Source organism: Pseudomonas sp. UME65 (assembly GCF_014170225.1).
Taxonomy (GTDB): domain Bacteria; phylum Pseudomonadota; class Gammaproteobacteria; order Pseudomonadales; family Pseudomonadaceae; genus Aquipseudomonas; species Aquipseudomonas protegens.
On sequence record NZ_LZZQ01000005.1, the window covers coordinates 345,646 to 401,120 of the forward strand.

Genomic DNA, 55,475 nt, shown 5'->3' on the forward strand with positions numbered 1-55,475 from the left:
GCCATGATGTAGTTACGCTCGCCGCCGTGGATGATGGCGCTGGTCTGGAACAGGATGCACACCGAGGAGAACAGCACGAAGCCGGCGCTGATCGCCAGTTGCAGGCCGCTGATCTGGAAGAACAGGCTGGCCAGCACGGCGCCCATCAGGACGAAGAAACCGGCGGTGATGAAGCCGCCGAGGAAGCTCATGTCCTTGCGGGTGATCAGCACATAGGCCGACAGACCGCCGAATACCAGTGCCGTCATGGCAAAGGCCGAGCTGACCACTTCGGCGCCGCCCTGCATGCCCAGGTAGCGGTTGAGAATCGGGCCGAGCAGAAAGCCCATGAAACCGGTCAAGGCGAAAGCCGACACCAGGCCCCAGGCCGAGTCACGGAGTTTGTTGGTGAGGAAGAACAGACCGTAGAAGCCGATCAGCACCACGAAGATGTTCGGATAACCGACACGCATCTGCTGTGCCACATAGGCCATCACCCCACTGAACGCGAGGGTCAGGGCCAGCAGGCCGTAAGTGTTGCGCAGGACGCGGCTAACCTCTAGCTGCTCGGCCTGCACGCCGTTGTTAACTGCGTAATCCTGTTCGCGCATGGCGACACTCCTGTTGGGGGAAACATTTAGTGGCATGGATGATAACAGAGGCTCTGTAACTCGCGACGCAGAGAGTTTGACAGTGTGTTTCATTCGGGTATTATGGCGCCCGCAATGCGATCTGGAGGTGTGGCCGAGTGGTTTAAGGCAGCGGTCTTGAAAACCGCCGACTGTAACAGGTCCTAGAGTTCGAATCTCTACGCCTCCGCCAAATCTCAACGAGAAAGCCCTGATTATTCAGGGCTTTTTTGTGTCTGGGGGATTTTCCAGGCGGCGCTTCTTGAGCATCGTTACAAAACTATTTAGTAATCGTTGCAAAACTCTCCCTTCCCCGGCGTCCTGCCAAACAAAAAACACCCCCAATTGCTACTCAACGCGACACCACCACGATTGCGCATATAGAGCTCCGTCGACCTCCTCAATGCCATTGATGTTCATCCCGAGCTGAGCCATGCCGTTGATCCTGGCATTAAGCAGTGGCGGAAATGGTTGCATCAACGATGGTACCTTGACGCAGCGACAGGCCTTTTTCCTGCAACGCGAGGATCGCAGGTGTGAGCGGATGCTTCTCCAGCAAGTGCCGGAAGTTCATGATCGTGGTGTCTTCGGGGATCGGCGCGCTGAGCGTCAGGCGTGCGAACTGGCGCATGGGCGGCTCGGATCAGGTAGTCAGGCGTATTTCAGCACATCTGCGGACTTGTTCGGAGAATCCATAAAGCCGGGGACGACCGCGAGCCCCTGACTACTGGGCCTCGCGATCGCAAATCAACTAGCCAATAATGATATTCGGTCCATCACCAATATCAGAGGTCGGATTTGTGGGTTTATAAGTGAGCGAGACAATGCTCAGGGTATTTTGGAGCGTCTGCGTGCCGTTCCCGTTCGTCACTGTGGTGTGGCAATTGATTTGAGAGCAAGTAAGAGGGTTGGGATCACACTTCTTGTCTTCACCGACCTCAACCCGACCACACCTGAAAGTCATGGTCCGGTACGGCGTGAAAGTTTGTGGGTCCCACCACTGCACGTTCAGGATCTCGTCTTTCGTGCCACCACCATTCCTCACATTATTGAGTGTGATGGTGAACTCCGCCGACTCGACGGGAAAGCCCGTGTTGTTCATCAAATATGGAGCGCAGTCGTAGCTCACGTCTTTGCTCTGATTGACTTTCACTGTAACGGGCATTGACATGTGGATCTTGATTTTATCCTTGTCGTAGAGGGTGACATCTTTGCGAGCAGGTGATGCCTCTAGTTGCGAGCCTGTTTTTTTGGCTGATTCAGACATTCTAATTTCCTTATTTTCTTATTTCCTTATTTACTGAGACTCTTGATAAGAGCCTCTCCCTGTTACTCGAATCCAATCTTTGGATACGCCCTGTCGATTAAAGCTTGGTAAAACCCCCATGTCAAAATTTGCAAATAGTATTCTAAACAAGAGTTTTCAAACTTCTATCCGCTATAAATAATTGCTCCCCCCCTATCGCCAACAGCAATAAAAACCAATTCAAATAGCACTCGCCTTTTTGCTAGACACATGAACCAGAAACAGAAATCAACAAAGCCCCCCCCTTTAGGTCGGCAGATACCTGAAGGTATTCGTGGAAAGCTACGCTGAGAGCAACCGAGGACACAGCCATGTGTGGAAGACTCTCTCAGTACCGCGGCATCCATGACTTCGTCGCAGCCCTGAGCATGCCCGGGGCCCTGATCAATAACGTCGGTGATCAGCCCCTGGGGCGATACAACGCGGCGCCGACGATGCAGCTAGCCCTCTTCCACGTCGCCGAAGACAAACTACACGCCGACGCCGTGCGCTGGGGTTGGAGGCCACATTGGGCCACCGACCGCGCCGCGCCGATCAATGCCAGGGCCGAGAACGTGGCCCACGGCCCGTTCTTCCGGCAAATCTGGCCACACCGCGCTATCTGCCCGATCGACAACTGGTTTGAATGGGTGGACGAAGGCGGACCTAAGAAACAGCCCTACTTGATCAAGCACCGCAACGGCTCCCCCATCCTCTGCGCCTCAATCGGACAGTTGCCTGGCCAGGACCGAAGCGAGCACGAAGGCTTTGTGATCATCACAGCGGATAGCGAAGGGGGAATGGTCGACATCCACGACCGCCGGCCTGTGGTCCTTGCACCAGACCTGGCCCGGGAATGGCTCGATCCGGCAACGCCGAAGGAACGCGCCGAACAGATGGCGTTGCACCAAGGCGAATCGGCCAACTCCTTCAAGTGGTTCAGGGTATGCACCGCGGTCGGAAACGTGCGGAATCATGGGCCGGAACTGATCGAGCCATTGGTGACGCCGCCATAAGCCTGTTCACACTTCAGCTCATTTGAACAGCCTGAAAATCACCAAGCCTAGAAAAATTTAGAACGCCTTGCGTTCATTCGCTGATGGTCTTAACTGTTCGATGCAGCAAACGTACTAAATCAAAAAACTTGCGACATGCATGTATTTCCTTCAGCACCAACAAAAGTTAGCCCCCGCGACTCAATCCAACTATTGAAGTCAGCAGTAGCAAGCCTGCAAGTTCTTTGAATAGGGAGCCAACTCATGGAACAATCAATCCAAAAAAGGAATATAAATATGAGCATATCTATCACGAACGCAGGAAGCAGAGAGATCCAAGTTGCAGTCAGTACTTGGAGCACAGATAGCGACATCAGTGATGCCTATTACTCTCTGGCACCCGACAAGGGTGACAAATGGAAACGTAACGACCCAAGAGGTTACTTAATGACTGTAAAAGGCCAATCCCAACAAGGCGTATATTACATTGCCTTTGACAGCGAAATTTTCATAGAAGACAGCCTTGTAAAGGATCGCGGAAAAACTATCACCAAGCTCGCGCTGGAAGCTCAATAACATCGAAGAATCTTTAAACTGACAAACACACCACTAATGACCAACATTGCACATGATGTTGGTCATTTCAGTGCGGGGTACGCTGAGCATGTACGGGAGAAATTCAGTGCCCTTTCCTCTAAGCCAAGATAGTTATTTCCACACCCCATCATAAGCCTGTTCACACGTCACTCCCCTGCTCCGGCTCTGATCAGCAGTTGCTGCCAGGTCTCCCGCTCGCTGGTCAGCGCGCTTGAGCAGGTCGGCAAGCACCAGGGCTGTGCGGGTTGCTGCCGCGCTTGCGGCGGCAGTGCAGGAATTGCTGCTGGGCGTACGCTTGAGGCGCTCGGTGAGATCGTCGACGGTCCGCTGCAGGCTCCCAGCAGCAGCGCGAGCGGTAACAGCGTCAGCGATTGCACTATCGATTTTCCGTTGTCCATCCTGCACCGCCTTGTTGATTGAATTCTGCCGATCCTGTTCTTTGTCGCGCTCTGCGCGCTCATAGATAGCCCAAGCCTGCTTATCGCCGGCGTCACGCGCATTCCAACGCGCCTGCCACTCTGCGCTCTCGTTCGACCGTCCGTGCTGATAGATCCCCCAGTAAGAGGCAAGCACCAGCACCAGCAGGCCGCCACGTAACAGCCAGGCGCTCACGCCAGCACCTTCACGGCCAGATCACGCAGGGCCACCCGTTCGGCATGGCCAGTCAGCCCGCCGTTGATTGTCCTGGTGATCTTCGCGAACTGCCCAGAGTCGGCCAGTTCGTTGAGCCCATTCGACTGCCAGAACCAGCCGGCGACCAGAGCTGCAGCCTCTGGTTGCTCTACCAGTTCAGGGTGATTCACTAAGTCCAGGCCCAAGGCAGCGGCGGCGGCTCGGTAGTTGTTCGCTCCGGTCAACTGGATCAGGCCGCGGCCCCGGTACTTCCAGCCATCACCTGGCAGCGTGTTACCCATACGGCCGGCGTAGACGATGTTCGCGATCTGCTCAGGCTTGCGGGCCACCTGGGCAGCCAGGGCTGCGTCGAAACGGTTCGGCCAGACTGCCCGCAGCCGATCAGCGCTGTAGTTCCGATTCTCGACCATGCGCGTCAACTGCCCCGACTCATGCCCTACCTGGGCAATGAACGCGGCCATCCGCACAGGCGAGTTGATCTTGAAGCGCGCCATCGCCGCATTCAGTGCAGGCAAAAAAAAGCCCGCGACTTGGCGGGCTTGAGGGAGGATCTGCAGCAACTGCTGCTCGGTGATCGGCATTTAATTTTCTCCAGGCAATAAAAAACCCGCTCAGGGCGGGCGCATTCGAACGCTTCAGTTACAGCTGTGGATTGAACGGGTACTGCTGTAACCCGCCTCCGGCGTTCTGCCGACCCAGCCCCCCCCTACAGTTCGTCGGCGCAAATCGCGCCGTGCTCAAGTTTCGAATACTGTATATATATACAGAAGCCAACTCGCGTCAGCACCGCACACACTGGAGGCACCGCAACAGCCGATTGTCTGCTTCCCCTCACGCCCCTGGAGCGAGGCAGGAACTCCATACGTATCAAGCGAGACACCACGGCTTTTCAAGAAAAGTGGCGATATGGCGGCGGTCATATGCCTCGGGCCATTTCGGCCCGCACTCAAGCACGCACTTCACTTAAGGATGAGCAGCATGAACGATGATTTGAAGCAGTCAGGCTCTACTACAACCTCTCAGACCACCACCTCGCTGGAGCAGGTGAAAACCGGAAGGGTCTTGGATTTCACCTGGGCACCTAACGCCAACACCACGACCACCACGGTATCAGCGGACTTTGTCGACTACCGAGTCGATACAGCCCAAGGCAGCCCTACCGGGGACAGCCACTCCATAGCACGCTTTACCTATGTCCAGGGCAAAGGCGGCGGCCAGATCAGCCAGCTGTTTCTCGAGGAGATGCGTGCCGGTGTACGAGCCAACACCCAGATCGGGCTGATGGTGGGACGCAAATGGGTCATGGACCCCAACGGCGAAGTCTCGGGCAGCATCGGCACCTATGTGGTCGAACAATTCGATGACATGCGCGCCAGTGTCAATTATGTCGGCTCCTTCGCCCGGGTCTTCGCCGACCCCAGGATGGTCAGCTACCACGCTGGGGGCCATGTGCACCCCAATGTCTCGATCACCGGCAGCAGGCCCCTGACCATGGCGGATTCAGGCAAGTCGATCCTGGTCATTAGCGACACCGACGTCACGCTCACGATAGGTGACGATGTGACTGAAGGGTTCAAGGCCACTCTAATCCAGGCTGCGGCAGGCAAGATCAACATCGCGGTATCGAGCAGCCACATGATCTACAGCAACGCAGGGGGCCGCACGCGCACGCTCAATCCCCTGGATGAGCTGGAAGTCAGTACTTTCCCATTCGGCCCGGTGTTCCTGGCCTTCCGCGTCAGGCCTACGGCCTGACGATTAATCGGGAGCTCCGATCTCCTCCATGAATCCGTCCAGGAAATCCTTCAGGCGCGCATGCCTGACTGCCGCCAACCGCGCCCCTTCGACCGTCTGAAATCCGGAGGCAAGGGAGAGTAGCTTGGTGTGGAAGTGCTCAATGGTAAAACGCTTGTCTTGATAGGGCCTGCCGATGGCGGTGGGGTTTGTGATGTCGTACAGCGCAGAGCCCATTCGCCCAGCGATGTAGAAACAACGGGCGACTCCGATCATGCCGATGGCGTCCAGGCGGTCGCTGTCCTGAAGGATCCTGGCTTCCAGGGTGAGGGGTTCGACGCCCGCGGAGAAGCTATGAGCCTGGACCGCGTGGGCAACAAGCTCAATACGCGGGGCAGGCCAGCCCATGCGCTGCAGAATAGACGCTGCTTTATTGGCCGAAAGAGTGGATGCCTGCGACCGCAATGGCGAGTTTTTCTCGACGGCCACGCAATCGTGCAAGAGGGTTGCGGCAAGCAACGCCTCCAGGTCCCCACCTTCCTTGTCCTGCAGGCGCCGAACATTCATCCAGACCCGATGAATATGAGAAAGATCGTGAGAGCCGTCCGTGCTGTCCTCAGGCAGGAAAGCGAGCAAGTCGGACGCCAGGCTCTGGTAAGGAAAAAACGGCTCTTCAAGCATTTCATGGCTCCATGGAAGTACTGATCCTGCAGCGTCGGCGAAACGACTCGAGCAGATATCTCGGCGCTATAGAGAATCGGCGGCTAAGCAGAGAAGTACTTGAGCCAATAAGCATCCCGGCATTCATTGGTGAAGCTGATGTGAGCAGGGCGGATGATTTTGTCGAGAGGTTGGCGAACCCCTTCATGGCAGATCCAGCCTTCGACGCAGGCTGCATCGCTGGGAAACCGCCCTGCTCTGCTAGCCGCTTGATGAGTGCCCTGTCATCGTCGGCGGTGACGGTGTCCCCCTGATCGAGCCGGCTTTCCTGACTCGCGTTGTCAAGTAGCGCGGTGCGAGGCGATGCAACTCCCAGGCTTGCACTGACGTAGCTGGCAAGGTGGTCTGAATGAACCATGGACTGTGTCCGCAGGTGGATTAGGACGACTGACAAGCACGCTGACGACGCGCTGGGACTTTACCGATAAGGCGAGCCAATAGACAACCCTGGCCAATGCCACACGCTGTATCCGTTGCTCACCTGTAGCAGGAACCTTTTTCCAGAATGGCAATCAGTGCTGCACGCTTTCCGATCAATCATTCAGTGGGCACCGGCATGATCTTGAGAAAAACGGCTCTATACATGGCCTTGGTAATGGCAGGCGTCCTTATCGGCTACAGCATCAAGCCCAGCAATGGGCTCCAGGTAACCGCAGGGCAACTTATAAGCTGCGGCAAGACCACCATTCCAACCATCGAGATGTGAGGGCAGCGCAACAGCGCTCCCTCCCTGATTACACCCAGCCCTCACATAAACCGGCACTGGCCGCCCAGGCCGATCCCACCTCGCTTGAAGCGAACCTCCAGCATCTCCCGACACCTGCAGCAAGCTTGCTGGCCGAATAATCTCTAGTCTGAAAGAATCTTCGCGCCTGAAGATCGCACCTCAGGCTCGCCTCCAATCCAGGACCCTCCCATGCAGCTCATTCCTTTGCTTGCTAGCAGCCCCACCGTTCAAGCCCAAGTGCGCGCGCTGCGCAACCAGCAGGAGGTGCGCAAATACATGTACACCTCCCATGAAATCAGCGAACAGGAGCATGCAAACTGGCTGAGCAGCCTTCAAGGCAACCCGCGTCAGGAGGTGTTTGTCGCGGTCGATGCCGGGCAAGCCTTGGGGGTCGTGTCCCTGAACGCCATCAATGCCCTGCAGAAAACTGCCGACTGGGCGTTCTACCTGGACGCCGAGCTTCAAGGCAAAGGCCTGGGCAGTCTCATGGAGTTCTGGTTGCTCGACTATGCCTTCAATCAAGCCGCTCTGGACAAACTCAACTGCGAGGTGCTCGCAAGCAACACAGCGGTGATCAGGCTGCACCTGAAATTTGGATTCGTACAGGAAGGCCTGCGGCGCCAGAACATTCTGAAAGACGGCGAGCGAATCGACGTAGTGCTGCTAGGCATTACTCGCCAGGAGTGGCAGGACAAGCGTCCGGCCCTTGAAGGTTTGATCGCGCGGCTCGGTCAGCGAGAGTCCTAGGCATAGGCAGCAACCCTGCCCCTCAGACAAAAGAAAACCGGCGAATGATCGCCGGCTCCTGTCACTCGCCGTTCAGCAGTGCGGAGGCCAGAACGGCCTCTGCACTGCCGTCGGATCAATGCGCTGCGTTGAGGGTCAGGCGCATCTGGCGGTTCACATCCTTGTACAGCAGGTAGCGGAAACGACCCGGGCCGCCGGAGTAGCAGGCCTGTGGGCAGAAGGCGCGCAGCCACATGAAGTCACCGGCCTCGACCTCGACCCAATCCTGGTTCAGGCGATACACCGCCTTGCCTTCCAGGACGTACAGGCCGTGCTCCATGACGTGGGTCTCGGCGAACGGAATCACGCCGCCCGGCTCGAAGTTGACGATGTTGACGTGCATGTCATGGCGCATGTCGCTCATGTCGACAAAACGCGTGGTGCTCCAGCGGCCTTCGGTATCGGGCATGACCCGCGGCTCGATGTCCTGCTCGTTGGTGACGAAAGCGTCCGGGTATGGCACGCCATCGACTTTCTGGTAGTGCTTGCGGATCCAGTGGAAACGCGCCTCGGTGCCGCTGGTGTTGCGCAGCTTCCAGTCGGCAGCCGGTGGGATAAAGGCATAGCCGCCGGGCTTGAGGACGTGCACCTGGCCTTGCAGGGTCAGGTTGACCTCGCCTTCGACGACGAACAGTACCGCTTCGGCGTTGGGGTCCTGCTCGGGCTTGTCGCTACCGCCATTGGCGCCGACTTCAACGATGTACTGGGAAAAGGTTTCGGCGAAACCCGACAGCGGACGAGCGATGACCCACATGCGCATGTTGTCCCAGTGCGGCAGGTGGCTGGTGACGATGTCGCGCATCACGCCCTTGGGGATCACGGCGTAGGCTTCGGTAAACATTGCGCGGTCGGTGAGCAGTTCGGTCTGTGCCGGGTGCCCGCCGTGAGGCGCGTAATAGGTGGTTTTGGACATGGAGACTCTCCTCATTGTTGTTTTGCTGCCCCGCGCGGCAACGCCGCCAGGGTGAACAAACCTGCGGGTCGACGCGCCAGGGAAGCGGCGCGGACCGCTGCTGGCCACCACGATATCCAGCGTTACGCACATGCACAAATTAAATACCGGAATCCGCCATATTCATTTATCGAATGCCGCGCGACTTCAGCCCTGAGTGTCCTGGGCCAGCACCCGCGACAAGACTCGCGCCAGTTCCTTGACCATGGGATCTGCCGCCGGGCGGTGCAGCAACGCCACCTCGAACACGTCCACCGAGGGTAGCCCGGTGCTTTTGGACAGGACCTGGTGGCCAGCCGTGACCGCACGCAATGGCAGCAGGCCTATGCCCATGCCATCGGCAATGGCCGACTGCAGGCCGCTGAGGCTGGAGCTGGTGAAGCTGATATGCCAGCGCCGGCCCACCGCCTCCAGGGCATTGATCATGGCATCGCGGTACACCCCGCGCGGCGGGAAGGTAACGATAGGCAGCGGGTCAAGATCGATGCAGGGGTTTTTCGCGCTATCCACCCATCGGGTCTTCTCCGGCCAGCAGGCCAGTGCCTCGCGGCTGTTGCGCAGTTGCTTGAGCACCACCAGGTCCAGTTCGCCACGGTCATAACTGGCGTTGAGGTCGCGACTCATGCCGCTGGTGACCTCCAGCTTGACCTGGGGATAGCGCCGGTTGAACGCAGCCAGTTGCTCGGTGGTGCGGCCGGCAGCGAAGTCGTCCGGCACGCCGATACGCACCGTCAGCACCACCGTGGCTCCGGACAGCGCCTCGAACATTTCATCGTTCAGTGCCAGCAGGCGCCGGGCATACCCCAGCAGAGTCTCGCCGACATCGGTGGGCAACACATCGCGATTGCCGCGCTCAAGCAGGCGCTGCCCGACCATCTCCTCCAGGCGGCGGATCTTCTGGCTGATGGTGGATTGGGTCGAATGCAGGCGGGTGGCGGCCGTGGTGAAACTGCCGCAGTCGGCCACCGTGACAATGGCCCGCAGCAAGTCGAGGTCGAACAGGCGGCTATTGGGTTTCTCAATGTCGCTCATGCTGGTATCTGTTTTCTGAATGCGTTGCGCCTTTCTACCGGGTCTGGCCCGACGACACAATTGCCCCCGCAGCGCTGAGCAGCCCCGCGCCAAGGCGGCATCCTGCAAGCACGGCAGATATTTTTTCCGGGCCCGCCTGATTGGCAATGTGTATCGACATGTAACGGCGTAGGATGAGGCTCCGGTTCGCTCTATCCCTGACCCTGCTCTGGAGATGCTGAAAATGAAGTTGAACTGCCTCAAGGTGTTGCTGATCGGCGCCACCCTACTACTGGGCGCCTGCTCCAGTGCGACCACCCACCCCTGCTACTCGGACAAGTGCCGGCTTGGCGGTGGCGTGAGCAACCTGAATCTCAACGGCAACAGCGCATTGGGCAACAGCTTCAACGAGTACGGCTCGACCCTGCTGCACGACTGAAACACCTGCCCCTCATGCCTGGGTGCTGTCGAGAGTGGCTCGCTCCAGCAGCGCCTTGTCACTCCCGACCGCCCCCGCACTCACCCCTTGTTCCGGTTCTTCGCCCCGCCCTGGCGAGCCTTGAAGCGCGGATTGGATTTGCAGATCACATAGATGCGACCGCGACGCTTGACGATCTGGCAGTCGCGGTGACGATTCTTGGCTTCTTTGAGGGACGACAGGACTTTCATGGCAACGCTTCCTTGGGACTGAAATTAATGTAATAACATATCATATTCACCAATGAGAATTATTATCAACCATCAATTTCCGCCACCCTGACCGCTCAACGATTCTCCGCGCCGCCATCGGCCCATTGCCCGGCCCCGCAGGCTTGGGAGAGCAGGACGGCTGCGTGATCATTACCGCGCCCAGCCTCACCAACTGCCCGACGCCCCGCCGCCGCCACTGGAACCGCCGCCCCCGGAGAAACCGCCACCCGAGCTTGAGCGGCCGCCACCGCTGCTGCCACCGCCACTGCTCCAGCGAAAGCCACTGCCGCCGGCAAACAGTATGAAACTCAGGAAATAGGCGAACGGCACGACCCTCAGCCAACGCTGAGCCGCCTGCCAGGCATCCACACCCAGGCCCATCAGTAGAACCAGCGTCAGCAACACGGCAAAGCGCCATAAAAAGCCCCGGGGGCTCTTGCGCCAGCTGTTGCGCATCATCCAGTACAGCAGCCAATGGCCGCCCAGCACCAGCAGCACCCCCGCCGGCCAGGCCAGGCCGTAAAGGAAAGTCAAACGGCCCAGATACTGGCTGACCAGGGTCAGCAGGCCGATGTACAGCAGCAGCCCCAGCACCCCGTAGAACACCCGCCGCGCCTGCCACAGCCCGGCGAAGGTCGCACCGCCGATCAACATGCACAGCGGCACCAGGAACAACTGCGCCAGCCACTCATGGCCGCCCACGGCTCCCACCAGCACCGCCATCAGCACCACTGCGCCCCCCAGCACCCGGCGCCAGTTCCAGCCGGCGGCCAGCATCACCCCCGCCACCGAGCCGAAAACGAACGCCAGCAGCAAGGCATAGGCTTCGAGCGGCACCACCTGCCCCGCAGGCTCGGGCAACGAGCCCCCGTCCACCAGCAGGATCAAGTCATCCAGGGCACGGTCGATACCGCCGGCAAAGTCGCCCTGACGAAAGGCCGGGGTCAGGTCCTGGGCGATGATCTGCCCGGCCAGCAGGTCGGTGACCACCGGTTCCAGGCCATAACCGACCTCGATCCGCACCTTGTGGTCGTTCTTCGCCACCAGCAGCAGGATGCCGTCGTCTACCCCCTTGCGCCCCAGCTTCCAGGCGCGAAACAACTGGTTGCTCAGGGCCTCGATGCTCTGCTGGCCCAGGTTGGGCAGCAGCATCACCGCGATCTGCGCGCCGCGGCGCTGCTCCAGCGCCTCCAGCTTGTGCACCATCCGCTCCTGGGTGGCGCTATCCAGGGTCGCGGTCAGGTCGATCACCCGCCGGTCCAGGGGCACCTTCACCAGCCCCGGCGGCGCCTCCTCGGCGTGCACCAGGGCCGGCGACAGCAGCCCGAGAAACAGCGCCAGCCACAGGCCACGCCCTTGTTGCAACCACACCTTGATCATCGGCCCGCTTCCCGCATCGTTCATCCTGAAGCGGCGAACTTTACCACTGCCCGTACCGCGACCGATTCACCGCACCTCACCGCCAGCAAAAAAACACCGGGCAGGTGACCAAACCTGCCCGGTGCCCGGCGACCTGTCGTGTTGCTGCAATCAGCCTCAGCCCAGGCGGTTGAGGCACACCACCTTGGGCTGGGTCATTTCCTCATAGGCGAAACGCACCCCTTCTCGGCCCAGGCTGCCGTACTTGAAGCCGCCAAAGGGCATGGCATCGAAACGGTAATCGGAAGAGTCGTTGATCATCACCCCACCCGCCTCGATCCGCCGCGCAGCGTCCATAGCGATACGCAGGTCATTGGTGAAGATCCCTGCATGCAGGCTGTATTCGGGCTGATTGGCCAAAGCGATGGCCTGATCCAGATCGTCGAACGGTTGCAAGACCACCACTGGCGCAAAGACCTCGTCCTGCCACAGGCGACTGCCGTGGTCGACATTCTCCAGCACCGTGGCGGCGTAACAGGAACCCCGGCGCTGATGCCCACAGAGCAAACGCGCGCCCTGTTGCAGCGCTTCATCCACGACCTTCTGCGCGTTCTGCGCCGCCTGCAGGCTGATCATCGGCCCGATGTCCGTGCTGCTGGCCAGCGGGTCGCCACTGACCTGCTCCCGAGCCAGGCGCACAAAAGCCTCTCGAAACGCCTCATAGATCGAGGCCTGGACCAGCAGGCGCTGGGTGCCGATGCAGTTCTGCCCCGCCGCCCAGAAGGCTCCGGACACGCAGCTATCCACCGTCGCCGCCAGGTCACAGTCGGCCATCACGATCACCGGCGCATTGCCTCCCAGGTCCATGGCCAGCTTTTTCAACCCGGCGCTGCGGGTGATCTGCTCCCCGGTGACAAAGCCGCCGGTGAACGACACCATGCGCACCTCACGGGCTTCCACCAGGGCCTTGCCCAGGTCCGCACCACCGGTGGCCAGAGTCACCACCGAGGTCGGCAGGCCGGCATCGCGCAAGTAGTCCACCAGCTTGATCGCCGACAGCGGCGCCAGCTCCGAGGGCTTGAGAATCACCCCGTTGCCCCCGGCGATGGCCGGGCCCAGCTTGTGCGCCACCAGGTTCAACGGATCGTTGTAAGGCGTGATCGCCAGGATCAGCCCCAAGGGCTCGCGCGAAAACCAGCCCTGGCGGTTTTCCGAACCTTCATAGGCATCAAACGGCAGCACCTCGCCGGCATTGCGCTTGGCCTCTTCGGCCGACAGCTTGAGGGTGTTGATGCAGCGCTTGACCTCTTTCTGCGCCTGTTTCAGGGTCTTGCCCGCTTCATCGACGATCAACCGGGCGAAATGTTCGGCGTCGCGCTCGATGTTCAGGGCCGCCCGCTCCAGAATCCGTGCCCGCTGATAGCGCGGCAGCGCCGCGCAGTCGCTGACACCCTGGCGGGCTTGCTGCAACAGGTAGGGCACGGCACAGGCCTCAAGGCGTGGCACTGTCCCGATCAGCCGACCATCGAAGGGGCTGCAGACATCAATCGAATCGGCGGCCAGCGCCAGACGTGACAGGTTCATGGGCATGCTCCTAGCGGGCCAAGCGCGACTGGTGGATGTGAATGATGTCCGAGAGCAAGGCAAAGGCGGTCTCGATGCGCCCAGCGCCCGGCCCGGACACCGTCACCGCGCCCAGCAGTTCGGTGTTGAACGACACCGCGTTGATCGCCCCGCCAATGCCCGCCAGCGGATGGGCCAGGGGCAACAGGCGCGGCTCGACACTGGCTTGCAGCGAGCCATCGGCCAGGCGTTGGGCCGAACCGATCAGCTTCCAGCGCGCGCCCTCGGCACGGGCCTGCTCCAGGTCCTTGGCCGTCAGGCCGGAGATACCCCGGCAACTGACATCACTGACGGTCAACTGCGCGTCGAGCAATTCGTTGGCCAGGATCACCACCTTCAAACGCACGTCAAAGCCTTCGACATCCGCGCTCGGATCGGCCTCGGCATACCCCAGGGCCTGGGCCTCGGCCACCGCTTCGGCAAAGCCCAGGCCGGCCTCCATGCGGGTCAGCACAAAGTTGGAGGTGCCATTGAGAATGCCCTCGAACCCCAGTAGCCCACTGCCGGCCAGGGACTGCTTGGCCATGCGGATCACCGGGGTGCCGCTCATCACCGCGCCTTCGTATTCGAAGGCCGCCAGATTGCGCTGGGCCAGGGCCTTGAGCTCGGCGCTGTGCAGGGCAATGGGGCCCTTGTTGGTGGTCACCACGTGCTTGCCCTGCTCCAGGGCCCAACGGCAGAAGGTACTCGCTGGCTCGCCGTCCACCGGGTTGGTGAAAGTGGCCTCGGCAATGATGTCGGCGCCGGAGTCCTTGATCACCTGTTCGTTGAGCGCCTCCACCTGGCCGCCCGGCAGTTGCGCCAAGGCGCCCTTGGTTGCCGGCAGCTTGCTCAGCAGACCGGCATCCAGCCCCTGGGGAGCGACGATGGAGCCCAGGAACAGATCGCTGATGCCAACGATCTTCAAGCTGAAACCCAGTTGTTTTTTCCACGTCTGATTGCGCTCGGCAATCAGTTGCGCCAGGGCCCGGTTGACCCCGCCGAAGCCCACCAGGGCGATGTTGTATTCAGTCATTTTTGTTGTGTTCCATCCGGGTTGAGAAGCTGATGGACACAAGGTTAGGGGTCGGGACCGGGCAGTGAAATATGCCGTTTTGCTGTATTTGCTGAGCATTTTGCCCAGCGCCGGTGACCACTGCCGAAGGCTGCGCTCACAGGCGCTGGCTACGCAAAACCCGCAACCAAGACTGCCCCTGTAGCCGCTGCCGAAGGCTGCACCCGGCTCCGCAGGAGACGCTAACCCTGGCGGTGCGGTCCAACAGGACACCACACAGGGTTCCATTCATCGCAACATGCTGATTGACCGCGCAGGAAGGTCCTTCGGCCCTTTTCGCAGCCTCGCCAAAGGCTCGGCAGCGGCTACAGGAGGCCAGAAGATCCGGCTCTGCGCTCAGGCCACAGAGGACAAGACAAAGGACGTCACGGTGTTTTCCACCCCGGGCAAGGCGGCGATGTCATTCCACACCCGGTGCACCCGCTCTACGCTGGCGGCGCTGACCCGCACCAGCACATCGAACTCGCCGCTGAGCACTTCGCACTGGATGATCTCCGGCATCGCGCGCAGCGCCTGCAATACATCGGCCCCGCGCATGCGGTCGTAGCGGTAGACGAAGATCAGCGCATTGATCCGGGTATCCGCCCCGCGCCCTTCGCCCACGCGAATGGTGTAGCCCTGGATCGCGCCGTCGCGCTCCAGGCGTTCGATGCGCTGGCGCACGGCATTGCGCGACAGGTTGACCTTGGCCGCCAGCTCGGCATGGGCCGCCCGGGCATTGCGGGTCAGCTCGGCGATGATGCGTTCGTCCAGTGGATCCAGGATCCGCTTCATGAAGCCTCCTTCGCGGTGCCCATCACAGTGCCTTCAGGCAGTGCAGTACGGCGGCAAAATCATCCGCCGCCAGTGCCTGCCACTGCGCCGTGGAAGGCGCCGCGACTGGCTGTGGTGCCAGCCCGGGAATACCCAGCGAGCCCAGCAACCGAGCCGACTTGGCCGGCGCGATCTCCCCCAGGGTGACCATGGGCGCCACCAGGCTGCGGCGGTACAGGCGCGCCGCCAGGACACCGATGGCGGCATGGGGGTCGATGATGTAGCCGGTGTCCCGATAGAGGCTGCTGATCTCCTTGCCGGTCTCTTCATCGCTCACCGAGTAGGAGTCGATGATCATCCGCGCCTGCAGCCAGAACTCGTTGCCCAGGGTCATCTCGCCACTGCCCTCAAACCGCTGCATCAGGCCCGCCACCGCATGCGGGTCCTGGCCATAGAGCTCCCAGACAAAGCGCTCCAGGTTGGCGAACAGTGACAGGTCCATGGCCGGCGACAGGCTCTGGCTGGCCTCGGCGCGGCAATAGCGGTTCTTCAGGAACAGCTGGTGCAGGGCGTCGTTGCGGTTGGTGGCGACAATCATCTGGGTGATGGGCAGGCCCATCTTCTGCACGATATAGCCGGCATAGACCTCGGCGAAGCTCGCTGCCGGCACGCTGAAGCCGATGGGCCGCTGGCCGCCCCCCAGTTGCAGCACGGCATGGAAATACAGCACCAGCTGGGCCATGACCCCGACCCAATTGCTGGAGTTGAAGCCGATCACCTCGCGCTCGGCCAGGGGCCATTGGCGCAGCAGGCGGGCCACCAGGGTCTGGCAGTCGTCGAAGCTGCCCTGCACGGCAAAGCGCCACAGCCCGGGGTTGTGTGCCGCCTGCAACTGCTGCCCTTGCTGCTCGGGCACGCCGTGCTGCGGATAGAACACCAGCACCTGGGTCTGCGGGCAGTCCTTGAAGGCGTCGATAGCCGCCAGCGCGGTATCGCCGTTGCTGGCCCCCACCAGCACCCCGTGGCGCTGCCGGCGCTGGAGGAAATAGCCCACCAGTTGCGCCTGCAACCGCGCGGCAAAATCCTTGGCCGAGCCAGTGGGCCCATGGAACAGTTCCAGCACCCATTCATTGCGGTCGATCTGTCGCAGGGGCGCCACCGCGCGGTGGCCAAAGCCACTGTAGGCGCGGCCGAGCAAGGCCTTGAAGTCCGCCTCGGGCAGGCAGTCGCCGACAAAGGGGCTGAGCACCCGGAAGGCCAGTTCGGGGTAATCCAGGGTCGACCAATTGGCGATCTCCTGGGGGCTGAAGCGTGGCAGCTCGGCCGGCACGTACAGCCCGCCATCGGCGGCCACGCCGGATAACACCACGCTTTCGAAATCCACCTGCTCAGCGGTACTGCGGGTACTCACATAACGCATGTTTGGCTCCGGCCAGTCATTTATGGCGATGGGCCTGCTCCACCAGCCAGGTGGAAAATTCCAGCGCATCGGGGTGTGGATCGGCCCCGGCGCCACGCACCAGGTAAAAGGATTCGCTGGCTTCGATGCGCTGACTGAAAGGCTCCAGCAAACGCCCGTCGGCGAGCATCTGGTCGACCATGGAGGAACGGGCCAGGGCCACGCCCAGGCCCAGTTCGGCCATGCGCAAGGTGGAAATCAGGGTGTCGAACTGCATCCCCCGGGACGAATCCACCTGCTCGGCGCCGGCCCGCTGCAGCCAGTAGCCCCAGCCCTCTTCGTAGCCCAGCACATGCAGCAGCGGGTGCCGGGCCAGGTCCGCCGGCACCTCTAGCGGCGCCTTGTCCAGCAAGGCCGGGGCACACACCGGGAACAGCGTGTCCCAGGTCAGGCGCTGGGCCACCAGCCCCGGCCAGTGGCCGTGGCCCCAACGAATTTCCAGGTCGTCTTCGCCGTCCAGTTCCTTGACCCAGATATTGCTGATGTAGCGGATATCCACCAGCGGGTGCCTGTGCTGAAAATCCGCCAGCTTGGGCGCCAGCCAGTGGACGAAAAACGCCAGGCTGCCGCGCACCTTGATCGGCCGGCGCTTGTGCTGGCCGAAAATTTCGTTGGTGCCCACCGCCAACCGGGTGATCGCGTCCTGCACCACCGGCAGGTAGGAACGGCCCTCCTCGGTCAGGTCCAGGCCGCGGGGCAGGCGCTTGAACAGCGCCACCCCGAGGTGGCTTTCCAGCTGGCGGATCTGTTGGCTGACCGCGCCCTGGGTGAGGAACAGTTCCTCGGCGGCGTGGGTGAAGTTAAGGCAACGGGCGGACACCTCGAAGGCGCGCAGCCAGTTCAGCGGGGGCAAGCTTTTCTGCTTCATGGCCTGGCTCTCATGGACACCCTGGGCGCCGGGCGCACCCGTCAACCCTGCAGGGCATCGGAGGGCCGAGCCAGGGCTGCCAGGGACAGGCGCCGCTGGCGGCTACTGCGGGTAATGTAATACACCAGGTAGCACCAGGCGATGAAGGGCAGGCCGAAGTACAGGGCCACGCGCTGCTCGGGGTCGAAACCGATGCCGACACAGGCCAGGGCGCAGCACAACAGCGCCCCCAACGGCACCCAGGGGTAGCCACGAACACGGAATTTCAAGTCGCGCACGTCACCGCCGTTGGCCACGAAGTGCCGGCGAAAGGCGATCTGGCTGGCGGCGATGCTCATCCACACCACCACCACCGCCAGCCCGGAAATCGACACCAGGGCCAGGTAGATGGTGTCCGGGGCGAACACGCTGCTGAGCAGCGAGGCGGCGCCACCAGCCATGCTCACGATGATCGCGTTGAGCGGCGTGCCCATGCGGGTCAGGGCCGAGAACTGCTTGGGCAGGTGGCCCTGGTCGCTCAGGGTCCAGAGCATCCGCGAGGCGGCGTACAGCCCGGAGTTGGCGGCGGACAGCAACGCGCTGATGATCACGAAGTTCATGATGTCGGCCGAGTACGGAATGCCGATGTAGGTGAACACCGTGACGAACGGGCTTTCCACCAGGCCGGCCTGCTCCCGGGGCAACAGGGTGGCGAGGACGAAGATGGTGCCGACGAAGAAGATCGCCAGGCGCAGCACCGTGGTGCGGATCGCCCGTGGCACATTGCGTTGCGGGTCACGGGTTTCGCCAGCGGCGATGCCGATCAGTTCGGTGCCGGAGAAAGCGAAGGCCACCGCCAGTAGGGTCATGGCGATCGGCATGAAGCCGGTGGGGAATAGCCCCTCACGGGTGAAGTTGCTCAGGCCGATGCTGTGGGCCTGGTCGATGTGCAGAAGACCGAGAATCGCCCCGCCGCCCACCACCAGGAATGCCAACACGGTGATCACCTTGACCAGCGACAGCCAGAACTCGGTCTCGGCGAACAGCCGCACCGACACCACGTTGGACAAGAACACCACCATGGCGAACAGCGCGCTCCAGATCCACACCGGGGTCTCGGGGAACCAGCGGGCCATGAGGATCCCGGCGGCGGTGAATTCCGAGCCGATGGCCACGGTCCAGGTCAGCCAGTACAGCCAGGCCACGGTGTAGCCGGTGCCGGGGCCGAGAAAGCGCGTGGCGTAGGTGCTGAAGGAGCCGGTCTCGGGCATCTGCACCGCCAGTTCGCCGAGGCACATCATCACCAGGTACACCATCAGCGCGCCGATGATGTAGGCGATCACCGCGCCCAGCGGGCCGGCCTGGTTCACCGTGTAGCCGGACGTGAGGAACAGCCCGGTGCCGATCACCCCGCCCAGGGCGAGCATGACAATGTGCCGGGTCTGCATTTCTTGCTTGAAGCCGCCGCGCAAGTCGGTCTGTTGTTCTTGTAGGGACATGATGGTTCTCATGAAAGTTGTCAGGGCAAGTCTCAATTTCTGCGACTGTGGAAATGGGCAGAAAACAAATCGGATGCCACCAGGTTTTTATTGTTATTCCTCTTCATGAAGCCCCCACTGGCTACCTTGCTGTGGGGGTGTTGCGCGCTCTTTTCAGTGGGCGACCTCGGCCCGCGGGTCCAGGGATGGGATGGCGCCAGGCGCCGCATTCTGCTTGAGGGATTGGCGCAGCCAGGCGAAGGCCTGCTGCAGGTCGGCCAGCAGGTCATCGGTGTCTTCGATGCCCACCGAAATCCGCACCAGGCCTTCGGAGATGCCCAGGGCCTGGCGCTCTTCCAGGGTGTTCTCCACATGGCTGGTAGTGCGCGCCGGGCCGTAGATGGTTTCCACCGCCCCCAGGTTGCCGGCGCAGTGGGCATAGCGCAGGCGTGGCAACAGCTGCTTGACGCTGTCCATGCCACCCACCAGGACAAAGCTGACGATGGCGCCGAAACCGCGCATCTGCGCACAGGCCACGGCGTGGTTCGGGTGGTTGGGCAGGCCCGGGTAGTTCACGGCTTCCACCAACGGCTCGTTGAGCAGGAACTGCGCCAGCTGCGCGGCGCTGTGCTGTTGCTGGCGCATGCGCAGGGCCAGGGTCTTGATCCCGCGAATGATCAGGTAGGCCGAGAACGGATCGAGGCTGGCACCGTTGATTTCCCGGTAGTGACGCACCTGGCTCATCAGCGCTTCGCTGCCGCAGGCCACGCCACCAAGCACATCGCCGTGACCGCTGAGGAACTTGGTAGCGCTGTGGATCACCACATCCACGCCCAGCGCCAGGGGGTTCTGATTCAGCGGCGTAGCGAAGGTGTTGTCCGCCACCACCAGGGCGCCGACCTGTTTCGCCGCGGCGACCAGACGCTGGATATCGACGATCTTCAGGGTCGGGTTGGTCGGCGTCTCCAGGTACAGCAGGTCGCAGCCCTTGGCGATCTCGGCCTCGATCTGCTGCTGGTCGAAGGTTTCGCAGAGGGTCACGGCCACGCCCATGCGCGGCAGGAATTCCTCGAAGATCTTGTTGGTACCACCGTAGCTGTCCTTGGTCGACACCACCCGCTGGCCGTGGCGCAGGAAGCTGTAGAGCACGCCGCTGATGGCTGCCATGCCGCTGCTGAAGGCCACCGCCGATTCGGCGTTTTCCAGATCCTGCAGCTTGGCTTCCAGGGTTTGCACCGTGGGGTTGCTCATGCGGCTGTAGATAAAGCCCGGGGCCTTGCCCAGGGCCACGTCGTACCACTGGTCGATGTCGTCGTAGCCATAGGCGGCGCTGGCGACAATCGGGGGTTGCGTGGCGTTGTAGGGATGACGGACTTGCTCTCCGCCCCAGACCACCCGGGTAGCGGTTCCGGGGTTTTCCAGCCCTGTGCGTTCAGGTTTTTTATTCATTGCAACGGCTCACCATAAAGGGTGCGCGGCCTGTTGCCGCGCTGGATCTGGTGGCCAATATAGAGAAAAGCCCAAGCCCCGAGAAACGATGTTATCGGGGCCAAAGGGGCGGTTTTTTTAATGGCTGCACAGCCCTGCAAACGGCCTGCGCACGAGGCTTTTGTGACGCCTCTTGCATTGCGGCACCGGGGCTTGCGAAGCTGCTGCGCGCCAGCCCGCAAACCCCGAAAGGAACCGCAATGAACCGCACCGAGCACCTGTGCCTGATGGCTCGCTACAACCAGTGGATGAACAGCAAGCTGTACAGCGCCGCCATGGGCCTGTCCGATGCGCAACTGGCTCTGGACCGGCAGGCCTTTTTCGGCTCGATCCTCGGCACCCTCAATCATTTGCTGGCCGGCGACACCATCTGGCTCAAGCGCTTTGCCCAGCACCCGGCGCGGTTTGCGGCCCTGGCGCCGCTGCAGCAGGTGGCCCTGCCACAGGACCTCAAGACCCTGCTGTTCCCAAACCTGGGCGGGCTCTGGCAGCAGCGTCAGTGGCTGGACCAGTTGATCCTCGATTTCAGCCAGTCCCTGAGCGACGCAGACCTGGACAGCAGCCTGCATTACGCCAACACCCGGGGCGTGGTCGCCGAGCGCGATTTCTATAGCCTGCTGGTGCATTTCTTCAACCACCAGACCCACCACCGCGGCCAGGCCAGCACCCTGCTGACCCAGGCCGGGGTGGATATCGGCGATACCGACCTGCTTATGCTGATACCCAGCGATATCTGATCAGGCTTGCGCCCAACGGGCGCACAACAGGGGCAGGCCGCGCTCGTGCCAGAAGCCCATGGAAATCCCGCCGCTGGACATGCCGCCATGGGCAAAGGCCTCGACGAAGAAGTGCCCTGCCGAGCTCCAGGCCCTGCCGGTAAGTTGCTCGAAGGCCTGGACGATCAGGGCTTCCAACTGCTGCGCCGTGGCCGGCCAGGGCGTGTGGGCCAGATGCGTGGCCATGGCTCGCCACAAATAGGGGTCACCCCGCAGCCCCCAGGACAGCGGTTCCTCGGCGAATAGCCGTGCGACGCTGCGCTCTCCCTCCATCGAACCCTCCCGGCACTGCGCCCTGTATTTATTCAGCGCCCAATCTAGCGTCTGCAGCGGGCTTCTGCGACCATGCGCGCGGAAAAATCCGCTTGCTAAGGAATGGCGCCATCAAAGCCCTCAATGCTCTTTTCGTTATGTCCCTGCTGTCCCTGGTGGGCTGCGGCACCCTGATCGCCCGCACCCCCAATTCCCATACCAGCTACGACTACTACAAAGGCACCCAGGCCAATATCGAACTGCTGACCATGCGCGGCGCCAGCGGCTACGACGGCTACGTCACGCTGTTCTGCTGGATGAGCATCGTCTGCCCGGTGGTGGCCATCGTCAGCCTGCCGGTGGACGCCGTGGCCGACACCGCGCTGCTGCCCTATGACGCGATGAATCACTGATTCTCGCCCGCCCCTGTCTCGACCCTGCGTGGAAGCCTGATCATCCGAAGCATCCTTTGCCTGTTGCTCAACACTCTGCTGCTGAGCGGTTGCGGCACCTACGTGGTTCGTAGCGGCCATGATTGGCGCGACGATCGCTATTACCGCGGCACGACGATGAACGCGCAGATACTCACCGGCTACGACATGGGCCAGGCACGCATGGTCACTGGCGCCTGCTGGGTCACGGTGGTGTGTCCGATCCTGATGATCGCCAGCCTGCCCCTGGACGCCGCCGTCGACACCGTGCTGCTGCCCTACGACGCGATGAAGCCCTGAGCCTCGCCCCCCTGCCACTGCCCTGAATGGAAGCCCGATCATCCGAATCATCAATTACCTGTTGCTGCTCAACACCCTACTGCTGTCCGGCTGCGGCACCTACATGACTCGCGGCAATGCCCTGGACTTTCGCGACGACCGCTACTACCGCAGCGTCAAGACCAACGCCCAAGTGCTCACCGGCTACGACATGGGCTACGCACGCATGATCACCGGCGGCTGCTGGGTGATGGTGGTGTGCCCGATCCTGATGATCGCCAGCCTGCCCCTGGATGCGGCGCTCGACACCGTGCTGCTGCCCTACGACGCGCTCCAGCCGGAGCGGCCCAAGCGCAACATGCACGTGGATATGAAGGAGATTCCCGAGCAAGACCTGCAGGCATTGCCCATCAGTGCCGAGGTGCAAGACCCGACGGCCCACACCCCGCCCATCACCCCGCAGGCTGATTGAACCCCTTCAGGCGGGCATGCACCCGGGCTACGCCTGATCCGGCGTGCACAGCTGGGGCACCCGCTGCGCCAGGCGGCAACGTCGCCCCAGGCGATCCACCTGGGGGCGGCCGAACAGGTAGCCCTGCCCCCACTCGCCACCACAGGCCGTGGCCAGGCCCTGGTCGGTGGCAGTCTCCACCCCTTCGATGATCACGCAGGGCGCCAGGGTCTTGCACAGTTGCACCAGGTGGCTGAGGGTCTGGGCGCTGTTGAGTTCGCTGCGGGCGCGCTGGATGTAGCCCTTGTCGATCTTGACGATGTCCGGCCGGGTCTGGCGGATGAACTCCAGGGTGCCCAGGCCCGCGCCGAAATCGTCGATGGCCACCCGGCAGCCCAGTTCGCGCAGGCACAGGACAAACTCGCTGGCCGCCTCGATGCTCGGTGGCGTGGCGCTTTCGGTGATCTCGATGACCAGCCGCGCGGCCACGCCGGGAAAGTCCCGCAACTGCTGGACAATGGGGTACCAGAATGAATCGATGATCGCGCTCTGGGCCGAGATATTGCACCCCAGGCGCAGGCGTTCGTCCCGTTGCAGGCTGTCGATCACACAGAGCACCACGCTGCGGTCCAGCTCGCGCATCACCTGGTGTTTCTCCAGTAGCGCCAGGGGGTAGACATCCCCGCCCTGGGCATCGACATGGCGCAGCAACCCTTCGTGGTAGAGCACCCGGCTGCTGTCGGGCAGCCACACCACCGGCTGGAATGCCAGCATCAAATGGCCCTCGGCCAATTCACGATAAAAGTCTTTGATGCTTTGCATGACAGATCCATAGGCAAGCCAACGACGCACCCTCGAACGTGGCACGACGAGCCCGCCGCCGCACTCGCCCAAGGGTCCCTGCCCAACCATGATCGACCCTGCCCGGGCCACCCGGAAGTGTTCCCGGATACCTTTCGCTTGTCCTCGGAAACCTGGGCCGGTGCTTATTCGTCTGTGGCCTTTTGTTTATTGCAATCATGCAAAAGGCCTCATCGATATCATTTAGCCACTAGTCCAGGAAGACCTATGCACAGAATGACCAGCGCCAGCTTTCGGGTGCTTGCCGATGTCATGAGAGAAGGCGGCGCGAATGTCGACGCCCTGCTCAGAACCTTCGGCAGCAGCATCCAGGACGTTGAGGAAAATCCCAAGGGCGTGAGGCTGGAACTGGTCTATCAAGTAATGCGCGAAGCCACCCGCCGCACCGGCAACCCGGACCTCGGGCTGCTGGCCTACAGCAAGGCCCACCCGGCCAACCTGGAGGCCCTGGGCTATGCGGTGATGTCTTGCGCGACCCTGGGGGCAGCGCTGCAGCGCCTGGTGGATTACCAGGCGCTGACCAGCAACGGCTTCTGCATGTGCCTGGAACGCAAGCCCGACGCGTTGCAATTGATCGGCTTCGACGTCACCGCCGAGCCTTCGCTGATCCCCCGGGCGGTGATCGACGCCGGCGCCGCCCAGACCCTGGGCCTGCTGCACTGGCTGCTGCCCCAGCACAAGCCGCGGCCGCTGGTGGCGGCCTTCACCTACCCCGAGCCTGCGGACACGCGCATGCTGCGCCGGCTGATGGGCGACAACCTGCAGTTCTGCGCGCCCCACAACAGCCTGACCTTCAGCAGCCAGGACTGCGCCATCGCCCTGCCCACCGCCGACCCGGCGCTGGATGTGCTGCACATGGAATACGCCCGCAACCGCCTCAATGTGCTGCTCAGCGGCTCGATGACTGCGCGGGTGCGCCGCGCCCTGTCCGAATCCCTGGCCCAGGGCGCGCCCAGCGACCTGCCGCATATCGCCCAGGCACTGGGGGTCAGCACCCGCAGCCTGCAACGCAGCCTGGGCCATGAAGACGTGCACTTCTCGGCGCTGCAGGACGAGGCGCGGCTGATGCTGGCCCACAGTTTTCTGCGCAACTCCATGCGCAGCGTCAAGTACATCGGCGCCCTGTTGGGCTTTCGCGACCAGAGCAGCTTTCACAAGGCCTGCCTGCGCTGGTTCGGCATGACCCCGGGGCGCTACCGCGAGCAGTGACAGCAACGCCGAGCAAAGGCTCGGCGCAAGGCGACAGGAGCCTGGATCAGTGGCTGGCTTGCAACTGCGGCTGCACTTGCGGCATGGCCGAAGAGTGGTGGTTGAGGATTTTCCACTGCCCGCCCAGGCGCTCGTAGAGGAAGGTGTAGCGAGCCTGGACCTGCTGTTTCTTGCCGTCGGCGGCAGTCAGGGTGAAGGTGTAGACGCCGCTGTCCATGGCCGCATCCGGGCCCAGGTGACGAATCTCCCGGTAGTTGATCTGGCCCACCGGCCGCGAGGCCATGAAGTGCTCGAAGTAGTCCTGGATCTGCGCGTGGGTGCTGCGCACCTGATTGGAGACGGTCGGTTGCAGCACCGCGTTGGGCGCATAGAGGCTGACCACGGCTTGCGGGTTGCCGGTCTGCAGGGCGCTGTTCCAGCGGTCGAAGAGACCGGCGATTTCCCGGTCCTTCAGGTTCTGCGGCTGCTCGGCCACGGTGCGGTACACGTAAGGGGTGGCTTCCAGGGCCTGAGCCAGTGGCGTGCTCAGCACGAAGAACAGGGCCAGGGCGGTGCTTTTCAGTTTCATTCACGGACTCCAGTGGGTTTCAATGAGCCCCACTGTGCCCCGGGCCGTCGCCCCTGCCATCGGCCAACTGGAGCCTACGGCCTATGCCATTCGGCAGATAGGCGCGATACCGGGCACGGGGGTCTAATACCCTGCCCCGAGCCACTGCACCGCCCCCACCCTGGAGTGCTCCGATGCCCAGCCCGCCCCTCGATCCCGCCAGCGCCCTGGCCCTGCGCAGCCAGTACCGGCAGTCGCAAAGCCGCGCCGCGCGCCTGCGGCTGCTGGTGGACACCGGCCAGGAGCTGCTGCAACTGCCCCCCGAACAGATGCGCCAGCAGGTGGTGCAGCGGGCCTGCGCCTTTGTCGCCATGGACCAGGGGCTGTTGCTGGAATGGAGCAGCGACGGCGTGGCCCACGCCAGCGCCGAACAGGGCCACGGCGAATGCCTGCAAGCCCTGCGCGCCGTGGCCGGGCAGGCCCAGTGGCTGGAGCGCCCGCTTGCGCAAACCGGGGTGCTGCGCGTACTGCTGCACCGCGCCGACGGCCAGCCCTTCGGCGCCCTGCTGCTGGCCAACAGTGTGCCCATCAGCGCGCCGGACAGCGAAGACCTGGAATCCCTGCAACTGCTGGCCACGCTGTTGGCCACGCACCTGGAAAACCAGCGCCTGCTGCAGGACCTGCAAGCCCGGGAGCGCAGCATGTCGGAGCTGGTGCAGCGCCTGTTCAGCGCCCAGGAGGATGAGCGCAAGCGCGTCGCCTACGACCTGCACGACGGCCTGGCGCAAACCCTGGCCGGGCTGCACCAGCGCCTGCAGGGTTTCGCCGGGCGCTGCCCGCCGCTGCCGGAGCCCCTGCACGATGAACTGCAGACCATCCTGCAACTGGCCCAGGGCTGCGTCGGCGAAGGCCGGCAACTGATCGGCGGCCTGCGCCCCCATGTGCTGGACGACTTCGGCCTGCTGCGGGCCATCGACCGCGAGGCCGACCGCCTGCGCGACGCCGGGCTGGCGGTGCACTGGCAGCAGCGCTACCCGGAGCGCCTGCCGGCGGCCCTGGAAATCGCCCTGTTCCGCATCGCCCAGGAAGCCATCAACAACATCCTCAAGCATGCCCGGGCCAACAGCGTCAGCCTGAACCTGGCCCTGGAAGCAGGCCAGGCGGTGCTCGGCATCAGCGACGACGGCGCAGGTTTCCAGCCGGCATCCGGCCAGGGCATCGAACAGTTGGGCCAGGTGGCCATGCAGGAACGCGCCCATTTGCTGGGCGGGCGTTTCACCTGCCACAGCCGGCCCGGCAGCGGCACCCGGATTCTCGCCCGCGTCCCCGTCCCCTCCTTGGAGCACGCGGTATGACAGCGGTGATACGCCTGGTCCTGGCGGACGATCATGAAGTCACCCGCACCGGCTTCATCGCCCTGCTGGCGGGCAACCCGGAGTTCGAGGTGGTGGGGCAAGCCAGGGATGGCGAGCAAGCCCTGGCCCTGTGCGAGCAACTGCGCCCGGACCTGGCCATCCTCGATATCCGCATGCCCCTGCTCAACGGCCTGGGGGCCGCGCGCCTGCTGCAACAGCGCCAGCCCGAGGTCAAGGTAGTGATCTTCACCATGGACGACAGCCCCGATCACCTGGAAGCCGCCATGGCCGCCGGCGCCGTGGGCTACCTGCTCAAGGACGCCAGCCGCGAAGAGGTGCTCGACGCCCTGCAGCGCGTGGCCCGCGGCGAAGAGGCGCTCAACAGTGCGGTCAGCGCCCGCCTGCTACGGCGCATGAGCGAGCGCGGCAACGGCCAGGCGCCCCAGGCTCAGGCCCTGACTGCCCGCGAGCGCCAGGTGCTGGGGCTGGTGGCCGGCGGCTTCAGCAACCGCGAGATCGGTGAAAAGCTGGGCATCACCACCGGCACCGCCAAGGCCCACGTGGAACGGGTGATCGGCAAGCTCGGCGCCGCCGACCGCACCCAGGCCGCGGTGCGCGGCATGGCCCTGGGGCTGGTGGCGCAACCTGCCGGGCAGTGGCCGTGAACCTGCTCAGCGCCCGGCGCTGGGCCGACCTGCCGCTGCGGGGCAAGGCGCTGGTGGTGATCTCCCTGCCGCTGGTGATCCTGCTGCTGTCGCTGGTGCTGATCTACAGCACCGAGCGCCAGACCGCCCGCGCCGAGGAGGACGTGCGCCGGGTGCTGCTGGTGCAGGGCGATATCCAAGCGGTGCACACCCTCCTGGCCGAGGCCGCCGCCAGCGTGCGTGGCTACCTGCTGACCCGGCGCGAGGACTTTTTACCCGCCTACCTCCAGGCCCGGCCGCAGATCGAGGCCGCGCTGCAACGCCTGGACCAGAATGTCCAGGACCCGCGCATGCGCGACTACCTGCAGACCATCACCCCGCTGATCCGCACCAAGCTCGACGGCCTGGTGGCCCTGCGCAACGGCAGCCGCGACGACGCCGCCACGGTGACCGCGATCCTGATCGACAACAAGCAGGTACTGGACGTGCTGCGCGAGCAGATCAGCGCCATGCGCGTGCGCGAGGATGCGCTGCTGGCCGAACGTAGCGCAGCCGCCGCGGCAACCCGCATGCGCCTGCTGTTCGCCACCTTGCTGGCCGCCGGCTGCGGGCTGTTCGGCGCCATCGTCGCGGTGCTGTTGCTGTCCCGGGGCATCGTCACCCGGGTGCAGCAGGTACAGGGCAATGCCCAGCGCCTGGCCCTGGGCCAGCCGCTGCGCCCGCAAGCGCCGGAACAGGATGAAATCGGCCAGCTGGGCACGCGCCTGGTGGAGGCCGGGCAACTGCTGGCCGAGCGCGAACGGGCCCTGCGCGACAACGAGGAACGCCTGCGGCTGATCATCGACGGGGTCAAGGACTACGGGATCTTCGCCCTGGACACCGCAGGCCGGGTTACCACCTGGAACGTCGGCGCGGAACGGATCAAGGGCTACAGCGAGCAGGAAATCATCGGCCGGCATTTTTCCCTGTTCTACCTGCCCGAAGAGTGCCCCCAGCACCCGGACATGGCCCTGCGCGAGGCCACCGCCCACGGCCACTACATGGAAGAGGCCTGGCGCTGTCGCAAGGACGGCAGCCGCTTCTGGGCCAGCGTGGTGATCACCGCGCAGTACGACGCCAGCGGCGCCCTGCGCGGTTTTTCCAAGATCACCCGGGACATCACCGATCGCCGTGCCGCGGAAATCGCCCTGGGCACCGCCCGCGAGGAAGCGGAAAGCGCCAGCCGCGCCAAGAGCGAATTCCTCTCGCGCATGAGCCACGAACTGCGCACGCCGCTCAACGCCATCCTCGGCTTCGCCCAACTGCTGGACATGGATTCCAATGCCGGCCAGCGGCCCCAGGTCGGGCATATCCTGCGGGCCGGGCAGCACCTGCTGGGGCTGATCAACGAGGTGCTGGACATTGCCCGTATCGAGGCCGGGCGCCTGCCGCTGAACGTCGAGCCCATGGCCCTGGCGGCGGTGCTGCACGAAGCCCTGACCCTGGTGTCACCCATGGCCGCGGACGCCGGCATCACCCTGGCGCCGCTGCCGGAACTGGCGGCGGACAGCGGCGTGATCGCCGACCGCCAGCGCCTGATCCAGGTGCTGCTCAACCTGCTGTCCAACGCCATCAAGTACAACCGCGCGGGTGGCCGGGTCAGCATCGACGTGGCGATCGAGGCATCACGCCTGCGCCTGAGCGTGCTCGACACCGGCGCCGGCATCACCGCCGAGCGCCTGGAGCGCCTGTTCAAGCCCTTCGAACGCCTGGACGCCGACCCCAGGATCGAAGGCACCGGCCTGGGGCTGGCCCTGAGCAGGAGCCTGCTGGAAATGATGGACGGCAGCCTGGGCGTACAGAGCACCCCGGGCAGCGGCAGTTGCTTCACCCTGGAGCTGCCCTTCGTGCGCCTGGCCGCTGCAGCCGCCGTGGCGCCCTGCAACGCCCCGGCGCTGAACGTGCCGGCGCCACAGCCCGCAAGCCGCTACCAGGGCAAGGTGCTGTGCATCGAAGACAACCTGCAAAGCCTGGCGCTGATCGAAACCCTGCTGCAACGGCGCCCGGGCATCCAGCTGCTGTCGAGCATGCAAGGCCAGATGGGCCTGGACCTGGCCCGCCAGCACGCGCCGCAGATGATCCTGCTGGACGTCAGCCTGCCGGACCTGCCCGGCCTGGACGTGCTGCAACGCCTGCGGGCCTCCAGCGCCACGGCCGACACTCCGATCCTGATGATCACCGCCGACGCCAGCGAACCGACCCGGCGCGCCCTGCTCGACGCCGGGGCCACGGCGATCCTGACCAAGCCCATCCACATCCCGGTGTTCTTCGCCCACCTCGATGCCTGTCTCCCGGAGCTCCCATGACTGCCGATCTGCGCATCCTCATCATCGATGACCAGCGCCCCAACCTCGACCTGATGGAACAGCTGCTGGCCCGCGAAGGGCTGCACAATGTCCTCAGCAGCACCCAGCCGCTGCGCAGCCTGGAGCTGTTCAATAGCTTCGAGCCGGACCTGGTGATCCTCGACCTGCACATGCCCGAGTTCGATGGCTTTGCGGTACTGGAACAGCTCAACCGACGGATCCCGGCCAACGACTACCTGCCGATCCTGGTACTCACCGCCGACGCCACCCGCGACACCCGCCTGCGGGCGCTGGCCCTGGGCGCCCGGGACTTCATCAGCAAACCCCTGGATGCCCTGGAAACCCTGCTGCGGATCTGGAACCTGCTGGAGACCCGGGCCCTGTACAAGACCCTGCGCACCCTGGTGCCGCCGGAGCGCATCGAACTGCTGCGCCCCCCAAGAACCTGATCTGCCACACCTATCGCACCTGGCCCCACCACCGCCCCCTGTAGCCGCTGCCGCAGGCTGCGAACGGTCGCGCAGCGACCGCCGGGCGGGCGCCGCGCAGGGCCAGGAACCCGGTTCGGGTCTGCTGCGCAGCCCATCGCAGCCTGGGGCAGCGGCTACAGGAAGCTCGGGGTGTCAGAGGTCGCGGAAGAACTCCCCCGGGGTGGCGTCGAACTGCTGGCGAAAGGCGGCGATAAATGCCGAGGTCGAGTCATAACCACAGGCCAGCGCCACATCAGTGACCCGCTCGCCCTGCTCCAGGGGAGTCAGGGCGCCCAGCAGGCGCAGGCGCTGGCGCCAGGCACGGAAGGTCAGCCCGGTGTCCTTGAGGAACAGGCGGCTGAGGGTCTTCTCCGTCACCCCGAGCTTCTGGCTCCACTGGCCCAGCGTCGTGGCCTGCTCCGGGTGCGCCTGCAGGCTGCGGTAGATCGCCCGCAGGCGCACGTCGTGGGGCAGCGGCAGCATCAGGTCCAACTGCGGCGCGGCGGCCAACTGGTCCAGCAGCACCTGGGCCAGGCGCCCGTCGGCGCTGTCCTCGACATATTCCACCGGCAATTCACTGAAGGCGCGGATCAACTCCCGCAGCAGGCTGCTGACCGCCAGCACCTGGCAGCTGTCTGGCGCCGCCCAGGTGGTAACGCTGCAATCGAGATACAGGCTGCGCATCTCGGTGCGCGGCGAGCTGAACACCCGGTGCGGCACCCCGGCGGGAATCCACACCGCCCGTTGCGGCGGGGCGATAAAGCGCCCGCCGCTGGTCTGGATCTCCAGCACCCCGGCAATGGCGTAGGACAATTGCACCCACGGGTGGCTGTGGCGCCGGGTCAAGGCGCGATTGGGCAAGGATTCGGTGCGCCCGTACACCGGCCGCGGCAGGCTGGGCAAACCGGGAATACTGCGCCGGACGATCTTTTCATGTCCTTTAGGCGGCATTAACTGGCTCCTTGGCGTTAGTCGGTAAAACGCAGCCACGTTAGAGTCGCCCCACCGCACTTGGCAACCCCCGGATGATCCCGCTATGACTCGCTCGCGTCTTTTGCCCGACAACTTCACCCTGACCCTGATCGGCGTGGTGCTGCTGGCCAGTTTCCTGCCGGCCAGCGGCCAGGTGGCCATAGGTTTCGGCTGGCTGACCAACATCGCCATCGGCCTGCTGTTCTTCCTCCACGGCGCCAAGCTGTCGCGCGAGGCGATCATTGCCGGGGCCGGCCACTGGCGCCTGCACCTGCTGGTGTTCAGCCTGACCTTCATCCTCTTTCCCGTGTTGGGCCTGGCGCTCAAGCCGCTGCTGTCACCGCTGGTGGGCAACGACCTGTACATGGGCATGCTGTATCTGTGCGCCCTGCCGGCCACGGTGCAATCGGCGATCGCCTTCACCTCCCTGGCCCGGGGCAATATCCCGGCGGCCATCTGCAGCGCCGCGGCGTCGAGCCTGTTCGGGATCTTCCTCACCCCGCTCTTGGTGACCCTGCTGCTGAACGTGCACGGCGAAGGCGGTTCGACCCTGGACGCCATCCTCAAGATCAGCGTGCAGTTGCTGCTGCCCTTTATCGCCGGGCAGATCGCCCGACGCTGGATCGGCGCCTGGGTCGGGCGCAACAAGAACTGGCTGCGCTTCGTCGACCAGGGCTCGATCCTGCTGGTGGTCTACGGCGCCTTCAGCGAAGCGGTAAACGAAGGCATCTGGCACCAGATCCCGCTGTGGGAACTGGCCGGCCTGGTGGTGGCCTGCTGCGTCCTCCTGGCGCTGGTGCTGCTGGCGTCGAGCTTTCTCGGCAAGCTGTTCGGCTTCGACCAGGAAGACCGCATCACCATCCTCTTCTGCGGCTCGAAAAAGAGCCTGGCCACCGGCGTGCCCATGGCCCAGGTGCTGTTTGCCGGCAGCACCATGGGCGTGCTGATTTTGCCCCTGATGCTGTTCCACCAGATCCAACTGATGGTCTGCGCGGTGCTGGCCCAGCGCTACGCCAAGCGCCCGGAATCGGTGGCCGAGCTGATGGGCCAGGTCGATCCGTAACTGTTCCTGCAAGGCGGCCCGGCGGTTGACCGGGCCTGCGCGCAGATGGCGATGAAGAGTGCGCAATGGCATGATGCCGCGGCGAAAATCATCAAGGACCGCTGATGTTTCCCCATCGAATTCAAGCCCCCAGCCAGGCCGACCTGGAACTGCAGGTTAGCGCCCGCCTGGAGGCCGATGACCAGGCCCAGGTCATCGTCCAGTTCGCCAAGGCCGAACAGTACGACGGCGAACTGCTGAGTCAGCTCGACACGCTCTGCGCCCGTTTCGGCGAGCGCCTCAATGTGCGTTTCTACAGCCACTATCCGGGCAGCGCGTTTGACGGCCGCACCTTGCTCGCCCTGCCCAATGTCCACTCCCTGAGCCTGGATTGCCTGGACACGCTGGAACACTTCGAAACCATTGGCAGCCTGCACAAGCTCAAGGATTTCGCCCTGCAAGTCATCAGCGCCGACCTGCCGGGCCTCTTGGCCCTGCCCAACTTGAGGGGGCTGCGAACGCTGCGCCTGTCCCTGGACAAAGGCCCGGCCATAGACCTGGCGCCCCTGGCCACCATGGCCGAGCTGCACACCCTGTCCCTCAGCGTGCAAAGCCATCACCTGGACGTACTGAGCCAGTGCCCGGGCATCCGCCACCTGGACCTGCATCGCATGCCGGCCAAGACGCCCCTGGGCATGGTCGCCGGCATGACCGGCCTGCACAGCCTCTCGGTAACCTTCGGCAGCCGTGAGCAGATGCCGGAGCTGCGCAATCCCCAGGTCAAGGAACTGGAGATCATGCGGGTGCGCGGCCTCAACCGCCTGGACCTGGATGGTTTTCCCCTGCTTGAAGTGTTGAAGATCGAGGACCAGGCGCAATTGAGCCAACTGGACCTTGGCGGGGCGCCGCAGTTGCGCAAGATGAGCCTGATCAACCTCAAGACCCTGGGGGAACTCAGCGGCCTGAAAACCTCGAACATCGCTGACCTGCGCATCATCAAGGCCCCACAGTTGGATCTACTGGCACTGATCGACAGCCACCTACCGGCCAGCGTGCAGCACCTCAAGCTGCTCAGTGGCAAACGCGCCGTGGACAAACAGCTCGACGCCCGGCAACAGCAACTGGGCATTCCCGTACCCCGCGGCCCCTATTGACCCACCCTTGTAGGCGCGAGCTTGCTCGCGAAGGACGTCAACGATAACGCGCACTTGCAGGGAACAGGCGGCGCGTTGGAAATCATCGCGAGCAAGCTCGCTCCTACAGATCGGTGTTATTCCTTGGAGATCTCATGTCCTTTGTCCGTGAATTTGCCCCGTTCCTGCTAAACCACCTAAAAGAAGAGCGCCAGCACATCCTCAAGTCCATCGCAGTCAGCGTCGCTGCCGAGCTATGGCTGAGCCTGGAGTCAGCGGCGCTGCTGGATATCAACCGCGACCAGTTCAGCCTCGGCGGCCAGCTGGATGAACGCCGCAACGTACCTCGCTGGCTGATCGCTGCCGAACGCCGCAAGGTGGATGTCTGGGTTGAAGACAGCTACGGCGAACATCCCTCCACCGCTATCGAATTCAAAGTGATACACAACAACAAGAATGCGTATGACAAGATTCGGCAAATTCGCAAGGACCTGATCAAGCCCATTCCCCACACCGCGCCTGACGAACACATCGAACGCTGGGGCATCGTGCTGCTGACCTACTCGCGCTTCTACAGCGACCAACGAGGCAACTATGTCTACGGCAAGTTCGCCAACCGTGATGCCTTTCTCCAAGCCTTCAGGCATGCACTGAGCGATGACGCTGACCGTTACACGGGTACCCCTGAGCTGGAGCTGGCGATGGAGCCGATTCAGGTCGCCGATCTGGAAGGCGCCCACTACATCGAACCGGAGAAAGAGGCCGGGGTGTATCTGGCGCTGGTCAAGCGCAAAGGCTGAATGCCCTTTGCAAGCGCCACCTGGAAGCGGTTCCCGGCGGTCGACGATAGTGGCACTATGCCGCCCCGTTTATCCCGCATTCATGGAGTGACTGTGACTCATCTGTTTTCCCCGCCTGGGGTCTGCGCCCCTGAGCGTTCTACCTACCGGTTCTTTCCTCGGCTCGGACTATTCATTCTGGCTGCCCTGATGTTCTTCCTGGCCGGAATACCCGGCATCCTGCTGGTGCCGGCAGAGATGCAGAACCACCTGATGATCGTCATCAGCAGTGGTTCCTCTGCGCTCGTCCTGTCCATCCTGTTCGTCATCCAGTACCGCTCTGACCCGGCCGCTGTACTGCGCGGGCGAACATTCAGCCAACCATTAAAAGTTGGCGCGCTGGCCCTCATCGCACTCTATGCGCTGTTTGGCATCGTCATCGCATTTTTGCATCTGCCTCAAGAAGCCTTCATGAGCGACTTGCTGACCGGGCTCAGCCCTTGGCAAACCTTGATCAAAGTCGCCTCACTGCTGGTGCTGCCGCCGATTGCCGAGGAACTGTTTTTCCGCCACTACCTGCTGCGGCTATTTCCATATGAGAACAGCCAGCTCTGGAAATGGATTGCCATCATCGTGACCTCGGCCATTTTCGCCGGGCTCCACCTGCAGTACGGCAACTGGACGTCCGTTGCCCTGATCTTCTTGAGTGGCTGTGTGTTCGCTGTCACGCGAATTGTCAGTGGAGGACTATTGGTCCCCATGCTGCTGCACCTGCTGTTGGAAATCATCGGGTTGAGCACCGACTGGGCATTCAAACTGGCAGGTCTCTACGGCTGATCGACGGTTCAATCAGGGCGAACACGTGGGTTCGCCCAGCAGGCTCGGCCACTGCCCAAAAACTATTGAACAAGCGCAACTGTTCGAGCTCGTGGCCTGTTAACGTGTCTGCGCCCTCAACTCGAAGCCGCCCCATGTCGATCACTGAGAATCTCCTGGCCTTCACCCTGGCCGCCACGCTGCTGACCCTGACCCCTGGCCTGGACACCGCCCTGGTGCTGCGCACCGCCACGGTGGAAGGCCGGCGGCAGGCGCTGCGCGCGGCGTTGGGCATCAATGCCGGCTGCCTGATCTGGGGCGCGGCTGTGGCCTTCGGCCTGGGGGCCTTGATCGCGGTGTCGGAACTGGCCTTCAACCTGTTGAAGTACTGCGGCGCCGCCTACCTCGCCTGGCTGGGACTGAACATGCTGCTGCGCCCGCGCCACTCGTTTGCTCCCACAGGCGCGAACAGCGACCCCGGCACCAACTGGTTTCTCAAGGGCATGCTGGGCAATGTGCTCAACCCCAAGGTGGGAGTGTTCTACGTGTCCTTTCTGCCGCAGTTCATTCCCCAGGGCCAGCCGTTGGTGGCCTGGACCTTCGGCCTGGTGAGCATTCACGTGGTGCTGGGGCTGGTCTGGTCGCTACTGCTGATCGCCGCCACCCGGCCCCTGGCCGGTGTGCTGCAGCGGGAAAAGGTGATCCAGTGGATGGACCGCACCACAGGGATGATCTTCGTACTGTTTGCCGCTCGATTGGCCTTGAGCAGGCGCTGAGAAGCCGCTCCCAGCCACTGCCAACGCCCCCGACAAACTCACGAGGTCACGCCAAGACCGCCACTCAGGCTTGCGCCTCGCTCCTAAACTGTTGCCACTGTTCCCAGCAGTTCTCGGCCACCAGATCGCGGTAACCCCGCTCGTTTTCCATGCTCAGCGCCACGGCCACCGGCAACGCGATACAGGCGGCGTTATCACGAATCTCCAGCACTTCGGCCTCGGTCAGGGGCATGCCCTTGGTGTTTTCGGCATTCAGCAGCAAGGCCACCAACGCAGGTACGAATACCAGGCAAAGCTGATCGGTCATGGCTCAGTGTCCAGGGGTTAGGCAAGGGCCGAAAAGCCTACACACATCGGCCCTGCGCAGCCATTGCACAAGGACATTAATGGCTGCCGGGGGCGCTTTCGCACACAACGGCTGGACAGCACAGGCGATCTGCCCGCCCCCGCCATTCACCCCTCGGCCAGCACCACGCCCCGCGCTTCCAGCAGCTTCACGAAACTGCTCAGGCTTTGCGACACGGTGCCGCGCCGCCAGACCAGCCAGGTGCGCAGGAAGCGAAAACGCGGGGACAACGGCCAGACGCTGACCGTGGCGCAGCCGGGCATGCTTTCCAGCATGCTGCGGGGCATCAGCGCCAGCCCGGCGCCGGCGCTGACGCAGGCCAGCATGCCGTGGTAGGACTCCATTTCATGGATCTTGCCCGGCACCGCGGCGTCCTGGGTGAACCAGCTTTCGAAGTGATGACGGTAGGAGCAATTGGCGCGAAAGGCGTAGATGCTTTCGCCGTTGACCTCCCGCGCCCGAGTAATCGGCGCATGGCCCAGCGGGGCGATCAGCACCATTTCCTCCTCGAACACCGGCAGCCCTTCCAGAGCCGGGTGGCGCACCGGGCCGTCGACGAAGGCGGCCACCAGGCGGCCGGACAGCACGCCGTCGATCATGGTCCCGGAGGGTCCGGTGGACAGGTCCAGTTCCACCTTGGCGTACTGCTGGTTGTAGGCCGCGAGCAGCGCCGGGATGCGTACCGCCGCCGTGCTTTCCAGCGAGCCCAGGGCGAACGGTCCCTGAGGCTCCTCGCCGGCCACGGTCAGACGCGCCTCGGCCACCAGGTCGAGAATGCGCCGGGCGTAGTCGAGGAAATTCCAGCCGGCGGGGGACAGGCGCATGCGGCTCTTCTCGCGGATAAACAGCTCCACCCCCAGGTCCTGCTCCAGTTGCTTGATCCTGGTGGTCAGGTTCGACGGCACCCGGTGGATCAGTTGCGCGGCGGCGCTGATGCTGCCCTGCTCGGCAACGGCCTTGAAAATTTCCAGCTGGACCAGATCCACGGCATTCTCCAAACGTGAACGACTTGCTCAATATTATTCAGTTTTCAGCAAAGATCCAGCACCGTAACCTGCCGCCATTCCCACCCGAGCAGGACGGTGCCATGAGCCTTGTTTCCAGCCACACCCACGCCTTGTCGATCAACCCCGCCACTGGCGAGCAGATCGGCGCCTACCCTTACCACTCCGAGGCTGAGCAGGACGCCGCGCTGAGCCGTGCCGCCGCTGGTTTCGCCCAGTGGAAACGCCAGAGCATCGCCGAGCGCGCCAGCCGCCTGAACGCACTGGCCCAGGCCCTGCGGGACAACAGCGAGGCCATGGCCCGCATGATCAGCCTGGAAATGGGCAAGCCCCTGCCCCAGGCCCGCGGTGAAATCGAGAAGTGCGCCCAGCTGTGCCTGTGGTACGCCGAGCACGGCCCAGCCATGCTGGCCCCGGAAGCAACCCTGGTGGAGAACGACAAGGCGCGCATCGAGTACCGGCCCCTGGGCCCGCTCCTGGCGGTGATGCCGTGGAACTTCCCGATCTGGCAGGTGCTGCGCGGCGCGGTGCCGGCGCTGCTGGCGGGCAACACCTACGTGCTCAAGCACGCCCCGAATGTCATGGGCAGCGCCTACCTGCTGCTGGACGCCATGCAGCGCGCCGGTTTCCCTGAAGGGGTGTTCGAGCTGCTCAACGTCACCCCGGACGGCGTATCCGGCGCCATCGCCGACCGCCGCATCGCCGCTGTGACCCTCACCGGCAGCGTGCGCGCCGGCATCGCCATCGGCGCCCAGGCCGGCGCCGCGCTGAAGAAATGCGTGCTGGAACTGGGCGGCTCCGACCCCTTTATCGTGCTCAACGACGCCGACCTCGACGAAGCGGTCAAGGCCGCGGTGATCGGCCGCTACCAGAACACCGGCCAGGTCTGCGCCGCCGCCAAGCGCCTGATCATCGAGCAAGGGGTGGTCGCGGAGTTCACCCGCAAATTCGTCGAAGCCACCCGCGCCCTGATAATCGGCGACCCGCTGGCCAGCGACACCTACATCGGCCCCATGGCCCGCTTCGACCTGCGTGACGAGCTGCACCAGCAGGTCCAGGCGACCCTGGCCGAAGGCGCCACCCTGCTGCTGGGCGGCGACAAGGTCGAAGGCGCCGGCAACTATTACCAACCCACGGTGCTAGCCAACGTCACCGAGCAGATGACCGCCTTCAGGCAGGAACTGTTCGGCCCGGTGGCCGCCATCATCAGCGCCCGGGATGCGCAGCACGCCCTGGAACTGGCCAACGACAGCGAGTTCGGCCTCACCGCCACGATCTTCACCCAGGACCTGGAACGGGCCCGGCAGATGACCGACGAGCTGGAAACCGGCGGCGTGTTCATCAATGGCTACAGCGCCAGCGACCCCCGGGTGACCTTCGGCGGAGTGAAAAAAAGCGGCTTCGGGCGCGAGCTGTCGCACTTTGGCGTGCGCGAGTTCTGCAATGCGCAGACGGTGTGGCTGGATCGCCGTTGAGGCTCGGAGGCCACGTCATAGGCTGAACGACCCCGGTGAAAAGCGGACCTGGATCAGGTCCGCTTTTTAATCGGATTAGAGGCCGGTTCTAGTGCGAATCAGAACTTTCCTAATGAAAAAGCGCCGATTTTTCATTCTTTTAAGAATTTTCTTGAAGCAAGCAAGCCTGCCTCATTCTTATGATGCTGCTCTTTGGCATTACTCTGAGGTCCGCTATGTGCTCCTCCCTGCAAAAGTTCATCGTTCGTCTTCCAGGCGACCTGCACAACCAGCTCAAACACATTGCCAAACGAGAAAACCGCAGCATGAACAATGAAATCGTCGACCGCCTGGAAAAGTCCCTGGTCGTCGATGAAACCCGTGAGATGAATGAGAAACTCATCAGCCTGCTGCTGCGCAAGGTCGATTCCATGGAGGAGCGGATCAAGTACCTGCAGATGGGCCACCCGGAGCCCGAGCAGGATTGCCCACCGCCGTGTTACGCAAGGACTTGAAGCGGCCACTCCCGCCACGCGATCTTCTGCCTCTTCCGCCTTTACCCCCTCGCTGCAGCTTGTATGATGGCGCCTGCCCGACAGTACCCAGCGGCAACCGCCAGGCCCCGGCCTGATGCTCGCAGGGCTCCCCCGCTGTTCCTCACTACACACGCAGGTCGACGCTCCTAGCCTTCCCAGGAACCTCCCTCGGCTTCTGCCATGGGGCCGCGTCGCCTTCTAGGATTGTTCATGAGCCGGATTCACCCGACTGCCCCCGCGCGCACCTGCAGCTCAGCTTTGCCCCTCAACCGCCTGACCCTGGGCCTGCTGCTGGCCGGCAGCAGCGCCGTGGCCAACGCCGCGGGCACCCAGTTGCCGACCCAGACCGTCAGCGGCGAAGAGCCCTACGGCTATCGCGTCGACAGCGCCTCGGTGGGTGGTTTCAGCGAAGCGCCCTTGCTGGATACCCCGGCCTCCATCAGCGTGATCAATGAAGACATGATCCTCGACCAGCAGGCCCGACTGCTCAGCGACGTGCTGAAGAACGATGCCTCGGTGGGCCAGAGCTACGCGCCGGTGGGCTACTACGAAAACTTCGAAGTGCGCGGCTTCTCGCTGAATGCCGCCAGCAGCTACAAGATCAACAACCGCACCATCACCGGCGAGCAGAACGTCGCCCTGGAAAACAAGCAGCGGGTGGAATTGCTCAAGGGCCTTTCCGGCCTGCAAAGCGGGGTCAGCGAGCCCGGCGGGTTGATCAACTACGTGACCAAGCGGCCCACGGACATTCGTTCGGTGACCGTTTCCACCGACGACCGCGGCAGCGGCTACCTGGCCACCGATATCGGCGGCTGGTTCGGCAGCGAACAGCAGTTCGGCCTGCGTGCCAACCTGGCCCATGAAGACCTGCACTCCTACGTCGAGCACACCAATGGCCAGCGCGACTTCGCCTCCCTGGCCCTGGACTGGAACATCAGCCCCGACGCCCTGCTGCAACTGGACATCGAATACCAGAACAAGCAGCAGCGCTCGGCACCGGGCTATCAACTGCTGGGGGGCTCCAGCCTGCCCCACCACGCCTCGCCGAAAAGACTCCTGGGGCACCAGAGCGGGTCAAAGCCGGTGACCAATGAATCGCTGAACATCGGCGGCAACTTCGAGTACCGCTTCAACGACGACTGGAAGGGCAACCTCAGTGCGTCGCGCAGCAAGGTGGTGATCGATGACTACAGTTCGTTTGCCTGGGGCGGCTGTACCACCGGCTGCATCAACGCCAACGGCAACTACTTCAGCCCCGAAGGCAACTACGACATCTACGACTTCCGCAGCCCCGACGACACCCGGCGCAACGATGAAGTGCAGGCGGTGCTCAATGGTCGTTTCGACACCGCAGGCCTGGGCCATGAGTTGAGCGTGGGAACCAGTGCGTTTCGCCGTGTAGTGGACCGGCGCGAGTCCATCAATCAATGGATTGGCACGGGCAATATCCAGAGCGAGCCTGAGAACTTCGGCCGCTACGACGGCGCCCTCAACGACACCCACAAACGCCTGGACAGCCGCCAATACGGCCTGTTCCTCAGCGACCGCATCAGCTTCAACGAACAGTGGCAGACCGTCCTCGGCGGGCGCGAAGTACGCCTGGACGAAGAGAGCTTCGACAAGGACGGCGTGCGCGATCGCCACACCCAACGCTATGTGTTCCTGCCCCAGGCCGCATTGATCTACAAACCGCTCAACAACATTTCGCTGTACACCCAATACAGCAAGGGCCTGAGCCTGGGTGGCCAGGCACCCTGGTTCGCCAGCAACAATGGCGACACCCTGGCCCCCACCGTCTCCCGCCAAATCGAAGCCGGGGTCAAGTACGACTGGCAGCGCATGAGCTTTACCGCCGCCCTGTTCCAGATGCGCCAGGCCTACCAGTACTCGCGCCCCGATGCCTCCGGGGGGTTCACCTACGTCCAGCAGGGCCAGCAAAAGAACACTGGCCTGGAGCTCTCCGCCAACGGTTGGGCCACCCAACGCCTGCAGATTGCCGCCAGCGTCGCGGCGATCCGCTCCCGGGTCGAGGGCACCGGTACCCCGGCCTACGAGGGGCACCAGACCCTCAACGTCCCGCGCCTGCGGGCCAGCCTGCAGGGCGACTACGCCCTGCCCTGGCTCGACGGCCTGGCCCTGCTGGGCGGCATGCAATACAGCGGCAGCCAATACGCCGACCACCAGGGCAACGTCGCCACCGGCGCCTACGCCATCTTCAACATCGGCAGCCGCTACAGCACCCGCATCGATGGCTACGACACCGTGTTCCGCCTGACCGTGGACAACCTGTTCGACAAGCGCTACTGGCGCGACACCGGGGAATACATGGGCGACGACTACCTGTTCCAGGGCGCGCCGCTGACGGCTCGGTTGAGTGCTTCGGTGAATTTCTGATGCAGCGCCAACCGCCCAGCGAGAATACGCCTCTCAAGTTAGCCGCTGTATTGTAGGAGCCGGCTTGCCGGCGAAGGCGGTCTCAAGGACACCTTCGCTGGCAAACCAGTGACTATGCGAATCTGTCAGGCATGCACAAAAAAGCCGGTCATCAAGACCGACTTGTCAGCGCCTGGTCTACTCGCCATCAAACCGGCTGCAAAGCCCGCAAGGCTTCAGGGTACTGGCTGGCCACACGCAGCAGCGTTTGAGCCGCGCCTGTCGGCTGGCGCCGGCCTTGCTCCCAATCCTGCAGTGTACGCAGGCTGACCCCCAACAGCGTGGCAAACGCACTCTGAGAGAGCCCCACCTTAGCCCGGGCCTCTGCCGCCCCGGACAGTTTTACCACCGTTGCACGCGCCGCCTTGCCGGCTTTCATCTGGCCCACCGAAGTCAGCAAATCCTTCTGAAACTGCTGCAGTTCATGGTCCATGACTGATTCCCTCTTTCAATTGATTCAGAAAGCCGATGGGCAGATTGTCTAACTTCGCCTTGGTGTAGACGATCAGCAACCAAATAAGACCTTCCGAAAGCAGGTTGTAGTAGATGACTCGTGTGCCGCCGCGCTTGCCGATGCCACTGCAAGACCAGCGCACCTTGCGCAGCCCTCCGGTACCGGGGATGACGTCTCCAACCCATGGGTCTGCGACCAACCAGGTGATGAATTCCAAGCGCTCGGCGTCATTCCAGATAGGCTCGGCGTAGCGCTTGAAGACCTCGGTTTCGATAACGGTATACATGGCTCCACCATCTACGGCAAGGCCGTACAGACGAACAGACAGGCATTCGTCCGACACAACCTGCTGGCGCTGGAAAGACCAATACCCCTGCCGCAACCAGGCATCGCAAGGGGTGGACGTTTGATCTACTCATCACCGAGGGTGGTCGCAATCATCGAGGGCAGCCACTGCTTACCGAAAATACAGATTTGCCTTACAGGCTCGGAGCCGATTTACCGGCGAAGGTGTCCTCAAGAGAGCCGTGGTAAACCAAGGCGCGTCACTCTGCAATGACTCGAAGCTGCCAACCTGCTTGATCGGTTACTTGGTCGGTTACTTGGTCGCTCTGGCGGCAGCCCCAAGGAGGATCACACGTCCAACCACCAGTTCAACAGCGTCTCATCCTCATCGTCGTCGAGGTTTTTATAGACATTGGCGTAGTACCACTCGATCCCGGTTTGCTCGCGGAAGCGATCGAACACCGCATTGATACGGTCCATGCCATTCCTTGCAGGAACAGCGAATGACAGGTTCCCCTCGAACAGCCCATCCAGGGTTCCACCCAGCTCACCAGCGACCTCGTTTTCAAGCGCACTGATCACCGCCGGATCAATGTAATCGGCATAGATCTGAATGCAGAAATTCCCGCCCCGTTTCAGCACTTGCGCCGGAGCATCGGGATTGCGGATGGAAACGATATCGCCCCGCGCCAGGTTCTGTGCCAGCCCCGGTGAAGACAGCAACTCGTAGGTATCCTCATCGATGCGCCGCGCCAGCAACTCCTCGCGAACGGCGCCATCGTCATCGGCCATGTACACCTGAATCAGCACAGGGGATTGCTTGTCATCCATACGAGGCTCCACCACTTCCAGGTTCAACACCAGACTCATCTAATCCACCAGCCGCCACGTCCCCAAAGGGCGCAAACGAACGGGCCTCAAGGCAACGGCGCAAAGCTCCCACCGCCCTCATTCCACCGAAACCCCGGAAACGTGCAGTCCTTGAAAGCAATCCGCAGTTGCTCCCCCTCACCCTGCAACTGCAAGGTATCCACCCCCTGATTCGGACAGCCCGGTGCCGCGATCGCCAGGCTCACCAGCAACTTGCCGGTGGCCTTGTCCATCACCTCCACCGTCGTAATCCGCTGATCATTGCCCGGCATCGGCACCTGGAAATACCAGCGTTTGGTGGAAGCACTCTGCAACAGCGTGGTGACCGGCTGCGGCCACGAGCGATCCGAATCCACCAGCCCCACCAGCTTCAGCGCAATGGGCAAGGACTTGCCCGTGCGATAACTGGTCCAGGTGCCGCGCACCTGCTCCTGCTGGCGGGAGTTCAGCAAGTCATTGAACTGCAGACGCGCCACCGGCAAGCCCTGCTCGTCCAGCTCATCCATGGCCAGCACCTTGTTGCTGTAACTGAAGGTCGGCTTGAGGCGGATCGGCGTGCGATAGCGCTGATAGGCATAGGTGCCCTGGTAGACCGCATTCTGGCTACCCAGGGTCAAGACAATCGCCTGCTTGCCCAACGTCCCCTCATACACCCCATGGGACGCCTGCGCCGGCAACAGCCACAGCGCCAACACCAGCACCACCAGCCCCCGAGCAACATCAAACCCACGCATCAGAAACGCTCCTCGCCCGACGACAGATATTCCAGCCGATCAGGGCTGATCACCCGGTAATAATCCCAACGCCGAGTGCGCTGGTCGTAATTGATAAAGTCCTGCTTGCTGAACTCCATCTGGCCACTGAGGGAAAAGCGCAACGTACCGTCCAACGCGAACTGCTCCAACTGCGCGTGGCGCAGATACTTCCTGCCTTCACGGTTGTACAGATAATACTGAGTGGGCGAACACCACAGCCGGCCATCCTCCTCGGCCACGCGATAGCTCTGGGCCTGGAAATCGATCCGCGCCTCATCCTGAAAATGCCCGAAGGTCAGGGTCTTGGTCCCCACCGAAGATAGGCACCACTGCCCACTGATCTCCTGCACCCGCCGCCCGGTGGTGCGGCTCATGACTCGAATACTGTCCACCCGCGCCACCTCCTCCCCGGCCTTGCGCGCGGCATGCACACTGAAATAGAAATCCCGATCGAACACCGGCTGCAGCAACTCCCCCTCAAACGCCTCCCGCTGACTGCCACCAAAGCGCGTCACCCGCTGCAACTGCAACGGCTGCTGCGTGCCCGTGCGCAGATCCACCAGACTGCCCTGCAACGCCTGCGCCCCCTCGGCGAACGGCTGCAACGACACCGCCGTCGCCGGCAGAGTCGGGTTGTCCATGATGTTGATCAAGAGCGCGGAGCCGGGATGGAAAGGCGTGGACTCCAACGCCATGGGCAGGCGCTCGGATTCGGAGAACCAGTAGCCGGACATACCGCCGCCGTATTGGGAGTCGTAGGTGAGCGCCAGTTCAACCGGAGTGTCGCCGAGGGTGCCGCGGTAGGTGGTGGTGGGGTTGGCTTGGGCGGCTGGGGTGAGGAGCCCGAGGCCGAGCAAGAGTGCGGCGGTCAGGCGGAACAGGAGGTGTTGCAGGTGACGCTGTTGGCCAGCCCTTGTTTGTGGACTGCTGCCAATGGGCTGGGGCATGCCTGCGCTCCTTGCGGTGGGGAAAAGGGGGCGCAGGATAGCAAAATCGACTGGAGGTCAGATGGCTTTGCCGAGGACTGGCCCGAATCTGAAATGGTCCAACAGGCTGTTGGACAATTACCGGGGGGCCACAATCTGCTGCTGATCACCAAGCTGAAAGGCCTATAAAGCTATGTGTCAGGCACAGCGGATATGAATTCCCCGGAGAGTTCAGCCGGTCCTTACTAGCAATAGAGACCGTTCCTACAGAAGCGCCATTGTCCCGCACCTGCCCTGTCCCTATAGTTTTCTCGTTCGCTGAATTTTGTCAGCGGCAGGGTTTCGCAGCCCAACAGAAAAGTCGAACTACACCGTCCAAGCCAACTCAGGCACACTTCGCCTGCGTTTCGTTTTATGGCGGCTGTACGTGGGAGACCTCCGGGTCTGCCGGGTTTGTTCTTTTCCTCGGTCTGCGAACCCGCGTACAGCTGCCACCCGTTGATTCGCAGCAACAGGTGGCAACTTTTCTACTCTTGAAAAGGATGACGCCATGAATACTCAAGATCTGTCCGAACGTTTTGTTCCTATGACCCCAATCGCCAGCGATGGGCCGGTGCTGTTTGTCGACAGCCAGGCGCCGTTGGTGGATTTGCATGTGTGTGCGAGTGAGCGGTTGGTCACTGCGCTTGATTATCTGAATCTGATGGCTTGCATTACGTTGCGTGATGCGAGTGATAAGGACATGAGCACGGTGACCAATACCGCCAGGTTATTGCTGCAGGATGTGCGGGATGTGCTGGGGGTGATTGAGACAAGGGCGTTTTGCAAATGATTTAAACGCTAAGGAAGCCGGCCACGGGCCGGCTTTTTAATGCCTGAAGGCCACGCACAATAGGGGTCGCACATAAAACGCCATCTTTGACCCACACCCAAACGCTGGGTTAGCCGCTGCTCAATGTCGAATGAACATCTGTTTTCAATGAAGCGCGGGCCCGTGATTCCGTTCAAATACGCGAAGCATTCACCGGTCCACGCCTGTGGCAGCAGTGGTCTACACGGCTGTACCTGACAGCCTCACTCCCGAATCGTTACACTGCGCGCATTTTGTCAGGCCGGAATTTCCCGGCTCGGCCATTGCCCACAATGTTGCTTGGGCAGTGAACCCTAATTCAGGTAATGAGTAGTGATCACAGGCGCCATCAAATCCCAAGTTGACCAGATCTGGAATGCGTTCTGGAGCGGCGGTATTTCCAACCCCATGGAAGTCATCGAGCAGATGACCTATCTGCTGTTTATCAAACGCCTCGACGAGTTGCAGACGGTTAAAGAGCGTAAGGCCGCGCGCACCGGGCAGCCGATTGATAATCCGATTTTCAGCCCCAACCAGGCGCATTTGCGCTGGGCGGAGTTCAAGGCACTGGGTGATCCGGCCAGCTTGTACGCACTGATTGCCGACGAAGTATTCCCTTTTATCAAGTCGTTGGGCGGCGAAGACGGTGAGTCCACCTACGCCGCGCATATGAAGGATGCACGCTTTACCATCCCCAACCCGGCGTTGTTGGCCAAGGTGGTGGACATGCTCGACGCCATCCCCATGGAAGACCGCGACACCAAGGGCGACCTCTACGAATACATGCTCGGCAAAATCGCCAGTGCTGGGCAGAACGGTCAGTTCCGTACACCCCGGCACATCATCAAATTGATGGTCGAGATGATGGCGCCCAAACCGTCGGACACCATTTGTGATCCGGCCTGCGGCACCGCTGGTTTTCTGGTGTCGGCTGCTGAATACCTCAACACTCATCACAGTCACGAGCTGTATCAAGACGCGGCCAGCGCCAAACGCTTTAACCACGACACTTTCCACGGCTTCGACTTCGACAGCACCATGCTCCGCGTTGGCTCGATGAACATGCTGCTGCACGGCGTGGAAAACCCGGCGATTGAAAATCGCGACTCGCTCAGCGAGGGCCATGCTGGCGTCGAAGGCCAATTCAGCTTGATTCTGGCCAACCCGCCGTTTGCCGGCAGCCTGGATTACGAAAGCTGCGCCAAGGATTTGCAGCAAATCGTCAAAACCAAAAAGACCGAACTGTTATTTCTCGCCCTGTTTCTGCGCCTGATGAAGGCCGGTGGCCGCGCGGCGGTGATCGTCCCGGACGGCGTATTGTTCGGCTCCAGCAAGGCACACAAGGCGCTGCGTCAGATGCTGGTGGAAGAGCACAAGCTGGACGGCATTGTTTCAATGCCGTCGGGCGTGTTTCGCCCCTATGCTGGGGTGTCCACCGCCATCTTGCTGTTTACCAAAACCAACTCTGGCGGCACCGACCACGTCTGGTTTTACAACATGCAAGCTGATGGCTTCTCGCTGGATGACAAGCGCACTGAACTAGATGCGAGCAAACATGAATGCAATAACCTGCCTGACGTCCTTGACCGCTGGCACAAGCGAAAGACCAGCGCTGGCCTTGACCGTACCGCGCAAAGCTTTCTGGTGCCCAAAGCCGAGATCGTCGACAACGACTATGACTTGTCGATTAACCGCTACAAGGAAGTAGTGTACGAAGAAGTGCAGCACGAAGCTCCGCAGAAAATTCTGGCCGAGTTGAAAGTGCTGGAAGCGGAGATTATGCGAGGGATGGAAGAATTAGAGGAGATGATCGGTGAGTAATCTGGTGGCGCTAGGCGAATGCACTGATCGATGTCTAACTTGGAGTCCAGCATCAGAAGATCCTGAAGGCGAGTTTGATTACATTGACCTGTCATCAGTCGATAAAGATACAAAACGCATCGAAGGTGTTAGCCCTATAGCATGTTCGGACGCACCATCTCGTGCGCGACAAATTGTTAAGACCGGAGACGTTCTTGTCTCAACTGTGCGCCCTAATCTAAACGGTGTGGCTATTGTGCCAGTTGAGCTTGATGGTGCAACAGCCTCAACTGGCTACACCGTTTTACGACCGCGTTCGAACAGGGTTGATGGTTCGTATCTTTTTCATTGGGTAAAGCACCCCAAGTTCGTTGGCGAGATGGTGCGCCTAGCCACAGGAGCAAGCTATCCGGCTGTAAGTGACAAAATCGTTCGTGCGGCAATGATTCCGCTCCCGCTGCTCCCCGAACAGCGCCGTATTGCGGCGATTTTGGACAAGGCCGACGCACTGCGTGTCAAGCGCCGCGAAGCTATCGCCAAGCTCGATCAACTGCTGCAATCCGTGTTTCTGGAAATGTTCGGCGACCCGGTGACGAACCCGAAGGGTTGGCCTATGAAGTTCTTCGGTGAGGTTTGCGAGAGCAGCTTTCGGAATGGGCTATCGCCGTCTACGAGTGGCTCGGTTCCAGGTAAGGTCCTGACATTATCGGCAATTACCTGGCAGCGCTTCCAAAGCCACCACCAAAAGGAAGCCTTGTTTGATCGACCTCCGTCGGATAATCAGCAAGTTAAAATGGATACCTTTCTGATATGCAGAGGGAATGGCAATCGCCAGTTAGTTGGCGTTGGCGTATTTCCTAATCATGATCTATACGACGTTTGCTTCCCTGATACGATGATCGGCGCAAACATTGCTAAAGATCGTGCCAGCCCCCGCTTCATAGAACAGATTTGGGGAAGTCGCTTGGTGCGAAACCAGATTGAGTCAGGCGCAAGTACCACGAATGGGACCTTCAAGATCAATCAGAGAACCCTTGAAAAGATATTGATTCCAATTCCACCACGTGAGCTACAAGCGCAGTTCGAAATCATGAGCACTAAACTGATGGCGATGCGAGTTAGGATGTCCACACACTCCGGGTTGATTGATGAGAATTTTCGCTCATTACAGCATCGAATGTTTGATGCGCTCTAAGCCCAACAGAATGGACACGTTCACCGATCTACTGGGCGCCGCAATTCAGGATGAAAAAAGGTTACCCGCCTTACGAGCCAAGTCATAACCACTGCTCCCACAACCACGCCAAGGAACAGGCAACCCCACATGGCCCAATTCTTCCCCACCCGCACCACCTGCCGCTTCGACACCCCTGGCGAGCGCCGCCTCGCCGAGCGCCTGGAGAAGAAGCTCGAAGACGACTACCTGTGCTGGTTCAATATCCCGGTCGGGCCGAAAGCCCTGCAGCCCGATTTTGTCCTGCTGCATCCGTTGCGCGGGTTACTGGTACTGGAGGTCAAGGACTGGAAGCTCGATACCATTCAGAGCATGGATCGCAACCAAGCGAAAATTTATGCTGACGGGCTACTCAAAACGCTGAAGAACCCCATGTTGCAGGCACGGGCATATGCCATGGAAGTAGTGATGATGTTGCAGAGGGACCCAGCGCTGAAACAGCCCGCCGGTTCTCCATATGCTGGCAATCTGATCATGCCCTTCGGCTGGGGTGTGGTAATGACCGCGATCACCCGCAAGCAATTTGAGGGGACTAACCTGGCCGAGGTGCTGAACCCACAACAGGTACTGTTTCAAGACGAAGTAACCGAGACAGTTGATCCCGAAGTCTTCCAACAAAGACTCTGGAATATGTTCCAGCATATTTTCCCTTGCCAGTTGAGCCTGCCCCAGATCGACCGCGTACGCTATCACCTGTACCCCGAGGTGCGGGTGAACGCGGTGCCTGGACAGTTCGGTTTGTTCGCAGAGCAGCACGCCCCCCTCCCAACGCTGATCAAAGTCATGGACTTGCAGCAGGAGCAACTGGCGCGCTCGCTGGGTGAGGGCCATCGGGTGATTCACGGCGCTGCTGGTTCCGGCAAGACCATGATCCTCGGCTATCGCTGTGCACACCTGGCGCAGGTATCGAATAAGCCGGTATTAGTGCTCTGTTACAACAAATCCCTGGCTGGTCGTTTGCAGCAGGTGCTGGCCGAGCGCGGCCTGAGCGATAAGGTCAAGGTGCGTAATTTTCATGCCTGGTGCTCGGACATGCTCACCGCTTTTAACGTTGATCGTCCGGCACAAAATTTGTCGATCAACGTGAAGATGGCGCAGATGGTTGAGAACACCATCGACGGTGTCGACCGCGGGCAAATTCCACGCGCTCAATACGCGGCGGTGCTGATCGACGAGGGCCATGACTTCCAGCCGGAATGGTTCAAGCTGGTGGTGCAGATGATCGACCCCGAGAGCAATTCGCTGCTGGTACTGTATGACGATGCACAGTCTATCTACCGCGGTAAGAGCGGGAAAAGTGGCATGGATTTCAGCTTCGCCAGCGTCGGTATTCAGGCACAGGGGCGCACTACCATCTTGCGATTGAACTACCGCAATACCGTTGAGGTGTTGTCGGTGGCACGAGCGTTTGCCATCGAGCTGCTGACCGCCCGCGATGCCGCTGAGGATGGCGTGCCCATTGTCGCGCCGCAAAGCGCTGGCCGTCGGGGCGCGTTCCCCGAGCTGCTACGTTGTGAGTCCGATTGGCAGGAATACAACTGCATCGTTGAGCGCATCCGCGATGAGCAAGGTAAGGGCCGAGCGTTGGATGACATGGCGGTGATCTATCGCAGTACCGCCCAGGCACAACGCATTGAACGGGCCTTGAGCGAGGCCAGTATCGCCTTTGCCTCGGGACAATCGGCCAAGGGCCGTGGCGCGTTGTATGGCAGCGAAGATGCAGTCAAGATTGTCAGCATGCACTCTAGCAAGGGCCTTGAGTTCGGCCTGGTGCTGATTCCCAGTCTGGGTGACATGCCGAAAAAGGGCGAAGACGAGGCCGACGAGGCACGCCTGCTGTATGTGGCCATGACCCGTGCGATCGATCGGTTGGTAATGACCTACCGTGAACCTTCCAGCTTTACCCGCAAAATTCAGGAATCAATCGGCAGCGTGCGCCAGCACCTGGGCGAGATGGACTCACAGAAGGCAGCCGGTTGATATGAGCAACTTTGAATTTCTCATCCCCGAATTTAAAGCGCTGTTTGAGCCGGCCAAGGGGGCGGAACACCTGGTGTATTCCGATCCACGTGCCTGCTGCATGCGTACCCGTCATGCGCTGGAGCAGACGGTGCACTGGTTGTACGAGCATGATCGCGACCTGCGTATGCCTTACGACAACGGCCTTAATCTGCTGCTGACTCAGGTGGAGTTCGTTCGCCTGCTGCCCCCGCAAATTCATCAAAAGACGCGTTTGATTCAGAAGTTTGGCAATCAGGCGGTGCATTCCAATCAAGCGATTGGCTACAGCGATGCGATGAGGCTGGTACGCGAGCTGTTTCACGTGTTGTTCTGGCTGGCACGCACCTATACCCGCGCCAGCGACCCAAAAAGTATCGACGCTGCGTTTGACGAAAAACGTGTGCCTCAGCTCGTTAGCATGAATGAGGCCGTCGCGTTTACTCGTGCGGAACTGAAAAAGCAGGAAGCCAAATTCCAGGAGCAGATTGCAGCCCAACACGGCACCCTTGAAGCCCGCGAGGCGGCGATTGCCGAGCAAGCCGCAAGCCTAAATGAGCGCGAGGCGCTGCTAGCGCGACTGGATGCCGAACTGGTTGCCACCCGTGCCGCACTGGCCCAGGCCAAGGCGACCAATATCGCCGTGCCAGATAACCATGATTACGACGAGGCCGACACCCGTCGTCTGTTTATCGATGTGTTGCTGCGCGAGGCCGGTTGGGAGTTGGGCAAAAACGCTGACGCCGAAGTGCCAGTGAGCGGCATGCCCAACGGGCAAGGCGAAGGTTTTGTCGATTACGTGCTGTGGGGTGCCAACGGCAAACCGTTGGCTGTGGTGGAAGCCAAGCGCAGCCTAAAAGACCCGGACGTGGGGCAGCAGCAAGCCAAGTTGTATGCCGATTGCTTGGAAGCCGAGAAGGGCCAGCGGCCGCTGATTTTCTACAGCAACGGTAACCACACCTGGCTGTGGGACGACCGCCGTGCGCCGCCACGCGAAGTGCAGGGTTTTTATACCCGCGATGAGCTGGAGTTGGCGATTCAGCGGCGCAGCCTGCAAACCGACTTGCGCGAACTGCCGATCAATAGCGAGATTGTTGAGCGGGCGTATCAACACCGGGCGATTCGAGCGATGACCGAATCACTGAGTCAGGGCCGCCGTGCCGGCTTGCTAACCATGGCCACCGGCACTGGCAAGACGCGGATGTCGATTGCCTTGATCGAATTGTTGATGCGAAGCAACTGGGTTAAGCGCGTGCTGTTTCTCGCTGACCGGGTAGCCCTGGTAAAACAAGCCGCAAATGCCTTTAAGGAGTTCCTACCGGACTCCAGCCCGGTCAATCTAGTTACCGACAAGAACGGCCAGGGCCGGGTGTACTTGTGCACCTATCCGACCATGATGGGCTTGATCGAACAGATGGAAGGTGACCGTCGCAAATACGGCGTTGGCCACTTTGACCTGATTGTGATCGACGAGGCACACCGCAGTGTGTACCAGAAGTACGGCGCAATTTTCCGTTATTTCGACAGTTATCTAGTGGGCCTGACTGCCACCCCGCGTGATGAAGTCGATCGCGATACCTATCACCTGTTCGGCCTGGAAACCGGCGTACCGACCGACGCCTACGGTCTGAATGAGGCGGTGGATGACGGTTATCTAGTGCCACCCAAGGCATATTCGGTGCCGATCAAGTTTGTCCGCGAAGGCATCCGTTACGACCAGCTCAGCGATGATGAGAAAGCGCACTGGGAGTCGCTGGATTGGGGCGATTACAGTGCCGAAGGTGATGCACCTACCGAGGTACTAGCGTCTGAGGTCAACAAGCAGCTATTCAACGAGCCAACCGTTGACCTGATGCTAAAACACTTGATGCAAAATGGCCTGACCGTGGAGGGTGGCGACAAGCTCGGCAAGACCATTATTTTTGCAGTGAACCAAAAGCACGCCGAATTTATCGCCCGGCGCTTCAATCATCATTACCCGCACTTTAATGGGGAGTTTGCGCGAGTTATCACCCATGCGGTGAGTTATGCGCAAACCTTGATTGATGACTTCAGCAGCAAGCTCAACAAGCTGCCGCAGATTGCCATCTCAGTGGATATGCTCGACACCGGAATTGATGTGCCCCAGGTTTTGAATTTGGTGTTTTTCAAGGCCGTCCGCTCAAAGGTTAAGTTTTTGCAGATGATTGGTCGCGGCACGCGACTGTGCCCGGATCTGTTTGCGCCGGGCGTGCACAAGCGCGAGTTCGCCATTTTCGATTTCTGCGCAAACTTCGAATACTTCAACGAAAACCCCAAGGGCGCACTGGGAGGTATGGCCGAGCCGTTGGGTAAGCGTTTGTTCAAAGCGCGGCTGGATTTGCTGTCGTTGTTAGCCCCGAATGCCGTTCCCACGCCTGGTGATCTGACGGAAATCAGAGGCCAGTACGATGCCTTTGTCGAGCTGCGCACTGAGTTAACCAATGAGTTGCACGGCGAAGTCGCGACGATGAATAAAGACAACTTCATCGTCCGTACCGAGCTAGAGCACGTGACCCACTTTGCCGAGCGTGAAGTTTGGAATGCGCTGGATGATGCAGCGTTGAGTGATCTGCGCAGTCATGTCGCCGGCTTGCCAAGTGAGCGCGCTCCTGAGCACATCACCGCTAAGTTGTTCGATCTGCTGTGCCTGAATTTGCAGTTGGCATTACTTCGCTCGACCAGCGACTTCGTGACGTATCGTGACAAGGTGGTCGAGTTGGCCAGCCAGTTAGAAGTGATGGAGAGTATTCCGGCAGTGCATGCTGAAGTTGCGTTGCTTCAGGATGTGCAAACCGAAGAGTACTGGCAGGACATCCGCTTGCCGATGCTTGAGCAAATGCGGCGCAAGATGCGTGAGCTGATAAAATTTATCGAACGCCGTCCAAGCAACCCCGTTTATAGCGTGCTGAACGACGAGATTGGTGAGGCGACTGTAGTCAACCTTAAGGATTTCAATACCGGCATCAACCTGGAACAGTACAAGAAAAAGGTTGAAGCCTATATCCGTAGCAATGAGAACCATGTGGCCATCGCCAAGCTCAAGTTTAACCGGCCGCTAACGCCGAGCGATCTGAGCGAGCTGGAGCATTTTGTCTACGAGTCGGAAGCGGTTCAGAGTCGCGAGCAGTTCGAGCAGTGCTACGGCACTGACCAACCGCTGACACTGCTGATCCGATCATTGGTAGGCTTGGAGCGCAATGCCGCAAAAGAGGCTTTCGGTCAATTCCTCGACGAGAACCGCTACAGCAGTCAGCAGATTCGGTTTGTTGAAATGATCATCGAACGTCTAACCCGGCAGGGCGTGATGGAAGCAGGTCAACTATATGAACCGCCTTTTACCGCGCTGCACCACGAGGGATTAGACGGTGCGTTTGGCGATGCGGATGCCAACGCGATCATTTCCGTGATCGTTGCAATCAAACGCAGTGCAGCAGCTTAAAAGCTCAGAGCCATTCGTGGGCATGGAGGAGGAACGCACACTTCCATGCCAGGAGATACCTACCACCGTCGACATAACTCTTGTTGGCCGGACCTCATATCCACCCCCACTTTCCATCCAGTACCTGCCATCTGGCTAGAGCCTACCGAACAGACTAAGAAACTACGGGCCATATTTATCAAATGGATAAATCAATTAAAACCTATTCACACGCCCGCTTTTTCTTGCCCATCAAATTTCTTCCGACAGTGCCGCTGTCCAAATCCGCTTCAACGGCAACTCAGATTTGATCCCCTCATCCAGCCGGTCGTAATACATAAACAACTGTTCGAGTAAATCGTCCTGGTTCCATAAGCGCAGGCGGAAGAAACTCGACGCCAGTTCCTTTTGCACATTAGCGCGATAACCACCCCAAGCCACGAATAGCCCCTGACCAGCATTGAACTTAGTCATCGCGCCGAGCAATTTATCGACAGTTGGTCGATCAACCAAACCAGTACCCGACTTCACTTCCACGCAGATGGCTTGCCCACCAAAACCCATCACGCCGTTACTGGCCAAAATATCAACGCCCCCATCGGCGCCTTCGGGGCTTTGCCAGACGCTGAAACCTTGTGCACGCAGTATCGCCGCCACCAGGGTGGTCAACCGGTGTCCTTTAAAACGTCGCTCAATAAGTCGAACGATATGGTCTTTACCGGTGCGTTCCAGATCTGTTTCGGCCTCTTCAACAGCCACCTCATCAGATGCGGTAGCGGTGTCACACACCAACTGCTGCAACGTCTCGGGTTGCCAGTTGTGGCTGGCCATGGAACGAATGCGCTCTTCTGCGTTATTACGCTGAATGCGGCAAATAGTCATAAACGCGCCGAAGCTGTAGAGCAGGTCTTGGGAGAAGTTGGAACGAGGGATTGCTTCGCCAATCCACTCAACCGCTCGCCAATGAAAGAATGGATCAGGGCCGGCACTGGAGAACTGGTAGCCCTCGACAAGTTTGCCGATATAAACCACCGGCTGGGTTTTGAGCGGCAGTACGATCAAGTCTCCAGCCTGCATACGCTGAGCAAAGGGCCAAATCTGGCTGCTCCAATTTTGCAGCGTTTTCGGCTTCGATTCTGGGTAACGTAGCGACA

General features: G+C 61.6%; 56 protein-coding genes, 1 tRNA gene and 1 pseudogene (2 of these 58 only partly in view). 29 read left to right on the forward strand and 29 right to left on the reverse strand.

Annotated elements, in window-relative coordinates; translation table 11 throughout:
* On the reverse strand, window positions 1–590 hold the 5' portion of the coding sequence (locus A9971_RS05075) for a Bax inhibitor-1/YccA family protein (protein ID WP_011062013.1). Its footprint begins 82 nt before the window's first position; the window shows 590 of its 672 coding nt (coding positions 1–590); the start codon lies at window positions 588–590; its stop codon lies beyond the left edge, outside the window.
* 123 nt (window positions 591–713) lie between these two features.
* Here A9971_RS05075 and A9971_RS05080 point away from each other — a divergent pair.
* Window positions 714–801, forward strand: a tRNA-Ser gene (locus A9971_RS05080).
* Window positions 802–1,074: 273 nt separating this feature from the next.
* Here the strand turns inward: A9971_RS05080 and A9971_RS05085 are convergent.
* Window positions 1,075–1,239, reverse strand: a pseudogene (locus tag A9971_RS05085) (IS5/IS1182 family transposase); the annotation flags it as partial.
* Between the two features lie 120 nt (window positions 1,240–1,359).
* Window positions 1,360–1,875, reverse strand: coding sequence for a hypothetical protein (locus A9971_RS05090; protein WP_183000959.1), 516 nt, complete (start codon window positions 1,873–1,875; stop codon window positions 1,360–1,362).
* A 350-nt stretch (window positions 1,876–2,225) separates the two neighbouring features.
* Between A9971_RS05090 and A9971_RS05095 the strand changes: the two genes are divergently transcribed.
* Window positions 2,226–2,909, forward strand: a complete 684-nt coding sequence (locus A9971_RS05095; RefSeq protein WP_183000960.1) for an SOS response-associated peptidase family protein — start codon at window positions 2,226–2,228, stop codon at window positions 2,907–2,909.
* A 243-nt stretch (window positions 2,910–3,152) separates the two neighbouring features.
* Window positions 3,153–3,464, forward strand: a complete 312-nt coding sequence (locus tag A9971_RS05100) for a hypothetical protein (RefSeq protein WP_259652344.1) — start codon at window positions 3,153–3,155, stop codon at window positions 3,462–3,464.
* A gap of 132 nt (window positions 3,465–3,596) precedes the next feature.
* On the opposite strand, the gene A9971_RS05105 is transcribed toward A9971_RS05100, so the two are convergent.
* Window positions 3,597–4,097: a DUF2514 family protein gene (locus tag A9971_RS05105; RefSeq protein ID WP_183000961.1), complete on the reverse strand. Its 501-nt coding sequence runs from the start codon at window positions 4,095–4,097 to the stop codon at window positions 3,597–3,599.
* Window positions 4,094–4,699, reverse strand: coding sequence for a glycoside hydrolase family 19 protein (locus A9971_RS05110; RefSeq protein ID WP_183000962.1), 606 nt, complete (start codon window positions 4,697–4,699; stop codon window positions 4,094–4,096). Before A9971_RS05110 ends, A9971_RS05105 begins: the two co-directional genes overlap by 4 nt.
* A 397-nt stretch (window positions 4,700–5,096) precedes the next feature.
* On the opposite strand from A9971_RS05110, the gene A9971_RS05115 reads away from it, so the two are divergent.
* The gene (locus A9971_RS05115) at window positions 5,097–5,873 is read left to right on the forward strand and encodes a hypothetical protein (RefSeq protein WP_232643403.1); all 777 of its coding nucleotides are present in this window, start codon (window positions 5,097–5,099) and stop codon (window positions 5,871–5,873) included.
* Window positions 5,874–5,876: 3 nt separating this feature from the next.
* Here the strand turns inward: A9971_RS05115 and A9971_RS05120 are convergent, their stop codons facing one another.
* A complete protein-coding gene (locus A9971_RS05120) occupies window positions 5,877–6,533 on the reverse strand; it encodes an HD domain-containing protein (RefSeq protein ID WP_011062090.1) in 657 nt (218 codons plus the stop codon).
* A 544-nt stretch (window positions 6,534–7,077) separates the two neighbouring features.
* Between A9971_RS05120 and A9971_RS05125 the strand changes: the two genes are divergently transcribed.
* Together A9971_RS05125 and pseH are read left to right on the forward strand one after the other, a co-directional pair.
* A complete protein-coding gene (locus A9971_RS05125) occupies window positions 7,078–7,278 on the forward strand; it encodes a hypothetical protein (RefSeq protein WP_019094218.1) in 201 nt (66 codons plus the stop codon).
* 210 nt (window positions 7,279–7,488) lie between these two features.
* Window positions 7,489–8,046, forward strand: a complete 558-nt coding sequence (pseH, locus tag A9971_RS05130) for a UDP-4-amino-4,6-dideoxy-N-acetyl-beta-L-altrosamine N-acetyltransferase (RefSeq protein ID WP_011062091.1) — start codon at window positions 7,489–7,491, stop codon at window positions 8,044–8,046.
* Window positions 8,047–8,161: 115 nt separating this feature from the next.
* Here pseH and A9971_RS05135 read toward each other — a convergent pair whose 3' ends face one another.
* Together A9971_RS05135 and A9971_RS05140 are read right to left on the reverse strand one after the other, a co-directional pair.
* Window positions 8,162–8,998, reverse strand: coding sequence for a bifunctional allantoicase/(S)-ureidoglycine aminohydrolase (locus A9971_RS05135; RefSeq protein ID WP_011062092.1), 837 nt, complete (start codon window positions 8,996–8,998; stop codon window positions 8,162–8,164).
* Between the two features lie 186 nt (window positions 8,999–9,184).
* Window positions 9,185–10,069, reverse strand: a complete 885-nt coding sequence (locus A9971_RS05140) for a LysR substrate-binding domain-containing protein (RefSeq protein ID WP_041118976.1) — start codon at window positions 10,067–10,069, stop codon at window positions 9,185–9,187.
* A gap of 223 nt (window positions 10,070–10,292) precedes the next feature.
* On the opposite strand from A9971_RS05140, the gene A9971_RS05145 reads away from it, so the two are divergent.
* The gene (locus A9971_RS05145; protein ID WP_011062094.1) at window positions 10,293–10,487 is read left to right on the forward strand and encodes a hypothetical protein; all 195 of its coding nucleotides are present in this window, start codon (window positions 10,293–10,295) and stop codon (window positions 10,485–10,487) included.
* Window positions 10,488–10,567: 80 nt separating this feature from the next.
* Here A9971_RS05145 and ykgO read toward each other — a convergent pair whose 3' ends face one another.
* The 9 genes from ykgO to A9971_RS05190 form a co-directional block, all read right to left on the reverse strand.
* Window positions 10,568–10,717 carry a type B 50S ribosomal protein L36 gene (ykgO, locus tag A9971_RS05150; protein WP_011062095.1) on the reverse strand — a complete coding sequence of 50 codons (150 nt, stop codon included), beginning with the start codon at window positions 10,715–10,717 and terminating at the stop codon, window positions 10,568–10,570.
* Window positions 10,718–10,903: 186 nt separating this feature from the next.
* Window positions 10,904–12,118, reverse strand: a complete 1,215-nt coding sequence (locus tag A9971_RS05155) for a YgcG family protein (protein WP_183000963.1) — start codon at window positions 12,116–12,118, stop codon at window positions 10,904–10,906.
* 156 nt (window positions 12,119–12,274) lie between these two features.
* Complete coding sequence (locus A9971_RS05160) at window positions 12,275–13,681, reverse strand: aldehyde dehydrogenase family protein (protein ID WP_183000964.1); 1,407 nt, start codon at window positions 13,679–13,681, stop codon at window positions 12,275–12,277.
* 10 nt (window positions 13,682–13,691) lie between these two features.
* On the reverse strand, window positions 13,692–14,735 hold the full coding sequence (locus tag A9971_RS05165) for a homoserine dehydrogenase (protein ID WP_041752396.1): 1,044 nt from the start codon (window positions 14,733–14,735) through the stop codon (window positions 13,692–13,694).
* A 375-nt stretch (window positions 14,736–15,110) separates the two neighbouring features.
* The gene (locus tag A9971_RS05170) at window positions 15,111–15,548 is read right to left on the reverse strand and encodes an Lrp/AsnC family transcriptional regulator (protein WP_015636223.1); all 438 of its coding nucleotides are present in this window, start codon (window positions 15,546–15,548) and stop codon (window positions 15,111–15,113) included.
* Between the two features lie 22 nt (window positions 15,549–15,570).
* On the reverse strand, window positions 15,571–16,947 hold the full coding sequence (gene thrC / locus A9971_RS05175) for a threonine synthase (protein ID WP_041118983.1): 1,377 nt from the start codon (window positions 16,945–16,947) through the stop codon (window positions 15,571–15,573).
* Window positions 16,948–16,963: 16 nt separating this feature from the next.
* Window positions 16,964–17,854, reverse strand: coding sequence for a LysR substrate-binding domain-containing protein (locus tag A9971_RS05180; protein ID WP_011062101.1), 891 nt, complete (start codon window positions 17,852–17,854; stop codon window positions 16,964–16,966).
* 41 nt (window positions 17,855–17,895) lie between these two features.
* A complete protein-coding gene (locus A9971_RS05185) occupies window positions 17,896–19,332 on the reverse strand; it encodes an amino acid permease (RefSeq protein ID WP_011062102.1) in 1,437 nt (478 codons plus the stop codon).
* 153 nt (window positions 19,333–19,485) lie between these two features.
* Complete coding sequence (locus A9971_RS05190) at window positions 19,486–20,760, reverse strand: cystathionine gamma-synthase family protein (protein ID WP_183000965.1); 1,275 nt, start codon at window positions 20,758–20,760, stop codon at window positions 19,486–19,488.
* Window positions 20,761–20,999: 239 nt separating this feature from the next.
* Here A9971_RS05190 and A9971_RS05195 point away from each other — a divergent pair, with 239 nt between their 5' ends.
* Window positions 21,000–21,536, forward strand: a complete 537-nt coding sequence (locus tag A9971_RS05195) for a DinB family protein (RefSeq protein ID WP_011062104.1) — start codon at window positions 21,000–21,002, stop codon at window positions 21,534–21,536.
* Here the strand turns inward: A9971_RS05195 and A9971_RS05200 are convergent, their stop codons facing one another.
* Window positions 21,537–21,848 carry a hypothetical protein gene (locus A9971_RS05200; RefSeq protein WP_041118987.1) on the reverse strand — a complete coding sequence of 104 codons (312 nt, stop codon included), beginning with the start codon at window positions 21,846–21,848 and terminating at the stop codon, window positions 21,537–21,539.
* A 92-nt stretch (window positions 21,849–21,940) separates the two neighbouring features.
* On the opposite strand from A9971_RS05200, the gene A9971_RS05205 reads away from it, so the two are divergent.
* The 3 genes from A9971_RS05205 to A9971_RS05215 all read left to right on the forward strand — a co-directional run bounded on the left by A9971_RS05205 (window position 21,941) and on the right by A9971_RS05215 (window position 23,009).
* Entirely contained in the window at window positions 21,941–22,240 is a 300-nt protein-coding gene (locus tag A9971_RS05205) for a YceK/YidQ family lipoprotein (RefSeq protein ID WP_077934467.1), read from the forward strand.
* A gap of 63 nt (window positions 22,241–22,303) precedes the next feature.
* On the forward strand, window positions 22,304–22,558 hold the full coding sequence (locus tag A9971_RS05210) for a YceK/YidQ family lipoprotein (protein WP_227454126.1): 255 nt from the start codon (window positions 22,304–22,306) through the stop codon (window positions 22,556–22,558).
* Between the two features lie 61 nt (window positions 22,559–22,619).
* Window positions 22,620–23,009: a YceK/YidQ family lipoprotein gene (locus tag A9971_RS05215; protein ID WP_011062107.1), complete on the forward strand. Its 390-nt coding sequence runs from the start codon at window positions 22,620–22,622 to the stop codon at window positions 23,007–23,009.
* 27 nt (window positions 23,010–23,036) lie between these two features.
* Here A9971_RS05215 and A9971_RS05220 read toward each other — a convergent pair whose 3' ends face one another.
* Window positions 23,037–23,810 (reverse strand): EAL domain-containing protein, encoded by a 774-nt coding sequence (locus A9971_RS05220; protein ID WP_011062108.1) that lies wholly within the window; start codon window positions 23,808–23,810, stop codon window positions 23,037–23,039.
* 246 nt (window positions 23,811–24,056) lie between these two features.
* On the opposite strand from A9971_RS05220, the gene A9971_RS05225 reads away from it, so the two are divergent.
* Window positions 24,057–25,058, forward strand: coding sequence for an AraC family transcriptional regulator (locus A9971_RS05225; protein WP_183000966.1), 1,002 nt, complete (start codon window positions 24,057–24,059; stop codon window positions 25,056–25,058).
* A 46-nt stretch (window positions 25,059–25,104) separates the two neighbouring features.
* On the opposite strand, the gene A9971_RS05230 is transcribed toward A9971_RS05225, so the two are convergent.
* Complete coding sequence (locus tag A9971_RS05230) at window positions 25,105–25,626, reverse strand: SgcJ/EcaC family oxidoreductase (protein ID WP_183000967.1); 522 nt, start codon at window positions 25,624–25,626, stop codon at window positions 25,105–25,107.
* Between the two features lie 173 nt (window positions 25,627–25,799).
* On the opposite strand from A9971_RS05230, the gene A9971_RS05235 reads away from it, so the two are divergent.
* The 4 genes from A9971_RS05235 to A9971_RS05250 are packed head-to-tail and all read left to right on the forward strand — an operon-like array spanning window position 25,800 to window position 30,398.
* Window positions 25,800–26,960 (forward strand): sensor histidine kinase, encoded by a 1,161-nt coding sequence (locus tag A9971_RS05235; RefSeq protein WP_183000968.1) that lies wholly within the window; start codon window positions 25,800–25,802, stop codon window positions 26,958–26,960.
* On the forward strand, window positions 26,957–27,625 hold the full coding sequence (locus A9971_RS05240; RefSeq protein ID WP_011062112.1) for a response regulator transcription factor: 669 nt from the start codon (window positions 26,957–26,959) through the stop codon (window positions 27,623–27,625). The genes A9971_RS05235 and A9971_RS05240 overlap by 4 nt, the downstream gene beginning before the upstream one ends.
* Window positions 27,622–29,949, forward strand: coding sequence for an ATP-binding protein (locus tag A9971_RS05245; protein ID WP_183000969.1), 2,328 nt, complete (start codon window positions 27,622–27,624; stop codon window positions 29,947–29,949). Before A9971_RS05240 ends, A9971_RS05245 begins: the two co-directional genes overlap by 4 nt.
* Window positions 29,946–30,398 carry a response regulator gene (locus A9971_RS05250; protein WP_015636233.1) on the forward strand — a complete coding sequence of 151 codons (453 nt, stop codon included), beginning with the start codon at window positions 29,946–29,948 and terminating at the stop codon, window positions 30,396–30,398. Before A9971_RS05245 ends, A9971_RS05250 begins: the two co-directional genes overlap by 4 nt.
* A gap of 174 nt (window positions 30,399–30,572) precedes the next feature.
* Here the strand turns inward: A9971_RS05250 and A9971_RS05255 are convergent, their stop codons facing one another.
* A complete protein-coding gene (locus tag A9971_RS05255; RefSeq protein ID WP_015636234.1) occupies window positions 30,573–31,370 on the reverse strand; it encodes a helix-turn-helix transcriptional regulator in 798 nt (265 codons plus the stop codon).
* A gap of 85 nt (window positions 31,371–31,455) precedes the next feature.
* On the opposite strand from A9971_RS05255, the gene A9971_RS05260 reads away from it, so the two are divergent.
* The 5 genes from A9971_RS05260 to A9971_RS05280 all read left to right on the forward strand — a co-directional run bounded on the left by A9971_RS05260 (window position 31,456) and on the right by A9971_RS05280 (window position 35,937).
* The gene (locus A9971_RS05260; RefSeq protein ID WP_015636235.1) at window positions 31,456–32,454 is read left to right on the forward strand and encodes a bile acid:sodium symporter family protein; all 999 of its coding nucleotides are present in this window, start codon (window positions 31,456–31,458) and stop codon (window positions 32,452–32,454) included.
* 104 nt (window positions 32,455–32,558) lie between these two features.
* Complete coding sequence (locus tag A9971_RS05265) at window positions 32,559–33,587, forward strand: hypothetical protein (protein WP_011062116.1); 1,029 nt, start codon at window positions 32,559–32,561, stop codon at window positions 33,585–33,587.
* Between the two features lie 134 nt (window positions 33,588–33,721).
* Window positions 33,722–34,366 (forward strand): hypothetical protein, encoded by a 645-nt coding sequence (locus A9971_RS05270; RefSeq protein ID WP_183001965.1) that lies wholly within the window; start codon window positions 33,722–33,724, stop codon window positions 34,364–34,366.
* A 93-nt stretch (window positions 34,367–34,459) separates the two neighbouring features.
* The gene (locus A9971_RS05275) at window positions 34,460–35,182 is read left to right on the forward strand and encodes a CPBP family intramembrane glutamic endopeptidase (RefSeq protein ID WP_183000970.1); all 723 of its coding nucleotides are present in this window, start codon (window positions 34,460–34,462) and stop codon (window positions 35,180–35,182) included.
* A gap of 134 nt (window positions 35,183–35,316) precedes the next feature.
* A complete protein-coding gene (locus A9971_RS05280) occupies window positions 35,317–35,937 on the forward strand; it encodes a LysE family translocator (protein ID WP_011062117.1) in 621 nt (206 codons plus the stop codon).
* 64 nt (window positions 35,938–36,001) lie between these two features.
* Here the strand turns inward: A9971_RS05280 and A9971_RS05285 are convergent, their stop codons facing one another.
* Window positions 36,002–36,244 carry a hypothetical protein gene (locus A9971_RS05285; protein ID WP_183000971.1) on the reverse strand — a complete coding sequence of 81 codons (243 nt, stop codon included), beginning with the start codon at window positions 36,242–36,244 and terminating at the stop codon, window positions 36,002–36,004.
* A 146-nt stretch (window positions 36,245–36,390) separates the two neighbouring features.
* Window positions 36,391–37,269, reverse strand: a complete 879-nt coding sequence (locus A9971_RS05290; protein WP_015636242.1) for a putrescine utilization regulator PtrR — start codon at window positions 37,267–37,269, stop codon at window positions 36,391–36,393.
* A gap of 101 nt (window positions 37,270–37,370) precedes the next feature.
* Here A9971_RS05290 and A9971_RS05295 point away from each other — a divergent pair, with 101 nt between their 5' ends.
* From A9971_RS05295 to A9971_RS05305, 3 genes are all read left to right on the forward strand, one after another.
* Entirely contained in the window at window positions 37,371–38,762 is a 1,392-nt protein-coding gene (locus A9971_RS05295; protein ID WP_183000972.1) for an aldehyde dehydrogenase family protein, read from the forward strand.
* 215 nt (window positions 38,763–38,977) lie between these two features.
* Window positions 38,978–39,256, forward strand: a complete 279-nt coding sequence (locus A9971_RS05300) for an Arc family DNA-binding protein (protein ID WP_065363278.1) — start codon at window positions 38,978–38,980, stop codon at window positions 39,254–39,256.
* A gap of 231 nt (window positions 39,257–39,487) precedes the next feature.
* Window positions 39,488–41,671, forward strand: coding sequence for a TonB-dependent siderophore receptor (locus A9971_RS05305; protein WP_183000973.1), 2,184 nt, complete (start codon window positions 39,488–39,490; stop codon window positions 41,669–41,671).
* A gap of 187 nt (window positions 41,672–41,858) precedes the next feature.
* On the opposite strand, the gene A9971_RS05310 is transcribed toward A9971_RS05305, so the two are convergent.
* The 5 genes from A9971_RS05310 to A9971_RS05330 form a co-directional block, all read right to left on the reverse strand.
* Complete coding sequence (locus tag A9971_RS05310; protein ID WP_015636246.1) at window positions 41,859–42,143, reverse strand: DNA-binding transcriptional regulator; 285 nt, start codon at window positions 42,141–42,143, stop codon at window positions 41,859–41,861.
* Complete coding sequence (locus A9971_RS05315) at window positions 42,133–42,450, reverse strand: hypothetical protein (RefSeq protein ID WP_015636247.1); 318 nt, start codon at window positions 42,448–42,450, stop codon at window positions 42,133–42,135. Before A9971_RS05315 ends, A9971_RS05310 begins: the two co-directional genes overlap by 11 nt.
* 347 nt (window positions 42,451–42,797) lie before the next feature.
* Entirely contained in the window at window positions 42,798–43,280 is a 483-nt protein-coding gene (locus A9971_RS05320; protein ID WP_183001025.1) for a DUF4265 domain-containing protein, read from the reverse strand.
* 86 nt (window positions 43,281–43,366) lie between these two features.
* Window positions 43,367–44,053, reverse strand: a complete 687-nt coding sequence (locus tag A9971_RS05325) for a hypothetical protein (RefSeq protein ID WP_183000974.1) — start codon at window positions 44,051–44,053, stop codon at window positions 43,367–43,369.
* Entirely contained in the window at window positions 44,053–45,021 is a 969-nt protein-coding gene (locus tag A9971_RS05330; RefSeq protein ID WP_183000975.1) for a hypothetical protein, read from the reverse strand. The genes A9971_RS05325 and A9971_RS05330 overlap by 1 nt, the downstream gene beginning before the upstream one ends.
* Window positions 45,022–45,550: 529 nt before the next feature.
* On the opposite strand from A9971_RS05330, the gene A9971_RS05335 reads away from it, so the two are divergent.
* From A9971_RS05335 to A9971_RS05355, 5 genes are all read left to right on the forward strand, one after another.
* Complete coding sequence (locus A9971_RS05335; RefSeq protein ID WP_183000976.1) at window positions 45,551–45,832, forward strand: fructose-bisphosphate aldolase; 282 nt, start codon at window positions 45,551–45,553, stop codon at window positions 45,830–45,832.
* Between the two features lie 351 nt (window positions 45,833–46,183).
* Window positions 46,184–47,671, forward strand: a complete 1,488-nt coding sequence (locus A9971_RS05340) for a class I SAM-dependent DNA methyltransferase (protein ID WP_183000977.1) — start codon at window positions 46,184–46,186, stop codon at window positions 47,669–47,671.
* Window positions 47,664–48,845: a restriction endonuclease subunit S gene (locus A9971_RS05345; RefSeq protein WP_183000978.1), complete on the forward strand. Its 1,182-nt coding sequence runs from the start codon at window positions 47,664–47,666 to the stop codon at window positions 48,843–48,845. Before A9971_RS05340 ends, A9971_RS05345 begins: the two co-directional genes overlap by 8 nt.
* Before the next feature lie 129 nt (window positions 48,846–48,974).
* Window positions 48,975–50,864, forward strand: a complete 1,890-nt coding sequence (locus A9971_RS05350; protein ID WP_183000979.1) for a DEAD/DEAH box helicase — start codon at window positions 48,975–48,977, stop codon at window positions 50,862–50,864.
* A 1-nt stretch (window position 50,865) separates the two neighbouring features.
* On the forward strand, window positions 50,866–54,342 hold the full coding sequence (locus A9971_RS05355) for a DEAD/DEAH box helicase family protein (protein WP_183000980.1): 3,477 nt from the start codon (window positions 50,866–50,868) through the stop codon (window positions 54,340–54,342).
* A gap of 231 nt (window positions 54,343–54,573) precedes the next feature.
* Here A9971_RS05355 and A9971_RS05360 read toward each other — a convergent pair whose 3' ends face one another.
* Window positions 54,574–55,475: the 3' portion of a restriction endonuclease gene (locus A9971_RS05360; protein WP_047305282.1), read on the reverse strand. 142 nt of this gene lie beyond the right edge of the window; only the last 902 of its 1,044 coding nucleotides appear in the window; its start codon lies off the right edge, out of view; its stop codon occupies window positions 54,574–54,576.

Bases quoted from the DNA above. Each gene is read 5' to 3' on its own strand.
- pseH (WP_011062091.1), top strand. From the start codon at position 7,489: ATGCAGCTCATTCCTTTGCTTGCTAGCAGCCCCACCGTTCAAGCCCAA.
- ykgO (WP_011062095.1), bottom strand. From the start codon at position 10,717: ATGAAAGTCCTGTCGTCCCTCAAAGAAGCCAAGAATCGTCACCGCGAC.
- A9971_RS05315 (WP_015636247.1), bottom strand. From the start codon at position 42,450: ATGTATACCGTTATCGAAACCGAGGTCTTCAAGCGCTACGCCGAGCCT.
- A9971_RS05335 (WP_183000976.1), top strand. From the start codon at position 45,551: ATGAATACTCAAGATCTGTCCGAACGTTTTGTTCCTATGACCCCAATC.
- A9971_RS05140 (WP_041118976.1), bottom strand. From the start codon at position 10,069: ATGAGCGACATTGAGAAACCCAATAGCCGCCTGTTCGACCTCGACTTG.
- A9971_RS05155 (WP_183000963.1), bottom strand. From the start codon at position 12,118: ATGATCAAGGTGTGGTTGCAACAAGGGCGTGGCCTGTGGCTGGCGCTG.
- A9971_RS05330 (WP_183000975.1), bottom strand. From the start codon at position 45,021: ATGCCCCAGCCCATTGGCAGCAGTCCACAAACAAGGGCTGGCCAACAG.
- A9971_RS05110 (WP_183000962.1), bottom strand. From the start codon at position 4,699: ATGCCGATCACCGAGCAGCAGTTGCTGCAGATCCTCCCTCAAGCCCGC.
- A9971_RS05145 (WP_011062094.1), top strand. From the start codon at position 10,293: ATGAAGTTGAACTGCCTCAAGGTGTTGCTGATCGGCGCCACCCTACTA.
- A9971_RS05240 (WP_011062112.1), top strand. From the start codon at position 26,957: ATGACAGCGGTGATACGCCTGGTCCTGGCGGACGATCATGAAGTCACC.
- A9971_RS05165 (WP_041752396.1), bottom strand. From the start codon at position 14,735: ATGACTGAATACAACATCGCCCTGGTGGGCTTCGGCGGGGTCAACCGG.
- A9971_RS05225 (WP_183000966.1), top strand. From the start codon at position 24,057: ATGCACAGAATGACCAGCGCCAGCTTTCGGGTGCTTGCCGATGTCATG.
- thrC (WP_041118983.1), bottom strand. From the start codon at position 16,947: ATGCGTTATGTGAGTACCCGCAGTACCGCTGAGCAGGTGGATTTCGAA.
- A9971_RS05160 (WP_183000964.1), bottom strand. From the start codon at position 13,681: ATGAACCTGTCACGTCTGGCGCTGGCCGCCGATTCGATTGATGTCTGC.
- A9971_RS05300 (WP_065363278.1), top strand. From the start codon at position 38,978: ATGTGCTCCTCCCTGCAAAAGTTCATCGTTCGTCTTCCAGGCGACCTG.
- A9971_RS05235 (WP_183000968.1), top strand. From the start codon at position 25,800: ATGCCCAGCCCGCCCCTCGATCCCGCCAGCGCCCTGGCCCTGCGCAGC.
- A9971_RS05260 (WP_015636235.1), top strand. From the start codon at position 31,456: ATGACTCGCTCGCGTCTTTTGCCCGACAACTTCACCCTGACCCTGATC.
- A9971_RS05170 (WP_015636223.1), bottom strand. From the start codon at position 15,548: ATGAAGCGGATCCTGGATCCACTGGACGAACGCATCATCGCCGAGCTG.
- A9971_RS05185 (WP_011062102.1), bottom strand. From the start codon at position 19,332: ATGTCCCTACAAGAACAACAGACCGACTTGCGCGGCGGCTTCAAGCAA.
- A9971_RS05120 (WP_011062090.1), bottom strand. From the start codon at position 6,533: ATGCTTGAAGAGCCGTTTTTTCCTTACCAGAGCCTGGCGTCCGACTTG.
- A9971_RS05350 (WP_183000979.1), top strand. From the start codon at position 48,975: ATGGCCCAATTCTTCCCCACCCGCACCACCTGCCGCTTCGACACCCCT.
- A9971_RS05195 (WP_011062104.1), top strand. From the start codon at position 21,000: ATGAACCGCACCGAGCACCTGTGCCTGATGGCTCGCTACAACCAGTGG.
- A9971_RS05295 (WP_183000972.1), top strand. From the start codon at position 37,371: ATGAGCCTTGTTTCCAGCCACACCCACGCCTTGTCGATCAACCCCGCC.
- A9971_RS05230 (WP_183000967.1), bottom strand. From the start codon at position 25,626: ATGAAACTGAAAAGCACCGCCCTGGCCCTGTTCTTCGTGCTGAGCACG.
- A9971_RS05135 (WP_011062092.1), bottom strand. From the start codon at position 8,998: ATGTCCAAAACCACCTATTACGCGCCTCACGGCGGGCACCCGGCACAG.
- A9971_RS05280 (WP_011062117.1), top strand. From the start codon at position 35,317: ATGTCGATCACTGAGAATCTCCTGGCCTTCACCCTGGCCGCCACGCTG.
- A9971_RS05100 (WP_259652344.1), top strand. From the start codon at position 3,153: ATGGAACAATCAATCCAAAAAAGGAATATAAATATGAGCATATCTATC.
- A9971_RS05115 (WP_232643403.1), top strand. From the start codon at position 5,097: ATGAACGATGATTTGAAGCAGTCAGGCTCTACTACAACCTCTCAGACC.
- A9971_RS05125 (WP_019094218.1), top strand. From the start codon at position 7,078: ATGGCAATCAGTGCTGCACGCTTTCCGATCAATCATTCAGTGGGCACC.
- A9971_RS05180 (WP_011062101.1), bottom strand. From the start codon at position 17,854: ATGAAGCAGAAAAGCTTGCCCCCGCTGAACTGGCTGCGCGCCTTCGAG.
- A9971_RS05220 (WP_011062108.1), bottom strand. From the start codon at position 23,810: ATGCAAAGCATCAAAGACTTTTATCGTGAATTGGCCGAGGGCCATTTG.
- A9971_RS05320 (WP_183001025.1), bottom strand. From the start codon at position 43,280: ATGGATGACAAGCAATCCCCTGTGCTGATTCAGGTGTACATGGCCGAT.
- A9971_RS05090 (WP_183000959.1), bottom strand. From the start codon at position 1,875: ATGTCTGAATCAGCCAAAAAAACAGGCTCGCAACTAGAGGCATCACCT.
- A9971_RS05190 (WP_183000965.1), bottom strand. From the start codon at position 20,760: ATGAATAAAAAACCTGAACGCACAGGGCTGGAAAACCCCGGAACCGCT.
- A9971_RS05285 (WP_183000971.1), bottom strand. From the start codon at position 36,244: ATGACCGATCAGCTTTGCCTGGTATTCGTACCTGCGTTGGTGGCCTTG.
- A9971_RS05355 (WP_183000980.1), top strand. From the start codon at position 50,866: ATGAGCAACTTTGAATTTCTCATCCCCGAATTTAAAGCGCTGTTTGAG.
- A9971_RS05250 (WP_015636233.1), top strand. From the start codon at position 29,946: ATGACTGCCGATCTGCGCATCCTCATCATCGATGACCAGCGCCCCAAC.
- A9971_RS05305 (WP_183000973.1), top strand. From the start codon at position 39,488: ATGAGCCGGATTCACCCGACTGCCCCCGCGCGCACCTGCAGCTCAGCT.
- A9971_RS05325 (WP_183000974.1), bottom strand. From the start codon at position 44,053: ATGCGTGGGTTTGATGTTGCTCGGGGGCTGGTGGTGCTGGTGTTGGCG.
- A9971_RS05200 (WP_041118987.1), bottom strand. From the start codon at position 21,848: ATGGAGGGAGAGCGCAGCGTCGCACGGCTATTCGCCGAGGAACCGCTG.
- A9971_RS05270 (WP_183001965.1), top strand. From the start codon at position 33,722: ATGTCCTTTGTCCGTGAATTTGCCCCGTTCCTGCTAAACCACCTAAAA.
- A9971_RS05095 (WP_183000960.1), top strand. From the start codon at position 2,226: ATGTGTGGAAGACTCTCTCAGTACCGCGGCATCCATGACTTCGTCGCA.
- A9971_RS05255 (WP_015636234.1), bottom strand. From the start codon at position 31,370: ATGCCGCCTAAAGGACATGAAAAGATCGTCCGGCGCAGTATTCCCGGT.
- A9971_RS05265 (WP_011062116.1), top strand. From the start codon at position 32,559: ATGTTTCCCCATCGAATTCAAGCCCCCAGCCAGGCCGACCTGGAACTG.
- A9971_RS05310 (WP_015636246.1), bottom strand. From the start codon at position 42,143: ATGGACCATGAACTGCAGCAGTTTCAGAAGGATTTGCTGACTTCGGTG.